Source organism: Pseudomonas sp. DW-iso3 (genome assembly GCF_058725305.1).
Genome location: NZ_JBZXDZ010000004.1, coordinates 554280 through 611950, shown reverse-complemented (window position 1 = coordinate 611950; position 57671 = coordinate 554280). Strand labels below are relative to the sequence as shown.

The window sequence follows — 57671 nt, the reverse complement described above, 5'->3', positions numbered from 1 at the left end:
CCATCGGCAACTGGCCGGCACTGCCGGCAGAACAGGCAGCACTGCTGGAAAAAATCTCCTGGTGCGCCGAACAGGACAACTTCGAACTGCCCACCGACCTGGACGTGCAAGCACACCAGCAACGCGTCAGCGAACTCGAACCGGCAGCACGAGCACTGCACGCGTATTGGTTGGCGAAGCGGTAAAGGACTGCTGGGCGTATCAGAGGGAGCGAGGCGCCTGCATCGCAGGCACGCCAGTTCCCACATACACCGAGTAAATATCAGCGGCCACGACCCCAAGCTCGACAAGCACGGCGTCTATGCCCGATTATTCCAGTCCGCCCGTCGGCCACTCCGTTCCACCTTGCCTTGAATCAGGAGCCTTGTACCTTGAGTTCGCAGAAAACCGTGACCGTTACACCGCCCAACTTCCCCCTCAATGGCAAGGTCGCGCCCCCCGGCTCCAAATCCATTACCAACCGTGCCCTGCTGCTTGCCGCGCTGGCCAACGGCACCAGCCGCCTCAGCGGCGCGCTCAAGAGCGACGACACCCGCCACATGTCCGTAGCCCTGCGCCAGATGGGTGTAACCATCGACGAGCCGGACGACACCACCTTCGTCGTCACCGGCCAAGGCAAACTGCAACTGCCGTCGCAACCACTGTTCCTCGGCAACGCCGGCACCGCCATGCGCTTCCTCACCGCTGCCGTCGCCACCGTGGAAGGCACCGTGGTGCTGGACGGCGATGACTACATGCAAAAACGCCCGATCGGCCCGCTGCTGGCAACCCTCGGCCAGAACGGCATCCTGGTCGACAGCCCCACCGGCTGCCCACCGGTCACCGTACACGGCGTCGGCAAGATCAAGGCCAAGCGTTTCGAGATCGACGGCGGCCTGTCCAGCCAATACGTATCGGCCCTGCTGATGCTCGCGGCCTGTGGCGAAGCGCCGATTGAAGTGGCGTTGACCGGCAAGGACATTGGTGCCCGTGGCTACGTGGACCTGACCCTGGACTGCATGCGCGCCTTCGGTGCCCAGGTTGAAGCGGTCGACGACACCACCTGGCGCGTGGCCCCCACCGGCTACACCGCCCACGACTACCTGATCGAACCCGACGCCTCCGCCGCGACCTACCTGTGGGCCGCTGAAGTGTTGACCGGTGGCCGCATCGACATCGGCGTGGCCGCCCAGGATTTCACCCAGCCGGATGCCAAGGCCCAGGCCGTGATCGCGCAGTTTCCAAACATGCAAGCCACAGTCGTCGGCTCGCAGATGCAGGACGCCATCCCGACCCTGGCGGTACTCGCCGCGTTCAACAACACCCCAGTGCGCTTTACCGAGCTGGCCAACCTACGGGTCAAGGAGTGCGACCGCGTCCAGGCCCTGCATGACGGCCTGAACGAGATCCGCCCGGGCCTGGCGACCATCGAAGGCGACGACCTGCTGGTGGCCAGCGATCCGGCCCTGGCCGGCACCTCGTGCAACGCGCTGATCGACACCCACGCCGACCACCGCATCGCCATGTGCTTTGCGCTGGCGGGGTTGAAAGTCGCGGGGATCCGCATCCAGGACCCGGACTGCGTCGCGAAGACCTATCCTGAATACTGGAAGGCCTTGGGCAGTCTTGGGGTTCAGTTGAGCTATTAAAGGGGCGGCGTCGGAATGGGGAGGCACTGCACATGACAATTCGCCAACCCTGCCCACCCGGCGCCTGCGTCTGCGACCGCGAGCAACTGCTGCAAGCGCCTGGTGCCGACCTGCGCATTCTCAACCTGACGCGACAGGAAGAGAGAAAACTGCTCGACCGGCTGGAAGACCTCAAGAGCCTGCAAGACCTGGAGCACATGCAGCAGCGGATGTACGAACTTTTGGGCATCCGCGTGCACGTGGCCCCCGGCCATACCGAGGTCAAGAGCATGCGCGGTATCCAGATCGTGATCGACGAGCTGCCGGGCATGTGCCGCAAGACCCGCCAATCCATCCCGGCAGCCATCCGCCGGGGTATGGAGAAACGTCCGGAAATCGCCTACCGCCTGCTTGACGCCCACGACCTGTTTCGCGAAGGTTGAATCAACCCGCCACGGTTTCGGTTTCGAACAGCCCTTTGCCCAAGGCCCTGGCCTTGTCCAGATGCGCCTGCGCCGCGCCGCTTTCCGACTCCAGCAACAACGCCGACGTCACCACCTGCGCGCCACAGTAATCAAAGATCCCGTAGTCAATTTGCGTGCGCATCGCGTTGGCGTAGCCGTGTCGATCAAACGCATCGGCGTCCGCTGCACCCAGCGCCAGCAGATGCACCCGCAAGTGCCGCAGCTTTTTCACCACCGGGGTGTCGGGGCCGTAATCGATGGCCCAGCCGTTGACGAAGACGCGGTCGATCCAGCCCTTGAGCAGGCCCGGCAGCGACCACCAATAAATCGGGAATGCCAGCACCAGCGCATCGGCGCGGTCGATGCGGGCCTGTTCGGCCAACACGTCGGCCGGAGGCGTGGCGCGGGTACGGTGCACTAAGTGATCGGCGGCGGCGTAGCGCGGGTCGAAACCTTCCGCGGCAATGTCGGCGATTTCGAAGGTGTGGCCCGATGCAGTAAGGCCGGCTGACACCTGCGCAGCCACGCTATGGGTGAGGGATTGCGGGTCGTGATGAGCAACAACGATGAGTGCGTGCATGACATTGACTCCCTTTGGGGTTAGCCTAGGCTTAAGTTACGATTAGTAAGTTACTTTTGGTATATAAGCATGTCAAGCAGCGAATCCACCTCCCCCCGCCGTCGCCTGTCCCGTGAAGATCGCCTGCGCCAACTCTTGGAGGTGGCCTGGCAACTGGTGCGCGATGAAGGCACCGAAGCCCTGACCCTTGGCCGCCTGGCGGAGTTGGCGGGGGTGACCAAGCCGGTGGTTTACGACCATTTCGTCACCCGTGCCGGATTGCTGGCGGCGCTGTATGAGGACTTCGATGCGCGCCAGGATCAGGTCTTCGCCAACGCCATCGCGGCCAGTGGCGACACGCTGGACGAGCGTGCCTGGGTGATCGCCGAATCCTATGTGGATTGCGTGTTATTGCAGGGTCGGGAAATCCCGGGGGTGATTGCGGCCCTTAGCAGCTCGCCGGAGCTGGAAGCACTCAAGCGCCAGTACGAGGCGATCTTCCTCGATAAATGCCGCGACGCGCTGTCGCCCTTCGGTCGCGTGTCCCAGGCGGGACTGCGCGGCATGCTGGGCGCTGCGGAGGCGCTGTCCCAGGCGGCAGCCAGCGGCGAGATCAGCCGTGAAGAGGCGAAGCAGGAGTTGCTGGCGACCATCCTCGCGATAGTCAATCGCAGTCGCATGTGAATAACGTCTGACAGGCGAGGAATAAACCGGCACGGCGGGCGTGTCATTACCGATGACGGTGTTGGCGGCAACGGCAACCTGGCCAAGCCGTAAGGCCAATGCGGGATTGTCTTTCAGCCCCGATCCTGTAGAAACAGCTGCACCCGGCGCGCGAGTTGATCAAGGTGCCGATCGCGTTGTTTCTCGGCATCCACCATGGCGCGCTTGCCGTGCTTTTGCAGCAGGTAGGTATGAATCTGCCGCACTTCCAATGAGCGGTAGATCGACGCCACATCCAGCACGCCCATCAAGCCCTCCGTGCCGTAGTCCCGCGTGTTCATCAGCACCTGGGTACCGCGCGCGCCGCGCACGTGGAAACCCATGCCCTCGAACGCCGGCACCTTCTCCACTGAGCACGCCAGTTCCGCATGGGGATAGCGGCTCAACACGTCACCCATCATTGCGCGCGCCACACCTTGACGCCGGTAACCGACCTGGACCGCCATGAACGCAATGCCGCAGGCCTCCGGATCGTCCTTCACCGGCAGGTACAGGCAAAAGCCGATGAGTTTTTCCGCTTCCATCGCCACCACCAACTCGACGGCGATGCCTTTGGCGCCGTTCAGCGCCTCCAGGTAAAGGTGCACCTCAAAGCCAATGGCGTACTGGTAGATGTTGTACAACAGGTTGCTCGGCGGCAGCGCCACGCTGCTGATATCGGTGAGGTTGTCCACCACCATCTGCAGGATCTGAGCATTGATGGGCTCGGGGCACGGCGTGGTGTAGCGGGTAAGGCTGAACATGCAAATTCCTGGGTTTAACGTCAAGGCAGCGCCGATTGTACCTGTTGCAGCCCACACACCTCACGCAAACATCCGCGCAACCAGCGATGGGCCAGGTCGGCATCCAGCCTGGGATGCCAGAGCATCGCCACGGTGAAGGTGGGCAACGTCAGCGGCAATGCAAAGCGGTGCAGGCCCTCGGGTTGGTGGGCGGTGTAGCGTTCCGGCACGCTGGCGATCAAGTCAGTGTCTCGGGCCAAGGCGATGGCAGTGGCGAAACCGGCGACAATGGTGGTGATCTGTCGCGTGAGGCCCTGGGCTTCAAGTAAGTCGTCGATCTGGCCTCGATCCTGGCCCCGTCGGGATACGTAGACGTGCTGACCTGCGGCATAACGCTCAACGCTGACGTCACCCCGGCTGAGGGGGTGGCCACTGCGCACAACGCCGACCAGGCGATCGCGAAACAGTGCCTGGGTCAGCACTTCCGGGCCGGCAGTGGGGTCGACCACCCCGGTTTCCAGGTCGACGCTGCCTTCGCGCAGCAAGGTGCTGTCCTTGTCGGCCTTGTGGATGAACCGCAAGCGCACGCCGGGCGCGTCCCTCGCGGCGCGGGCCAGCAATGCCGGACCGAAATTTTCGACAAACTCTTCGCTGGTACGCAGGGTGAAGGTGCGCGTCACCTGGTTCATATTCAGGGATTGCACGGGGCGCAGCACGGCATTGGCCTCTTGCACCAGACGACTGACCTGATCACGCAACTCCAGCGCCCTGGGCGTGGCCACCAGGCCGCGACCCGCGCGTACCAGCAAGGGGTCGCCGGTGGTTTCGCGCAAACGGGCCAAGGCTCGGCTCATGGCCGAAGGACTCAGACGCAGGCGTTTGGCCGCAGCCGCAACACTGCCTTCGGCGAGCAGCACATCCAGGGTGATCAGCAGATTGAGATCGGGCATCAGCACTCCTTATATGGCGTTGGGTGCACGTATTAACTGCACACCATGCGTCTTCCGCCATGTTAAGCCACACCGTAGATTTGTGACAGTTGCCTTCATTCAAGGAATTGTCCATGCAAAGCACCTCACGTGGCAGCCTCGTCAGCCTGTCCCTGTCCATGTTGCTGGCCTCCCTGGGCACCAGTATCGCCAATGTCGCGCTGCCCAGCCTGACGCGGGCGTTTGATGCCTCTTTCCACGCCGTGCAATGGGTGGTGCTGGCCTATCTGCTGGCAATCACGGCGGTGATTGTCAGCGCCGGACGTCTGGGCGACCGGTTCGGACGGCGGCGGTTGTTGCTCGCCGGGTTGCTGCTGTTTGCCGTGGCGTGCGGGTTGTGCGGCATGGCGTCGTCCCTGGCGTGGCTGATTGCAGCGCGCGTCGTGCAAGGCCTCGGCGCAGCAGTGATGATGGCCATGGCCCTGGGCATGGTCGGTGACACCGTCACCAAGGCGCGTACCGGCCGGGTGATGGGTTTGCTGGGCACGATGTCGGCCGTTGGCACCGCGATGGGGCCCAGTGTCGGCGGCGTGTTGCTGAGTGTGTGGGGCTGGCAGGCGATCTTCCTGGTTGGCGTGCCATTGGGATTGGTGGCGGTCGCCCTTGCCTTCTGCTATTTGCCGGTTGATCGGCCCCACGCGCTCTCCTCGGCCGGCTCAGGTTTCTGGCCATCATTAAAAGATGCGTCGTTGCGCACCGGGTTGGTCATGAGTGCCCTGGTGGCCGCTGTGATCATGGCCACGTTTGTGGTCGGCCCGTTCTACTTGTCCCAAGGACTGGGACTCGATCCCGAATGGATGGGCTTGGTCATGGCGGTCGGCCCCTGCGTCGCGGCCATCACCGGCGTACCGGCCGGCAGGCTCACCGACCGCCTCGGCAGCCCGCGCATGACGCTGGCCGGCCTGGGCATGATGGCCTGTGGCGCCCTGCTGCTGGCCTGCGCTTGGGGTCTATTCGTCTATTTGGGCGCCTTGGTGATCCTGACCACCGGCTACAGCCTGTTCCAGGCCGCCAACAACACTGCCGTGATGGGCGACGTGGAGGGCGCGCGTCGTGGCACGGTGTCGGGCCTGTTAAACCTGTCACGCAACCTGGGGCTGATCGTCGGCGCCTGGGCATTGGGGGCGGTGTTCGCCTGGGCCAGCCCGGATGTCACCCGCGCCCTTCCCCAATCCGTGGCCTATGGCCTGCATACAACGTTCAGCGTGGCATTGGGCTTGATCCTGCTGGCCAGCGTGATGGCATGGCGCCGCTTTGCTGCTTTCAACGGCCTCCAGAACATCCATTGAGGCAAAAAAACAAAAAAGGCGTTGCGCCAGACCGGGTTACATCGCGCATCATGGGCACTTTCAAGCTCAAGGGTAACGTCCATGCGCGTTCTGTCATTGATGATGGGTCTTACGACGCTGGCCGCCAGTACGGTGTTCTGCGCCAGCGCGATGGCGAATGAAGAAAGTCAGTTGGTACAAGAGATCAACCAATACCGCAGCCAGGTGCAGCGCTGCGGCGACCAGGGTTCCCAGGAACTGCCACCGCTGACCAGCGATACGCGGCTGGTGCTGCCGGCCACCAATGTCGGTGACCTGCAGCAGGCGCTGGCGCGGGCCGCGTACCCGATGGTCAACGTGCAGGCCATCAGCCTGTCCGGCCCCAAGGATGCCCAGGCAGCCATGAAGGCCGTGCGCGAAAGCTTCTGCCGCGTGGTGCTGGATCCACAATTTGTCGATATCGGCGTGAGCAACAGCGGCCAGGACTGGCGCATCGTGCTCGCCCGTCCACTGCTCACCAGCGGCCTGGGCGACTGGCAGACCGAAGGCCGGCAGGTGCTGAACCTGATCAACACCGCGCGTTCGCAGCCGCGCCAGTGCGGCACCCAGGCCTTTACCGCGACCACACCATTGTCCTGGAACGAAGACCTGGCCAGCGCTGCCAACAGCCACACGCGCAACATGGCCAATGGCAATTTCTTTGACCACCTCGACCATGACGGGCGTACCCCTGGCGACCGTGCCGAACTGGCGGGATACATCGCGAAGAACATCGGCGAGAACATCGCCGCCGGCCTGGATACCCCACGCAAAGTCGTGGATGGCTGGCTGGCCAGCCCGGCCCATTGCGCCAACCTGATGAACCCGCAATTCCGTGAACTGGGCGCGGCGTATGCCATGGACCCGAAGAGTGATGCAGGGATCTACTGGACGGGGGTTTTCGGCGCGCAATAAGTCAATGTGCAGGTCGATCAAACGGTTGCAGCATCAAATCGCCATCTCATGGATAATGGCGCTGAACTTGGCAGCGGTCATTCCGGTCTGTTGATAGTTAACCTGACTTCAGGCGTTCGACAGGCGGTGGCAAACAAGGTGTTCTCGCGATGAATTGGCTGCAAAGCAGCAGCGACATGGCTGAGCGGGTTCGCCTGCATGATTGGGCAAGCTCGCCCCTGGGGCCGCTGGAGCAGTGGCCGGATGTGCTCAAGACCACCGTGGCGCTTTGCCTCGCCTCAAGCTTCCCCCAATCCATTGTGTGGGGGCCGCAGTTGACCATGCTGTACAACGACGCCTTCATCCCGATTCTGGGGGACAAGCCCTATGCGCTGGGCCGCCCGTTCAGCGAGGTGTGGCATGAGGCTTGGGCAGATATCGGCCCCATCGCCAATGCGGCGTTCGAGGGGCATGCCACCTACATCGAGAACTTCCCCCTGCTGATCGAGCGCGGCAACGGTTCCGAGCAGGCGTACTTCACCTTTTGCTACAGCCCGATCCGCGACCCTCAAGGCAGGGTCGTGGGCATGCTCGACACCGTTACGGAAACCACCGCCACCGTGTTCCTCGCCCGCCGCCTGGCCGTGCTGGATGCCGTGGGCAGTGCGGTGGCCAATGCCACCGACGCCGAAACCATCATGTCCACCACCACACGCCTGCTGGCTGAGCACTTGCAGGTGTCCAACTGCGCTTACGCGGACATGGACGCCGACGAAGACGGCTTCACCATTCGCGGCAATTGGGCGGCACCGGGCTCGCCCAGCATTGTAGGGCGCTACAGCCTCGCCTCGTTCGGCGCACGGGCAGTGCGGCCGTTGCGCGCGGGTGAGCCACTGGTGGTTGAGGACAACCGGGTGGAGTTCCCACCCGAGGAAGCCGCCAGCTATCAGGCCCTGGACGTCCTGGCGACGGTGTGTTTCCCACTGATCAAGGACGGCCGCCTGACCGCCTTGATGGCGGTGCATCACAGGAAGGCGCGTGTCTGGTCACCCTACGACCTGGCGCTGGTAGGCGAAGTCACCGAACGCTCCTGGGCCCATATCGAGCGGGTACGCGCCGATGCCGCCGTACGCGAAGGCCTGGCGGCGTTCACCGAGCTGAATGCCACCCTCGAACAGCGTGTAATTGAACGCACTGCCGCCCTTACCCAGGCCGAAGCCGCGCTGCACCAGTCGCAGAAACTCGAAGCCATCGGCCAATTGACCGGTGGCGTTGCCCATGACTTCAACAACCTGCTGACCATCATTCGCTCGTCGGTCGACTTTCTGCGCCAGCCCGGGCTTTCCGAAGAGCGGCGCCAGCGCTACATGAGCGCGGTTTCCGACACCGTCGAGCGCGCCAGCAAGCTCACTAGCCAACTCCTCGCGTTCGCCCGGCGCCAACCGCTCAACCCGGAAGTCTTCGATGCGGGCCAGCGGGTCAAGAACATTGGCGAAATGCTTGAAAGCGTCACCGGCGCACGCATCCACGTGCAGGTGCAACTGCCCGAGCACCCTTGCCATGTGCGGGTGGACGCCAGCCAGTTCGAAACCGCGCTGATCAATATCGCCCTTAATGCCCGGGATGCGATGGAGGGTCAAGGCACCCTGACCCTGCGCGTGGTCACTGTCGAAGCAATGCCACGGATCCGGGGCGATGCGGAAGCCCGACAACCGTTTGTGAGCATTTCCCTGGCCGATACCGGCAGCGGTATTCCTGGCGACGCCGTCGAACGCATTTTCGAGCCGTTCTTTACCACCAAGGCCGTAGGCAAAGGCACCGGGCTGGGACTGTCCCAGGTATTCGGCTTTGCCAAGCAGTCCGGGGGCAACGTGGAAGTCGTCAGCACCCCAGGGCAAGGCTCGGTCTTTACGCTATACCTGCCAGAGGCGACGCCACAGGCGCTACCTGACGAGCAACCGCAGCAAGGCCCTGCGCCCACGCACGATGCCGCGCAACGCCACATCCTGATCGTGGAAGACAACCTCGAAGTGGGCCGCTTCGCCACCCAGATCCTCCAGGATCTGGGCTACCAGACCACTTGGGCCACCAACGCGGAGCAGGCCCTCGCCTTGGCCGGCACGGACGCCCTGGCGTTCGATGGCGTTTTTTCGGATGTGGTGATGCCCGGTATGACCGGCGTAGCCATGGCGAAAGTACTGCGGCAACGGCGCGCGGACTTGCCGGTGGTGCTCACGTCCGGCTACAGCGAGGAACTGGCCGACAGCGGTTACGAAGGGTTTGAGTTCCTGCCCAAGCCCTACTCCGCCGACCAGGTTGCCCGGGCGCTCGCCAAGGCGATGCCCTGAGCCCTACTCCGCCACTGCCACCTGATTGCGGCCCTGGGCCTTGGCGCGATACAGGGCCTTGTCAGCGGTGTTCATCAGGCCGTGCAAGTCCTGATCCTGCGCATGGGTGGACGCCACACCCAGACTGGCGGTCAACCCATGCACCGGCTCGGAGGCCAATCCCGAAATGGCCTTGATCAACTGCTCGGCAATATCCCGCGCGGTTTCCAGCGACGTATTGGGCAGCAACACCGCAAATTCTTCGCCGCCCAGGCGCCCGTACACATCGGCTTGGCGGAACGACGTGCTGATCACCCCGCCAATCTGACGCAACACCTGGTCACCAGCCTGGTGGCCGTAGGTGTCGTTGATTTCCTTGAAGTGATCCATGTCCATCATCAGCGCACACAGCGGTTGCCGGTTGTGACGGCATTGGGCGTACAACACCTGGGCATGTTCAAAGAAGGCACGGCGGTTCATCAGGCCGGTGAGTTCGTCGGTCTGTGCGGCGCGGGTGGAAATGTTGTGGGCACGCTCCATCTGCCGGGTCAGGCGAAAGGCCTTCTCCAAAGCATCCGAGAGCTTGCGCGTGGCGCTGACGACAAAGGTGGAGAACACCAGCACCGCAACGGCTACGCCCACTTGCATCGACGACGGCTGGAACAGCAGCCATAGCGTGCACGGCAACAGCACCACGGCCATGGAAGCCAGCGTCATGTAGCGATAAGCCGAGTAACAGGACACGGCGCTGACCGACATGCCCACGGTAAACAGCATCACCAGCACCTGGGACAACCGATCATCGGTGGGCATCACCGCCAAGGCGCCGAGGCCCCAGGTTGCGGCAGACAGCAGCAACGTAACCCAGTAACGGCGTTCCCAGCGGTCTGGAGTGCGTTCGGCATTGGGGCAGCGAAACCACTTCATGAACATCATGATGCGAATCAGCGACGTCGCCGCCAATACCACCAGCCAGACCAAGATAACCTGATGGTCAAACCGCTCCCAGCACAGCCAGCACAGCATCACCGCAGCCAGGTAACTGCCGAATATCGCAGCGAATGACTGCCGGAACAGCTGGTGCAAACGATCGGTTCGCACCTGCTCCTCTATGAAGCAATCATGGTCCTGCCCACGCTCAAGGCCATTCATGAAATTCGCCCGATCCGACTGCCACGACAAAGGCGCCATTGTGGCACCCTGCCAGTAGTGCGGACAACAGAATCCAGCACGGTAGAGCCTTTAAAGCGGTTCCGGACGCAGAATCAGTACGCCAAGCGGCGGGAGATTCAACGACAGCGATACCGCCTGTCCATGGTGCGGCTCATCCTGGGTAAATATCTCCCCTCCATTTCCGTAATTGGAGCCGGCGTACATGTCCGCGTCGCTATTGATCACTTCGCTCCAGCGCCCGCTGAACGGCACGCCGACTTTATAACCCTCACGCGGCACCGGGGTGAAGTTGGCCACCACCAGCACTGGCCTGCCGTCCTTGCTCCAGCGCAGCCAGGCGTAGACGCTGTTGATCGCATCGTCACCGATCAGCCACTGGAAGCCTTGGGGCGCGTCGTCCTGCTCATGCAGGGCGGGTTCCTCGCGGTACAGGCGGTTAAGGTCGCCGACCAGCCTTTGCACGCCTTTGTGCTCAGCATACTGCAGCAAGTACCAATCCAGCTGCTGGTCGTGGTTCCACTCGCGCCATTGGCCGAATTCGCAGCCCATGAACAACAGTTTTTTGCCGGGGTGCATCCACATGAACGCCAGATAGGCACGCAGGTTGGCAAACTTCTGCCAGCGGTCGCCAGGCATCTTGTCGATCAGCGAATGCTTGCCGTGCACCACCTCATCGTGGGAGATCGGCAGGATGAAACGCTCGGACCAGGCGTATACCAGGCCGAAACTCAGCTCGTTGTGGTGATGGGCGCGATACACCGGGTCCTGCTGGATGTAATGCAGGGAATCGTGCATCCAGCCCATGTTCCATTTGTAGTTGAAGCCCAGGCCGCCCTGCTGGGTCGGCTGGCTGACGCCGGGCCAGGCGGTGGATTCCTCGGCGATCACCAGGGCGCCAGGCGCCTCGATGGCGACCACATCGTTCAGGTGACGCAGGAAGTCGATCGCTTCCAGGTTTTCGCGGCCGCCATGACGGTTCGGTACCCACTCGCCGGCCTTGCGCGAGTAGTCGCGGTAGAGCATCGAGGCCACCGCATCCACGCGCAGCCCGTCAATGTGGAAATGTTTGAGCCAGTGCAGCGCCGAAGCCAGCATGAAACCATGCACTTCGGTGCGGCCCAGGTTGTAGATCAGCGTGTCCCAATCCTGGTGGAAACCTTCCAGCGGGTTGGCATATTCGTACAGCGCGGTGCCGTCAAATTGCGCCAGGCCGTGGGTATCCGTGGGAAAGTGCGCCGGCACCCAATCGAGGATCACGCCGATATCGGCCTGATGCAGTGCATCGACGAAATAGGCGAAATCCTGCGGCGAGCCGAAGCGTGCCGTCGGTGCGAATTGTGACAAGGCCTGATAGCCCCACGAGCCGCCGAACGGATGCTCCATGATCGGCATCAACTCGATATGAGTGAAGCCCAGTTGCTGCACATAGGGAATCAGACGTTCAGCCAGCTCGCGCCAATTGTACTGGCGTGCCACTTCGCCCGCCTCGTCCAGCTCGGCCTGCCAGGAACCCACGTGCAGTTCATAGATCGACAGCGGCGCGGTGGTCTTCTGCTTTTCCACCCGCGACTGCATCCATGCGTGGTCCTGCCAGTCGACCTGCAAGGGCTCGGCGACCTTTGACGCAGTGTCCGGCGGCAATTGGGTGGCCAGCGCCACAGGGTCGGCCTTGAGCGGCAGGATCCCGTTGGCGCCGAGCACTTCGTACTTGTAGGCGGCGCCCGGCTGCAGGCGTGGGATAAAGATCTCCCACACGCCGGAAGGATGGCGCAGGCGCATCGGGTGTCGGCGACCGTCCCAGATATTGAAGTCGCCCACCACCGACACCCGCCGAGCATTCGGTGCCCACACCGCAAAACGCACACCTTGCACGCCGTCGACGCTGGTCACCTGGGCACCGAGGCAGCTGCCGAGGTCGCGGTGATTGCCTTCGGCGAACAGGTACAGGTCCATTTCACCGAGCAACAGTTGCTGGAAGCTATAAGGGTCTTCCGTGATCTGCTCGCCACCCGCCCACTGGATTTTCAACAGGTACGCCTGGCGCGTGTGAAAGTGCCCGACAAACAGACCGGGCACCTGGCTCGCGTCCAGGCTACCGATCTGCTCGCCAGTGTCGCGGGCCAGTACCTGCACACTCAACGCTTCAGGCAGGAACGCACGGATAAACTGGCCGCCGTGATCATCATCGTGTGGCCCGAGAATCGAGAACGGGTCATGGTGTTCGGCGCGTACCAGCGCTTCGACGTCCTTGGACGCCGGCAATGCAGTCAACTTCGGTTGCAGCGGTTCTTTATTTGTAAAGCTCATGACGTCTCCCCACCGCGTGCAGTTTTCGATATAGGCGCAAGCCCGCTCAACAGTCCGTGCAACCCTTGCAGGGGCACTGGCAACCAGGTCGGGCGGTTTTCCGCTTCGTAGGCCACTTCATACGCGGCCTTCTCCAGGCTGAACAACGTCAGCGCTGCGTCCTGGCCTTTGGCATCCTGCCAGTCATGCGCCAGTGTAGACGTAGCGGACTGATAGGCCTGGATAAAGGCCTGGCGTGCTTCTTTCAGGTAACGGTCAGTCACGCGTTTGCGCGCCTGGTCCGCCTCGGGCGAGTGATCCACCCCTTGTACATTCAAGGCCATGGCCGCTGCATAGTCGAAGGAACGCAACACGCCGCTCACATCTTTATACGGGCTGTGCTTGCCGCGTCGCTCATGCAGTGGGCGCGCCGGCTCACCTTCAAAGTCGATCAGGTAGGCATCGCCCTTGACCACCAGCACCTGGCCCAGGTGCAAGTCACCATGGACCCGAATACGCAATCCGCCGGCCGTGGCTTTCGCCAGGGCCTGCACATGGCTGGCGATGGCTTTTTTCTGCGCCAGCAATTCACTGACCAGCGCTTGATCCGCCAGGTTCAACTGGCTTTGATGAAGTTTGAGCAGTTGCAACGCGCGGTCCAATTGCGCGCCGACATCCTTGGCCCAGGCCTGGGTGTCCTTGACAGTGGTGACTTCCGGCTTGAAGTCCTTGTTGGTGGTTTTCGCGCCGAGCACCCGGTGCATCTCGCCCAGGCGTTGGCCAAGCAACCCGGCAAAGTCAGCCAACTCGCCGAGGGCGTTGTAGTGCTGTTCCTGTTCGGACATGGCTTCGGCCAGTTCGTCGCGGATCGCGCGCTCCAGGTTATTCTGGGTCCAGCCCCAGGCGTCGCCCTGGTTGCTCAAGTAGCCTTGGGCAATCATCAGTAGGTTGTCCTGGCCTTCGGCGTCGTGGCGAATCATCGAGCCCAGCAACGGCGAGATATTCGGGTAGCCGGCTTCGGTCAGGTAGGCGCTCATTTCCAGTTCCGGGTGCACGCCGGAGGCGACTTTGCGGATCAGCTTGAGCACCAGGCTCTCGCCCACCACCACCGAGCTGTTGGACTGCTCGGCCGACAGGTAGCGCACCTCGGACTCATCCGTCAGTTGCAGCTTGTCCAGGTGCGGGGTGGCCGCAAAGCGCAGCTCGCCTTCGTGGGTGTTGAGCAGGGTACCCGCCTGCAACCCCTGGATCACGGCGCGGACAAAGTGTTCGAGGCTGAAGGCATCGGTCACCAACCCCACCTGACGCACGCGCCGCACACGGGCCAACGCCAATTGCTGGGGCAAGGCGCTGGTGAACTGATCTTCGCCGAGGAAACCGAACGGCAACTGATAACGACTGACCTGTCCACCGGCCGTCACTTCCAGTTCGCTGAGCAACACCGGGTGTTGCGGGTCGCCAAAGCGCACGCCGTAAGCAATGCGCACGCTGTCGATGGCCGTGTCCTTGCCGGCGAACCAGCGGCGCTTGGGCAGCCAGGCTGGCAGCACGGTCTGTTCCAGGGAGGCGCGGCACGGTTCGTCCAGCAGTTCTTCCATACGCTTTTTCAACACCAGCGTGGTGAAGTCCGGCATGCTCTGGGCCGGCTCCACGTGCCAGCTGGGCATCTGGTTTTCCGGCGCCAGCACGAACCAATAAAAGCCATAGGGCGCCAGGGTCAGCAGGAAATTCAACTGGCCGATGGGCGGGAAGGCATTACCGCCCAGCATCTCCACCGGCACCATGCCGGCGAATGCCGACAGGTCCAGCTCGGCCGCCTGGGCACTGCGCGACACGTTGGCCACGCAGAGGATGATCTCGTTGCGCCCATCTTCGCCGGTGAATTCACGGGTATAGGCCAGGATGCGGCGGTTGCTCGGCGAGAGCATTTTCAAGCTGCCACGACCAAACGCCTTGGACTGCTTGCGCACCGCCAGCATGCGCCGGGTCCAGTTCAGCAGCGAATGGGGGTCCTGGGCCTGGGTCTCGACATTCACCGACGGGTAGCCGTATTGCGGGTCCATGATCGGCGGCAGTACCAGGCTGGCCGGGTCGGCGCGAGAGAACCCGCCATTGCGGTCGATGGACCATTGCATCGGCGTGCGCACGCCATCGCGGTCGCCGAGGTAGATGTTATCGCCCATGCCGATCTCATCGCCGTAGTACAGGGTGGGCGTACCGGGCATCGACAGCAACAGGCTGTTGAGCAGCTCGACTCGACGACGGTCGCGCTCCATCAACGGTGCAAGACGGCGACGAATACCCAGGTTGATCCGCGCGCGACGGTCAGCGGCGTAGTAGTTCCACAGGTAATCGCGCTCCTTGTCGGTGACCATTTCCAATGTTAGCTCATCGTGGTTGCGCAGGAAGATCGCCCACTGGCAGTTGGCCGGAATTTCCGGAGTCTGACGCAGGATGTCAGTGATCGGGAAGCGATCTTCCTGGGCCAGCGCCATATACATGCGTGGCATCAGCGGGAAGTGAAACGCCATGTGGCATTCATCGCCGTCGTCGCCCTTCTTGTCACCGAAGTACAGCTGCGTGTCTTCCGGCCACTGATTGGCTTCGGCCAGCAGCATACGGTCAGGATAATGGGCGTCGATTTCGGCGCGGATCTGCTTGAGCACATCGTGGGTTTCAGGAAGGTTTTCGTTGTTAGTGCCGTCGCGCTCGATCAGGTACGGGATGGCGTCGAGGCGCAGGCCGTCGATGCCCATGTCCAACCAGTAGCGCATCACCGACAACACGGCTTTCATCACCTGGGGGTTGTCAAAGTTGAGGTCGGGCTGGTGAGAGTAGAAACGGTGCCAGAAGTATTGGCCCGCGACTGGGTCCCAAGTCCAGTTGGACTTCTCGGTGTCGAGGAAGATGATGCGCGTGCCGTCGTATTTCTGGTCGTCATCCGACCACACGTAGAAGTCCCGTGCCGCCGAGCCGGGCTTGGCCTTGCGTGCGCGCTGGAACCAGGGGTGCTGGTCGGAGGTGTGGTTGATCACCAGCTCGGTGATCACCCGCAGCCCGCGTTTGTGTGCCTCGGCGATGAAGCGCTTGGCGTCGGCCATGGTGCCGTAGTCGCTGTGCACGCCACGGTATTCGGCAATGTCATAACCATCGTCACGGCGTGGCGAGGGGTAGAACGGCAGCAACCAAATGGTGTTCACGCCCAGATCGGCGATGTAGTCGAGCTTGGCGATCAGGCCGGGAAAATCACCGATACCGTCGTTATTGGAGTCGAAATAGGATTTGACGTGAACCTGATAGATCACCGCGTCTTTGTACCAGAGCGGGTCTTTGATAAAGGTGGCAGCGTTGGGTTTCTTCGCCATTGGAAACTCCTGAAAACACTAAAATTCTGTGGCCGGAATACGATCCAGTGAGGGCGCTGGCTTGCTTGCGATAACGGTCTGTCAGTCCCTGAACTGACACATCGCAATCGCAGGCAAGCCCGCTCCCACCGGGGATCTCCATCAGGCTGGGGAATGGGTGATACGCCAGATTCCAAAGGGCATCTGTGGGTCCAGTCGCGTCCACTGGTTCTTGCCATACCAGGTCCAGCGATGGCCGTTCATCAAGTCTTCGCCCTGGGTCTGGGCGTCGTCCGGCAGGCCCAACTCCCATAGCGGCAACTCGAAATGGGCTTCCTGGGCGTTGAATGGGTCAAGGTTCACGGCCACCAGGATGAAGTTGCTGCCATCCTCGCTGCGCTTGCCGAAATACAGGATGTTGTCGTTCCAGGCGTTGTAGAGCTTGAGCCCCAGGTGCGTCTGCAGCGCCGGGTTCTGCCGGCGGATGCGGTTGAGCTGGGCGATCTCGGCGATGATATTGCCGGGCGCCGTGTAGTCCCGTGGGCGGATCTCGTATTTCTCCGAGTCCAGGTATTCCTCTTTACCCGGCACCGGGGCTGATTCGCACAGTTCGAAGCCTGAATACATGCCCCAGAGCCCTGAGCCCATGGTGGCCAGTGCCGCACGGATCAAGAAGCCGGCACGGCCGGATTCGTGCAGGAAGGCAGGGTTGATGTCCGGCGTATTGACGAAGAAATTCGGCCGGTAGCACTCGCGCCACGGTGATTCGTTCAGCTGCGTCAGGTATTCGCTCAACTCGGCTTTGGTGTTACGCCAGGTGAAATAGGTGTAGCTCTGGGAATAGCCGACCTTACCCAGGCGCGCCATCATCGCCGGGGTGGTGAAGGCTTCGGCGAGAAAAATCACCTCGGGGTACTTGGACCGGACATCGCTGATCAGCCATTGCCAGAACGGCAGCGGCTTGGTGTGGGGGTTGTCGACGCGAAAGGTCTTCACGCCCTCTTCCACCCAGCCCACCACGATGTCGCGCAGTTCCGTCCACAGGCTCGGGATGGCATCTGCGGCATAAAAGTCGACGTTGACGATGTCCTGATACTTCTTCGGTGGGTTCTCCGCGTATTTGATCGTGCCGTCCGGGCGCCAGTTGAACCAGCCGGGATGGGCCTTGAGCCATGGATGGTCCTGGGAACACTGGATCGCGAAGTCCAGGGCGATCTCCAACCCATGCTCGGCGGCCGCCTGGACCAGGCGACGGAAGTCATCGCGACTGCCCAGTTGCGGATGGATGGCTTCATGGCCACCCTCCTCGCTGCCAATCGCATAAGGGCTGCCCGGATCGTCCGGGCCGGCGGTCAGCGAGTTGTTCTTGCCCTTGCGGTGGCTACGCCCGATCGGGTGGATCGGCGGGAAGTACAGCACGTCGAAGCCCATGTCATGGATCATCGACAGCCGCGAGTGCACGTCATTAAAGGTGCCGTGACGCGCAGGATCGTCAGTGATCGAGCGTGGAAACAGCTCATACCAGCTGGCAAACAGCGCCGCCTCACGCTCCACATCAATCGGGTAAACCGTGCTGATGCTCAAATAGGCGCGATGATCGGCCTGGGTCATCAGGTGTGCACTGTCTTCGTGCAGGAACTGCGCGACCTGCTCGGTTTCCAGCAGCCCGGAGAGTTCATGGTGCAGCAACATCAGGCGATCGCGCAGCTCATTGTCACTGCGCTCGGCAGCTTGCAGCACCAGGCTGCGGCCTTCCTGCAACTCCAGGCTGACCGGCACGCCGGCCTCATGTTTCTTGCGTAGCTCATAGCAAAAGCTGGCGAAGGTATCGATCCAGGCTTCGATGCAGTATTCGTGAGGGCCTTGCTGGGTCACGGTAAACGTGCCCTCCCAGCCGTTGTTGCCCACGTCGGTCATGACCACGCTGTGCCAGCTTTCATCCTGCAGCGGGCGCCAGCGGATCAGCACGGCGAGCTTGTCATGGCCGTCGGCGAACACTTTGCTGGTGACATTGACCTGTTGGCCGACCACGGCCTTCACGGCAAATTCGCCGCCATCAATCACGGGGGTGGTGCTTTCGATCGCAATCCTGGGCAGCAACAGTGCCTGGGACAGTGGTAACAAAGATTCTATTTCAGCAGTCATCGAGCATCTTCCCCTTACGCCCTGTGGACGCTCTTTGCTTGATCCGAATTCTGAGGCGGCCGCGCTCTTCCTGAGCATGACCGTAATAGGTCCGAGCCTGGGCTCCGGTTAAAAGTTCAGCTGGATATGCCGCCATCGGGCGGGGAATCAATTCGCCCCGGCGGCTGTCCACCGATAGAGCAAAGCACAAAGGAGGCCACACCGATGAATATCCCGATCCCGGCAGAAACGCCGGACCCGAATATCGACAAACCGACCCTGCCGCCCACCGAACCGCAGCCCATTCCGGAAAAAGAACCGCCCGAAAATGAGCCACCGCCGGTGGAGGAACCCCCTACGACCATGCCGCCAGTGATCGTCAGTCCTTCTCGAAACGCTTGACGATCTTCGGCATCACGCTGAACACCACCAAGGCCAGTAACGTACTGAGTACCGCTGTCGATTCCCGGCCCAACCCGGCCGAGACCCCGATCGCAGCGGTCATCCACAAACCAGCTGCGGTGGTCAGGCCTTTGACGTGGCCCTCTTCATCATCCTTGCCCTTGATGATCGTGCCCGCGCCCAGGAAGCCGATCCCCGCAATCACACCCTGCACCACCCGGCTCATGGCATCCGCCTGGTTGCCGGACATTTGCGGCACCATCACAAATAAAGCCGCGCCCAACGCCACCAGCATGTGGGTGCGCACCCCGGCGGCCTTGCCCTTGCTCTCTCGCTCAAAGCCAAGAATGCCGCCCAGGGTCGCCGCGATCAGCAGGCGCACGGTGATCTGGGTGAGCTGCTTGGCGTCGCCAATGTCGGCGAATTCAGCCTGCAGGGTTTGCCACACTTCAAGCCACCAAGCGTCCATCGAAGCTGTCCTTTGTCATGGTTGGTAAAGGATGGACAGCGGTGACCGCCAGTCAGTTGCCTGGAACCCCCACACATTACTGCCCCCTAATCCTCATAGCCCATGAATAAGGAGAACGGCATGCCCATTCGTATCGAAAACCACCTGTGCTACTTCATGCTCGATGACAACGGCCAGGAACAGAGCGTGCCGGCGACTCGGGTCAATATTGTTACCGACCTCGACAAATCCATGTCCTACGTGGAATTGGCCGCCGAACGGATCTACATCACTGAAGCGGAGGCCGATGCCCTGACCGTGGCCGGCGCCCATGACGGACGTCAGCACGTGAAGGCAGAAGAACCTGGTTCGCTGATTTAATTGATCTGTGTCAGCGCATTCAGAATAACGCTGCACCCCTGACGCCACGGGGTGCAGCACATTGTCGCAGCGATCTTCCCGCGCACCCTCTGATCCGCTTTTTATCGCCATACCTGAGTCTGTTATGCAAACAGCGTCACGCGCATAGTTCATCCGCCTGATGGAGGCTGATGAGCGAATGACCATGAGCGAACACATCCCAACCGTGGAAATCTTTGAGCCCACACACCCAAAGAAGGTGAAGGCCAAATCCAGTGACAACCTGATTCATACCCGCAGTTTCACCGGGCTGTTCCGTACCTTGCGCGTGAGCGGTGCGGGCTTCCTGTTCCTGGCCTTTTTCGGCACCGTGTGGCTGAACTGGGACGATCGGCAGGCGGTGCTGTGGGACCTGGCTGAAAGCAAATTCCACATCTTTGGTGCGACGTTCTGGCCGCAGGACTTCATCCTGCTGTCGGCGCTGCTGATCATCTGCGCCTTCGGCCTGTTTGCGATCACGGTGTTCGCCGGTCGCGTGTGGTGCGGCTACACCTGCCCGCAAAGCTCGTTCACCTGGCTGTTCATGTGGTGCGAAAAAGTCACCGAAGGCGAGCGCAACCAGCGCATCAAGCTGCAAGCCGCACCCTGGAGCCTGAACAAATTGGCGCGACGCTCGGCCAAGCACACGTTATGGCTGGGCATCAGCGTGCTGACCGGTCTGACGTTTGTCGGCTATTTCACGCCGATCCGCCCCTTGGCGGCCGAACTACTGACCTGGCAGATGGGCGGCGTCAGCCTGTTCTGGGTGCTGTTCTTTACCGGCGCCACCTACATCAATGCCGGCTGGCTGCGTGAAGCGGTGTGCATGCACATGTGCCCGTATGCGCGGTTCCAGAGCGTAATGTTCGACAAAGACACACTGACCATTTCCTATGACGTGGCACGCGGCGAACAGCGTGGCCCGCGCAAACGTGAGGTCAAACCCGCCGACGTCGGCCTGGGCGACTGCATCGACTGCCAGCTGTGCGTGCAGGTCTGCCCCACTGGCATCGACATCCGCGACGGCCTGCAAATGGAGTGCATCGGCTGCGCGGCGTGCATCGACGCCTGCGATTCGATCATGGACAAAATGGGCTACCCGCGCGGCCTGGTGAGCTACACCAGCGAACATCAACTGCAAGGCGGCAAGACGCACCTGCTAAGGCCGCGTCTGATCGGCTACAGTGCCGTGCTGCTGGTGATGATTGCGGCGCTGGTGGTGGCGTTGGTGGAGCGGCCAATGGTGTCGCTGGACGTGACCAAGGACCGGGGCATGTTCCGCGAGAACGCCCAGGGTTTGATCGAAAACATCTACAGCCTCAAGGTGATCAACAAGACGCAGCAGCGCCAGGACTATCGCTTGGAGCTGGTGGACGCCGAGGGCTTCCAGTTGCAAGGCAAGACCGAGATCAGCCTGGCGCCGGGGGAAATCAGCGATGTACCCGTGTCGGTGGCGTTGCTGGCAGACAAACCTGCGAGCAGTTCGCAGACCTTGCGCTTCAAGGTGACGGATGTGGATGAACCATTGATCTACAGCGCTGCCGACAGCCGTTTTGTCGCACCGCTGAACCGCTGAACCCTCGCAACCTGTAGAAGCCGGCTCCTACCGTAAATCTTTTGGATATTCATGAAACGCTACGAAAAATTCGCCGACGACATTGCAGAACTGATCCGCTCCGGCGTGCTGGGCCCCGGCCAGCGAGTGCCCTCGGTGCGCTATGCCAGTCAGACCTACGGCATCAGCCCGTCCACGGTGTTCCAGGCTTACTACCTGCTGGAGCGCCGTGGCCTGATCCGCGCGCGGCCACGCTCCGGGTATTTCGTCAATACCCATGCCCCCAGCCCGTTTTCCGAGCCGGTGGTGAGTGAGCAGGTGCATGAGTCCACCGAAGTGGATGTGAGCGAACTGGTGTTCTCGGTACTCGATTCGATCAAGGACCCGAACACCGTACCGTTCGGCTCGGCGTTCCCCAGCCCTATGCTGTTTCCACTGCCGCGCCTGGCGCGCTCCCTGGCCAGCGCCAGCCGTGAGATGGACCCGCGCCTGGTGGTCACCGACATGTCGCCGGGCAACCCGCAACTGCGCCGGCAGATTGCCCTGCGCTACATGGTCGGCGGGTTGATGCTGCCGATGGAAGAGCTGCTGATCACCAACGGCGCGTTGGAGGCTTTGAACCTGTGCCTGCAAGCCGTCACGGAACCCGGTGACCTGGTGGCCATCGAAGCCCCGGCGTTCTACGCCTGCCTGCAAGTGTTGGAGCGTTTGAAACTCAAGGCAGTGGAAATCCCCGTGCACCCGCGCGATGGCATTGACCTCAACGCGCTCGCGCAAACCCTGGAGCGCTACCCGATCAAGGCCTGCTGGACCATGACCAGCTTCCAGAACCCCATGGGCGCAACCCTGCCGGAAGCCAAGAAGCAGGCACTGGTGGAGCTGTTACGTGGCCATCAAGTGCCCTTGATCGAAGACGATGTGTACGCCGAACTGTATTACGGCCAACAGGCGCCGAAACCCGCCAAGGCGTTCGATACTGAAGGCCTGGTGATGCATTGCGGCTCTTTCGCCAAGAGCCTGGCCCCCGGCTATCGCGTGGGTTGGGTGGCCGCCGGGCGCTTCGCGCAAAAGGTTGAGCGCTTGAAGTTGATGACCTCGCTTTGCCCTTCGATGCCCGCCCAGGCGGCGATTGCCGATTACTTGCAGCACGGCGGTTATGACCGGCACCTGCGCAAATTGCGCTATGCCCTGGAGGAACAGCAAAGCGCCATGCTGACGGCCATCGCCCGCTACTTCCCGGCGCAGACGCGCGTCAGCCAACCCGCCGGCGGGTATTTCCTGTGGCTGGAGCTGCCGGAGCAGACGGATTCGTTAAAGTTGTTCCAGATGGCCTTGGCGCAAGGCATCAGCATTGCGCCGGGGCCGATCTTCTCGGCGACCCAGCGCTTCAGGAACTGCATTCGCCTGAATTACGGCAGTCCGTGGACCGAGGCATCGGAGGAAGCCATGGAAACATTGGGGCGTATTATCCGATCGTTTTGAGCAGGAACCCCACTCCACAAGAGGCCACACAAGAACGCGCACGCAACAGCTACGCGAAATGCAAGCGCCAATGGGGCGCCCTGTTGGCGATCGACCTGGACAAGGTATTGCGATTTCTCGATAACGCAGACGATCGTTACTTGTATGCCAGCCATCGCCGTAATGGACAGATAGACGGCTCGGCCAGCAACGGTTACAGCATCCCGGACAATTCCGAAGCCAGCCTGCTCCAGGCTTTTTCCCGCAAGGGTTACGACGTGCTGCGCCATCTACAGACGTAAGCAGCAGGTGCTTAACGACCACCGCCCAAATCGAGGAACGTCCCGGTGGCATAAGACGCCTTATCCGAGAGCAACCAGATAATCGCTTCCGCCACTTCATCCGGGCGCCCGCCCCGGGCCATGGGAATACCGGATTCCAACTTGCTGACCCGGTCGGGGTCGCCGCTCAGGGCATGGAAGTCGGTGAAGATGTAGCCAGGCCGCACGGCGTTGACACGAATACCCTCACCCGCCACCTCTTTGGACAAGCCCAGGGTGAAGGTGTCGAGTGCGCCTTTGGAGGCCGCGTAGTCGACGTATTCACCCGGCGAACCCAAGCGAGCCGCCACTGACGACACGTTGACGATGCTACCACCCTGCCCGCCATGCTTGGGCGACATGCGCAGCACCGCATGCTTGGCACACAGGATCGGGCCGAGCACGTTGGTCTTCATGACTTTCAGGATGCGGAATTCGGACATCTCATCCACGCGGGATTTATGCCCCACCGTGCCGGCATTGTTGACCAATGCGGTCACGCGGCCCAACTCGGCGTCCACCCGATGGAACAGCGCGATCACTTCATCCTCGATGCTCACATCCGCGCGCACGGCAATGGCCTGGGCACCCAGCGCACGCACCTGTTCGAGCACACGATGGGCTGCGTCTTCGTCGGACTGGTAGTTGATGCAGATGCGATAGCCCTGGCGGGCGGCCAGCAAGGCCGTCTCGGCGCCAATCCCACGGCTGCCTCCGGTGATGATGACGACTTTGTCCATGGGTGCGGTCTCCTGATTCAACCTGATGCTAAGGGTTGGATCCAAGAATAACCGTCACGCACGGCTTTTGTCAGGCGCTACCGCCTCTTCGGCGCGCTGGATGTCCGTCATGAACCCCTCCGCCGGCAACGGATGGCCCAGCAGATACCCCTGCAGGGAGTTGCACCCCAGCCGGGTGAGGAAACTCTGCTGCACATCGGTTTCCACGCCTTCGGCGACAATGCGCAGCCCCAGGGCCTGGCCGAGGGCGACAATGGCGGAAACGATGGCGGCGTCGTCGCTGTCGTGTTCCAGATCGCGTACAAACCCCCGGTCGATCTTCAGCTCGTTGGCCGGCAGGCGCTTGAGGTACATCAGGCTGGAATAACCGGTGCCGAAGTCGTCGATGGACAAATCGACGCCCATGTCCGACAGCTGCTGCAACACGGTCATGCTCGCATCGGCGTCGCTCATGGCAGTGGTTTCGGTGATTTCCAGGGTCAGGTTATTGGCCGGCAACTGGTGCCGCTCCAGGGCGTCGGCCACGCTCTTGACCAACCCGGCGTGGCAGAACTGCAACGCCGACAGGTTCACGGCAATACGCCAGTCTTCGTAGCCCTGGGCGTACCACAGGCTCATTTGGCGACAGGCCTCGTTGAGCACCCATTCACCGATCGGAATGATCAGGCCGGTCTTTTCCGCCAGCTCGATAAACATCGCCGGCAGCAGTAGCCCTTGTTGCGGATGCTCCCAGCGCAGCAGGGCCTCGGCCCCCACCGGGATACCGCTGACCGCGTCGCACTTGGGCTGGTAGTACAAGCGGAATTGCTCCTGCTCCACCGCATTGCGCAGGTCCTGCAGCAGTTGCAATTGCTTGCGTGCATTGGTGTTCATCGAGGCATCAAAAAAGCTGTAGCCGTTCTTGCCCATGCCTTTGGCGTGGTACATCGCGGCGTCGGCGTTCATCAGCAATTCCTGGGGGTTGTGGCCGTTGCCCGGGAACATGGCGATGCCCACGCTCGCAGAGATCTTCAGCTCATGCTCGGCCACCTGGAACGCTCGATTGATCAGGATCACTTGGCGCTCGGCAAGGCCAAGGGCATCGTCCGGCTGGGTCAGTTGCACCAGCAACACGAACTCATCGCCGCCAATGCGCGCCAAGGTGTCCTGACTGCGCAAGTCTTCGCGCAGGCGCAGGCCGACCTCGCGCAACAATTGGTCACCCATGTGATGACCAAACGCATCGTTGACCGGTTTGAAGCCGTCGAGGTCGATAAACATCAGCGCGAAGCAACCGCCCTGCTCTTTCACGACCTGCATGGCCTGTTGAATGCGATCGGCCAACAAGGTGCGATTGGGCAAGCCCGTGAGCATGTCGTGCAGGGCCAGGTGGGTCAGTTCCTGGTTGGCCAGGGTCAGGGAATCGGCCAGCACTGCAGTGCGCGCTTCCAGGCGTGCATCGAGCAACGAGGTGAGCAAGGCGATGGCCAGCACGGCCAGGGTGGTCACCAGCACCAGGTTGTCCAGCCCCTTGCCGCTCAAGCCGTTCAGTGCAGCACCGCAAACGCTGTCATCGGCGAAACGTGCCGCGGCCATCCCCGTGTAATGCATGCCGACGATGGCAAAGCCCATCACCACCGCGGCGCCCCCACGCGCAAGGCGCACATACGGCGCGTTACGACGCAAGTTATGGGCGATCCACAGCGCAGCGCCAGACGCCGCGACGGCGATCAACAACGAAGCGCCAAACAGAGTGGGGTCATAGTCAATGCCCGGCGTCATGCGCATCGCGGCCATGCCGGTGTAATGCATACACGCAATGCCGGTGCCCATGACCAGCGCGCCAAACGCCAGTTGCCAGGCAGGTAAACGCGGCTGACTGATCAGCCACAAGGCAAAGCCGCTCGACAACACCGCGATCAACAACGACAGCGCCGTGATCCCCAGGTCGAAGCCCAAGGCAAACGGCAAGCGCAACGCCAGCATGCCGATAAAGTGCATCGACCAGACCCCTACGCCCATCGCGATGGCGCCGCCGGTTATCCATAAATAGACAGCGCGGCCATTGGCGGTGGCGATGCGTCCGGACAGGTCCAGCGCGGTGTAGGAAGCCAGGATCGCCACGAACAGCGAGATCACGACCAGGGAGGGTGAATAACTACCGATGAGCATGGGACTTCTCGTGCACAACGGGACTAAGACGCCCGTACCAGGTGGCAAAGCGGGCGATTGTAGCGAGAATAATTATTGAACAGTTGATTAATTATCAGAGCGCCATTAGTGGCATTTTGACGTCAATCATATGGCTCAACAGCTACTCGAATCCGAGGGTCAGCTGCGGCCGAATGTGGGAGCGGGCTTGCTCGCGAAGGCAGTGAATCAGTCAAATGTTCGGTGACTGACACTCCGCATTCGCGAGCAAGCCCGCTCCCACAATGGCTCGGTTTATGTTTATTTTTTGTCCGCGATCGGTGTCTGCCCGTCCCAACCGCCGCCCAATGCGGCGATCAATTGCACGCTGGCAACCAGGCGCGTCTGCAGCAAGGTCAGCACCGTGCGTTCGTTGCTCAAGGCCGTGGCTTGCACGGTGACTACGTCCAGGTAGGCAATCAGGCCGGCCTTGTACTGATTCTGGGTCAGGCGCAGCGATTCACGTGCGGCCTCCAGCGCTTCGTTGCTGACCACCGCCTCGTCTTCCAGCACCTTGAGCTGCACCATGTAGTTTTCCACTTCGCGGAAACCATCCAGCACGGTCTGGCGGTACTTGGCCACCGTCTCATCATAGGAGGCCACGGTACGGTCGACTTCCGCCGAACGCTGGCCACCGTCAAACAGGGTCATGGCGAGTTTCGGCCCCACCGACCAGAAGCGATTCGGCAGGCTGATCCAGTCGGCGTAGGTACTGCTGGAGTAGCCGCCGGCCAAGCTCAGGCTCAGGTCCGGGTAGTAGGCCGCCTTGGCGACACCGATATTGGCGTTGGCGGCGATCACCGAGCGTTCGGCCGAGGCGATGTCCGGACGGCGCTCCAGCAGTTGCGACGGCAGGCTCACCGGAATCTGCGGCAGTGCCGGGATGTCCTTGCTCACCGCCAGGTTGAAGTTGGCCGGAGCCTCGCCGATCAACACCGCAATCGCGTTTTCCAATTGGGCACGCTGCCAGATCAGGTCGATCAGGCTGGCCTGGGTGGTCTTGAGCTGGGTTTGTGCCTGGGCCACCGCGTCCTTGCCGGAGACCCCGGCACGGTACTGGTTTTCAGTCATTTGCAGGGAGCGTTGATAGGTCTCCAGCGTGGCTTGCAGCAAGCGCGTCTGTTCATCCATGACGCGCAGTTGCAGGTAACTTTGCACCAGTTCCGATTGCTGGCTCAGGCGCATCGCCGCCAGGTCCGCCGAGCTGGCTTCGGCGCTGGCTTCGTTGGCTTCCAGGCCGCGACGCAATTTGCCCCAGATATCCGCTTCCCAGCTCACGCCCAACTGGGCATTGAGGGTGTCGCGAATGCCGCTGCTGGAACTGCTCAGGCTCGCGTTGCTGCTGCCGGTGCCCTGACTGGCGCGGGTTTTCCCCACGCTAAGGTCAACGGTGGGGTAAAAAGCGCCACGGGAACTGCGCGCCAGCGCCTGGGCCTGGCGGAAGCGCGCCTCGGCCTGGGCCACGGTCTGGTTGGCCGTGTTCAGGCGCATCACCAAGTCGTTGAGCTGGCGGTCGCCGTACAGTTCCCACCAGGCGCCACGGGCCAGGGAGTCACTAGGGGTAGCCTGACGCCAGCCCTGGGCTTCCTTGAACTGCGCCGGTTCCACGACTTCCGGGCGCTGGTAGTCGGGGCCAATAGCGCAAGCACTGAGCAACAACGCCAATCCCATTGTAGGAGCGAGCTTGCTCGCGAAGGTCGTCAACGAAAACGCGCACAGCCTGAACGTACGCGGTGACGGTGAGTTTTTCGCCAGCAAGCCGGCGCCTACAGGGGACTGCGGTGCATTGGCGTTGATTGAATCGGTCATAGCGCAGTGTCCAGGGCAGCATCGGTACGCACGCCGCGCCAGGCGTTGAAGCGATGGCGCGCGCGGTCGAGATAGAGGTAAACCACCGGGGTGGTGTAGAGGGTCAGGATCTGGCTGAACACCAGGCCGCCGATAATGGTCAGGCCCAAGGGGCGACGCATTTCCGCGCCATCGCCCGCGCCCAGCAGCAACGGCAACGCACCGAGGATGGCTGCCAGAGTGGTCATCAGGATCGGCCGCAAACGCAGCAGGCAGGCACTGCGAATCGACTCCAGCGGGCTCATGCCGTCGTGGCGCTCCAACTGCAAGGCCAGGTCGATCATCAGGATCGCGTTTTTCTTCACCACGCCGATCAGCAGGAACAGCCCCAGCAGGGAGATCAGACTGAACTCGCCACCGGTCAGGTAAATCGCGAGCATCGCGCCGACGCCGGCTGACGGCAAGGTAGAAAGAATCGTCAGCGGGTGAATGTAGCTCTCATACAGAATACCTAGCACCAGGTACACCGCCACCAAGGCCCCCAGGATCATGAACGGCTGGCCCTTCTGCGTGGCCGCGAAGGCATCGGCGGTGCCGGCCATCTTGGCGATCACGTCTTCCGGCAACCCGACCTTGGCAATCGCCCGCTCGATGGCGGCCGTACCCTGCTCCACCGTCACCCCGGGGGCCATGTCAAAGGCGATGTTTTCCGAGGCGAACTGGCCTTCGTGGCTGACGCGATCGTCGGCCAGGCTGTTCTCATAGTGGGCAATGGTCGATAACGGCACCCGCGCGCCATCGGCAGTGATCACCTGCATCTGATTAAGTGTGATCGGGTCCTGGGCGTATCTAGGATTGACCTCCATCACCACCTGGTACTGGTTGAGGCTGTCGTAGATGGTGGAAATCTGCCGCTGGCTGTAGGCGTTGTTGAGCACCGACGTGACCATGTCCATGTCGATGCCCAGGCGCTTGGCCTGGTCACGGTCGACAATCAGCGTGACCTGCGCCGCACCCCGGCCTTCGCGGGCGTCGATGGCGGTGAGTTCCGGCAGCTCGCGCAAGGCGGCCACCACTTTCGGGTACCACAGCCGCAGTGCCGCCAAGTCGCCGCTTTGCAGGATGTAGGAATACTGGGCGCTGGTCTGGTCGCGGCTACCGCCGAATTGCAGGTCCTGGTCGGCCATCAGGAACAGCCGCCCGCCCGGCACCAGCGGCACGTCCTTGCGCAGGCGCTCGATCACCGCCTGGGCGGAAATCTTGCGCTCGCTGATGGGCTTCAGACGCACCAGCATCACCGCATTGTTGGTGCCGTTGTTGCCGCCGATGAAGCCGGCCACGCTGAGCACCGCCGGGTCCTTGAGCACCGCCTTGCGGAAGGTTTCCATTTTCGGCTGCATCACGCTGAACGACAGCCCATCGTCGCCGCGCACAAAACCGATCAACTGGCCGGTGTCCTGCTGCGGCATGAAGGTTTTCGGCACCACCACGTACAGCGCCACATTCAGGCCGATGGTCAGCAACAGGCTGAGCAGGGTCAGGCGACGATGGCGCAGCACCCAGTCCAGGCTGGTGGCGTAGCCTGCGACCATGCGGTCGTTGATCTTCTGGCTCCAGCGCTGCAAACCGGTCATCTGGCCTTTGACATGGGGCTTGAGCCAGCGTGCGCAGAGCATGGGGGTCAGGGTCAGCGAGACGATCAGCGACACAATGATCGCCGCCGACAAGGTGATGGAAAACTCGCGAAACAGATTGGTGACGATCCCGCCCATAAACAGGATGGACAGGAACACCGCCACCAGCGACACGTTCATCGACAGCAAGGTAAAGCCGACTTCCTGGGCCCCCAGGTACGCGGCCTTCATCGGCGGCACACCCTCGTCGATATGCCGGGAAATGTTCTCCAGCACCACGATGGCATCGTCCACCACCAGGCCGGTGGCCAGGATCAACGCCATCAACGAAAAGTTGTTCAACGAAAAACCGTACAGGTACATCACCGCAAAGGTACCCACCAGCGACACCGGCACCGCCAAGGTAGGAATCAGCGAGGCGCGGAAGTTACCCAGGAACAGGTACACCACCAGGATCACCAGCCCGACGGCTATCAGCAAGGTCATTTCGGCTTCGTGCAACGTGGCGGTGATCACCGGCGAACGGTCCATCGCCAGGCTCAGCTTGACGCTGGACGGCAACACCGCCTGCAACGCCGGCAGCTGCGCCTTGATCTGCCTGACCGTCTCGATGATGTTGGCGCCAGACTGGCGGTTGATCACCAGCAGCACCGCCGGTTCGTTGTTGAAGAAGCCGCTGTTGTAGCGGTCTTCGACGCCGTCGCTGATCTTGGCCACATCGCCAAGGCGCAACGCCGCGCCATTCTGGTAGCGAATCAGCAGCGGCTCGTAGTCCTTGGCCTTTTCCAACTGGTCGTTGGCCTGGATCTGCCAGTTGCGCTGGCTGTCCTCCAAGGAGCCTTTGGGCCGGCGCTGATTGGCGTTGGCGATGGTGTTGCGCACGTCGTCGAGGGCCACGCCGTACTGGTCGAGGGCCTTGGGCTCCAGCTCGATGCGCACTGCCGGCAACGAACTGCCGCCGATCTGCACTTCGCCCACACCGGGCACCTGGGACAGGCTTTGCGAAAGGATGGTCGAGGCCAGGTCGTACAACTGGCCCTTCTGCAGCACGTCCGAGGTCAGCGACAGCACCATGATCGGCGCCTGGGACGGATTGATCTTTTTGTAGGTCGGCATGCTGCGCATACCGCTGGGCAGCAGGTTGCGCGAGGCATTGATTGCCGCCTGCACTTCCCGCGCTGCGCCGTTGATATCACGGTCGGAGTCAAATGCGAGGATTACCCGAGTAGAGCCCTGGCTCGACGAGCTGCTCATGGTGGTAATGCCGGCAATCGAGCCAAACGAGCGCTCCAGCGGCGTGGCCACGGTAGACGCCATCACCTCAGGGCTCGCGCCGGGCAAACTCGCCGATACAACGATTACCGGGAAGTCGATCTGCGGCAGCGGCGACACCGGCAGCAGGTTGAAGCTGACACCGCCCAGCAACATGATCGCCAGGCTCAGCAGCATGGTCGCTACCGGCCGACGAATGAAAGGTCCGGACAGGTTCATGACTCAACCGGCTCCAGGCTTTGCGGCTCTTTACGCCAGCGACGGCCAAGGCGATCGAAGTACAGGTAGATCACCGGCGTGGTGAACAGAGTCAGCACCTGGCTGACCAGCAGACCACCGACCATCACCAAGCCCAAGGGTTGACGCAATTCGGCACCGGATCCCGTGGCGAGCATCAACGGCACCGCGCCAAACAGCGCAGCCAGGGTGGTCATCAGGATCGGCCGAAAGCGCAGCAGTGCCGCCTGGTAGATCGCGGTCTGCGGGTCGAGGCCCTGGTTGCGTTCGGCGTCGAGGGCAAAGTCGATCATCATGATCGCGTTCTTCTTGACGATACCGATCAGCAAGATAATGCCGATGATCGCGATCATGCCCAGGTCATTGCCACTGAGCAGCAACGCCAGCAAGGCGCCCACGGCCGCCGACGGCAAGGTCGAGAGAATGGTGATCGGATGGATATAGCTCTCGTAGAGCACGCCCAACACGATGTACATGGTGACCACCGCCGCCAGGATCAACAACAAGGTACTCGACAACGAGGCTTCGAAGGCCTGGGCCGCGCCCTGGAACTGGGTCTGCACGCCCACCGGCATGCCAATGTCTTTCTGGGTCTGGTTGATCAGTTCCACCCCTTTGCCCAGCGCAACGCCGGGGGCCAGGTTGAACGACATCATCACTGCCGGGAACTGACCGATATGCGCTATCGCCAATTGGGCCTGACGCTGTTCCACATGGGCCAGGCTGGACAGGCGCACCTGGCCACCATCGGTGGTTTTCACATGGATCTGGTTCAGCGCCTCCGGCCCCAGGGTTTCGCCGGACTGGGCCTGCAATACCACACGGTACTGGCTGGCCTGGGTGTAGATGGTGGAAATCTGCCGCTGGCCGAACGCGTCATACAATGCGTCGGTGATGGTCGACACGCTGACGCCCAGGCGCGAAGCCGCATCGCGATCGATCACCAGGTACACCTGCAAACCCTTGTCCTGCAGGTCGCTGGCAACGTCGGTGAGTTCGGGCAACTGGCTCAACGCGTGCACCAGCTTGTCGCTCCACAACGCCAGCAACTCGGCATCGGGTGAGGACATACTGAACTGGTACTGGGTGCGGCTGACGCGGTCTTCAATGGTCAGGTCCTGCACCGGCTGCATGAACAGGCGGATACCCACCAGCTTATCGATTTCCGGCTGCAAACGCGTGATCACCTGGGCAGCGCTCAAATCGCGCTGGCCGTGGGCCTTGAGGTTGATCAGCAGGCGCCCGCTGTTGAGGGTCGCGTTATCGCCGTCCACGCCAATGTAGGAAGACAGGCTTTCCACTGCCGGATCGGCCAGGATGATCTTGGCCAATTCCTGCTGGCGCTGGCTCATAGCGGCGAAGGAAATTGACTGCGGCGCTTCGGAAATACCCTGGATCACCCCGGTGTCCTGCACCGGAAAGAAGCCCTTGGGCACCACCAGGTACAGCACCACGGTCAGGCCCAGGGTGGCGATGGCGACCAGCAGGGTCAGCGGCTGGTGCTTGAGCACCCACTGCAACATGCTGCCGTAACGCGCGATCAACCAATCGATCCAGGCGCCGCTGGCCTTGTAGAAACGGCTTTGTTCTTCTTCCTTGGGTTCGCGCTTGAGCAAGCGTGCGCACATCATTGGCGTGAGGGTCAGCGACACCACCAGGGAAATCAGGATCGCCACCGCGAGGGTGATGGCGAACTCACGGAACAAGCGCCCCACCACGTCAGCCATGAACAGCAGGGGAATCAGCACCGCGATCAGCGACAGGGTCAGGGAAATCAGGGTGAAGCCGATCTGCTTGGCGCCCTTGAGTGCGGCGGCCAGCGGGGTCTCGCCTTCTTCGATGTAACGGGAAATGTTCTCCAGCATCACGATGGCATCGTCCACCACAAACCCGGTGGCGATGGTCAATGCCATCAGCGTCAGGTTGTTGATGGAGAACCCCGCCAGATACATCACGCCAAAGGTGCCCACCAGGGACAGCGGTACGGCAATGGACGGAATGAGCGTGGCGCTGACCCGGCGCAGGAACAGGAAGGTCACCATCACCACCAGGGCAATGGCGATGAGCAATTCGTGCTGTACGTCTTTTACCGAGGCGCGGATGGTCTGGGTGCGGTCGGTGAGCACCGTCACATCGAGGCCGGCCGGCAGGTTGTCGGTGATGCTCGGCAGCAGCGCCTTGATGCGGTCCACCACCTCGATCACGTTGGCCCCTGGCTGGCGCTGGATATTCAGCAGCACGGCCTGGTTTTGGTTGGCCCAGGCGGCGAGGCGTTCGTTTTCGGCGCCGTCGACGATCTGCGCCACGTCCTTGAGGCGCAGCGGCGCGCCATTGTTGTAGGCGAGGATCAGTTCGGCGTATTGCTGGGGCGAGACCAACTGGTCGTTGGCGTCGAGCATCGACACCCGCGTTGGGCCGTCGAAGTTACCCTTGGGCTGATTGACGTTGGACGCCGCGATCAGCGTGCGCACGTCCGACAGGTTCAAGCCATTGGCTGCCAGGGCTTCGGGGTTGACCTTGATGCGCACGGCCTGGCGCTGGCCGCCGGCGATGCTGACCATGCCGACGCCGCTGATCTGCGCGATTTTCTGCGCCATGCGCGTATCGACCAGGTCATTGAGCTTGGGCAGCAGCATGGTCTTGGAAGTGATCGCAAGGGTCAGCACCGGGGTATCCGCCGGGTTGACCTTGTTGTACACCGGCGGCGCCGGCAAGTCCTTGGGCAGCAGGTTGGTGGCAGCGTTGATCGCGGCCTGCACTTGTTGCTCGGCGACATCCATATTGATGTCGAGGTTGAAACGCAGGGTCAGCACCGACGCACCGCCGGAGCTGGTGGAGGCCATCTGCGTGAGGCCCGGCATTTGCCCGAACTGGCGTTCCAGCGGCGCGGTGACCGCACTCGTCATCACGTCCGGGCTCGCGCCGGGGTACAGGGTCATCACCCGGATGGTCGGGTAATCCACCTGGGGCAAGGCCGACACCGGCAGCAAGCGGTACGCGATGATGCCGGCCAGAACAATGGCCAGCATGCTCAGCGTGGTGGCGACCGGGCGAAGGATAAACAGCCGCGACAGGTTCATGAACCGACCTTTTGCGCCTTGCCGGCGGTGGTGCCGGTCTCCCCTTTCGCCGCTGGCTTGCCTTGCAGGTGTTCGGTCGGGGTGGTCGGCACTTCGCTGCTGTCGTTCACCACTTCGATCTCGCTGCCGTCCTTGAGGCGGTCGGTACCTTCCAGGACCACGCGGTCGCCGGCTTTGAGGCCTTCTTTGATCACGGTGTTGTCGCCGTCGGTATCACCCACCACCAGGGGCTGCACCTTGACCTTCTTGTCACCGTCGAGCACGTAGACGAAGGTACCGGTGTTGCCGAACTGGATCGCCGCCGACGGCGCCAGCACTACGTTGTGCAAGGTATCGGCCAGCAGGTGCACATTGACGAACTGATTGGGGAACAGCGCCTGGTCCTTGTTATCGAAGCGTGCCTTAAATTTCAGGGTACCGGTGGTCACGTCGATCTGGTTGTCCAGGCTTTGCAGCACACCCACGGCCTGTTGCTTCACATCACCACGGTCCCAGGCTTCCACCGGCAGCTTGTTGCCGGCGTGGTAGCGGGTGAGCACGGTTTCCAGGGTGTTTTCCGGCAGCGTGAAGGCCACGCTGATCGGCTGGGTCTGGGTGATCACGGCCAGGAACGTGGTGTCGTTGGCCGCCACCAGGTTGCCGACGTCCACTTGACGCAGGCCGACACGGCCGCTTATGGGCGCGCGGATCTTGGTGAATTCGAGGTTGAGCTTGGCGTCATCCACCGCACCCTGGTTGGTCTTGACCGTACCCTGGTATTGCAAAACCAGCGCTTCAGCGGTGTCCAGGGTCTGCTTGGCAATACTGTCCTGGGCATACAGGTCGCGGTAACGTTGCACGTCGACCTGGGCGTTTTTCAACTGGGCCTGATTCTGCATCAGCGTGCCCTGGGCCTGGAGCAAGGCGTTCTGGTAGCTGCGCGGGTCGATCTCGGCGAGCAGATCCCCAGCCTTGACCATTTGCCCTTCTTCAAAGGCGATCTTCACCAGCTCGCCGCCCACCCGGCTGCGCACATTGATGGTGTTGAGTGCGGTGACCGTGCCCAACGCCTTGTAGTACACCGGAAACTCGCCCAGCACCGCAGGCGCCACACGCACTGGCACCGGGCCGGTGGATCCACCGAAGCCTGGGCGCATCATCCCCGTTTTGCCGGCATGCCCCGCGGGCTTCTCGGCGCCGTCTTTATGGCTGCCGGGCCAGAATTTCCAGCACAGGCCGGCGATAACCAGCAACACAAGCAGGCCGAACAGCCAGCGGCGGGACTTACGGGGGGAGGATTGCATGGAGTGATCAACCATTGGGCGCGAGAGCTTCTTCTTGGGGAGGCTGAAAGATAAGCACTGGGGCGCATTTAGAAAAGCGCCTTTACCGGCTATTTACCTTGGGCTTACAACTTTTAACTTATGCGACTTAGTCCTACGGCGGTTTCGCTAAGCATCTGAGCTACAAATAAAAACGGCCTGGACTAGGCCAGGCCGCAATCTTGCATCACGCGTGTTACTGCAAAACGACAGTAACGTACCGAAACAGTTACTTCAAAACAGCCAGGGCTGCTTCGTAGTTAGGCTCTTGGCCGATTTCAGGCACCAGTTCGCTGTGCAGCACGTTGTTGTTTTCGTCCAGCACCACCACGGCGCGGGCGGTCAGGCCTTGCAGCGGGCCGTCAGCCAGCGAAACGCCGTAGTCCACTGCGAAGTCGGCGTTGCGGAAGTCCGACAGGCTCAGCACATTGTCCAGGCCTTCAGTGCCGCAGAAACGCTTCTGGGCAAACGGCAGGTCAGAGGAAATGCACAGCACGACCGTGTTGCTCAGGTCGTTGGCCTGGGCGTTGAACTTGCGCACCGAAGTGGCGCAGGTCGGGGTGTCAACGCTTGGGAAGATGTTCAGGACCTTACGCTTGCCGGCGAAGGTTTCCAGGGACGCTTGCGACAGGTCGACAGCAACAAGGCTGAACTCAGGAGCGGTGGAACCGGTTTTCGGCAATTCGCCTTCAACCTGGACAGGGTTACCACGAAGGGTGACTTGAGCCATGAACGGAATCCTTATGCTGATGTGGGTTTAACGAATTCGAGAGGTCGAAGTTAACCACAAACTACGGTGTCTACCTACCGCCAGCGATAAATTGTCATGCCTTCGGTTATGGTTTAATTGCGCGCTTTGCGCCCAGCCCTTCAAGGAAAACGATGTCGATGAATGCCCCTGCCACCAAAGTCCTGGTCATTGGATACGTCTGGCCGGAACCCCGCTCCTCGGCCGCAGGCGGGCATATGATGCAGATCCTTGAAAGCTTTCTTGCACAAGGTTGGGACATCACCTTCAGCAGCCCAGCGACGATTGGCGAACACAAGGCCGATTTGCCTGCCCTGGGTATCGCCGAGTGCGCCATCGAGCTCAATAACAGCAGTTTCGATGATTTTATCCGCGATCTGGCCCCGGATATCGTGTTGTTCGACCGTTTCATGATGGAAGAACAGTTCGGCTGGCGCGTCGAGAAATGCTGCCCAAGCGCCCTGCGCGTGCTGGAAACCTCCGACTTGCAGAGCCTGCGCGACGCACGTCACCAGCGGTTCAAGGATCACTTGAAGGCGCACCCCGACAGCGACGACTTCAGTGCCTTGTTCTCCCCGGCACTGCAGGCAGAGTTCACACTGATGGCCGATACCGACCTGGCCAAGCGCGAGATCGCGGCCATCTACCGTTGCGACATCAGCCTGATGATTTCCGACGTGGAAATCCGCCTGCTCACCGAGCACTTCAAGGTGCCACCCGCCCTGCTCCACTGGTGCCCGCTGATGGTGGAGCCGCCGGCCGAAGCCTTCGCGCCGTTTGAAGACCGCGCGCACTTTCTCAGCATCGGCAACTTCCGCCACGCGCCCAACTGGGATGCGGTGCTCTGGATGAAAAACAGCCTGTGGCCGCTGATCCGCCAGCAGTTGCCGGGGGCGCAGTTGCACATCTATGGCGCCTACACCCCGCCCAAAGCCACCGCCTTGCATAACCCGACGCAGGGTTTTCATGTCATGAACTGGGCCGAAGATGCCTTGCAGGTGATGACCGCCGCGCGCATCTGCCTGGCGCCCCTGCGCTTCGGCGCCGGCATCAAGGGCAAACTGGCGGACGCGATGCTCTGCGGCACGCCGAACGTCACCACGCCTATCGGCGCCGAGGCCATGGGTGATGAACAGCCGTGGCCGGGCATGATCGAACACAGCGCACCTGCCTTGGCGGCGGCTGCCGTGGCGCTCTACCAGAACCGCGAACGCTGGACCCTGGCCCAAGAAAATGGCCGCCAACTGCTCGCCCGCCGCTATGACCAGGCCATGCATGGCCCGGCGCTGGTGGCCTGCCTGGAACAGTGCCGCAGCCATCTGGATGCCCATCGCCGGGACAACTTCACCGGCAGCATGCTGCGCCATCACGCCCATAAAAGTACGCAGTACATGTCCCAGTGGATCGAGGCGAAAAACCGCATCGTATAAACACGAGTGCTGGCGAGGTCGCGTGCGAGGGGGCATTATCCCACGCAGCAACCACAATAAAGCGACGGCAGCATGACCCGAGCAACGCGAATCACCGACCCTTCCTACGAGCTGATGGACGACCACAACGGCCTGTCCATCATCTATCGCCAGCACGGCTTCCCCTGCCCGCTGGTGCGCTGGCACTTCCACAAGGAATACGAGCTGCACCTGATCGTCGCCAGCTCCGGCAAGGTGTTCATCGGCGACTACATCGGTAACTTCTACCCGGAAAGCCTGTTTCTCACCGGTCCCAACCTGCCCCACAACTGGATCAGCCAAGTGGAGGAAGACGAGGTGGTGCCCAAACGCGACATGCTGGTGAATTTCACCGATGAGCTGTTTGAAGGTGGCAGCCAGATTTTCGCCGAACTCAAGACCCTGGCGCCGCTGCTGGAGCGTGCGCAGTACGGTATCGAGTTTCGCTGCAAACGCACGATTATCCAGGCGATGACCTTGATGCAACGCATCGAGGACGCCCAGGGCATGGCGCGCCTGGGGCACTTCTTTATCCTGCTGGAAGCCTTGAGTGCGTGTGAGGACTACCAGTTGCTGTCGGGTGCCACTACCCCGCAGCTGGCCGACGAGCACAGCATCGACCGCACCAACCGCGCGGTGGACTACATTTTCGCCCATTACGCCCGTGAGTTGCCGCTGGAGGAAGTGGCGGAATATCTGGGAATGAAACCCACCTATTTCTCCCGGGTATTCAAACAGGCCACCGGGCGCACGTTTATCGAATTTGTGAACCGGTTGCGCATCAGCAAATCATGCGAATTGCTGGCAGACGGCGACAAGGCCGTGACCGATGTGTGCTTCGAATCGGGCTTCAATAACATCTCCAACTTCAACCGGCGCTTTCAGCAACTCAAGGGCATGACACCCTCCCACTACCGACGCCTGGCAGTGCAACGGCTCACCGAAGAAAACCGCGGCCAGCACCTTACGACACCAGCAAACGGCTACAGATCAGGGCCTTAAACCGTGGCCTTCACGCAATGGAACCTTACGAAGTGCCAAGCCACTTAGTGAACACACGCCCAACGCTTCTTTTTCATTCGTTGGATGGCGTATGTTCACACACAGATATAAGGCCCTCCACTTATGACTGGCGTTCACCGCGTTCGCTTGGCCACCTCTATTACGCCCACGGCCCCCACACTACAAAGCCTGCACGCAGCCGATGAACATTCGGTGGCCTCCAACGTCATCAGACTTTTTCAGGCTCGTCAAAACAGGCATAGAGACCGCCCGCAGCCCGAATACGCAGTCGATATGCCGAAACACGCCCCGCAGCGAATACTTGACCTGCTCAGATACACGGTGACCGACGAGCAGCCAAGTCTGGCCGAACAGATCAGTCAATTGATACAAGGCGCCGGTGAGACACTCACAGACGAAAGAGCACTGCACAACGAAGTCGAACGGCTCCTGAACCAGCCGAGCGCGCTCAATCCGCAAAAAACCTACACCCAACTGATTGACGACATACTCCAAAGCCCGGCGCGTGCCATGCCCAACAACGGCATTGGTTTTTCTCGAGTTCGCCGAGACCTGCAAAACGCCCACCCTGCGCAAAACGCGGGTAACACCTCGATCCAGCAGTTCGCCAATGCTCTGGTTGAAGACAGCGACAGCCAACTGGCGATTAATTTTGCCAATTATTTGATCCGCATTCGGGTGGATGCAATCCCATACAACCCTGCTCGTGCAGTCCCAATTGCTGTACCGCCCAGCTCAACGTTCGGCCTCGCCTGGAACGAACTGGCTGACGCGCTCGACGCGGTGCCTTTCAAAACCTTTGCCCAAACCAAAGGCATTGATATTTCCAGTCTTGTCATTAAGGCCAATGGAGACCTGACCGGCCAGAGGAACAATCAAACCTTCAGCTTCTCTTTGGCACAAAATCCTGAATGGGCCGCCGCTTCATCTGCGGTTTTGACTGCGGCAAGAAAAATGCGCGGGGACATCACGTTCCACGACCGCGAGCATGCACCCGCGGAGGACGTCGCAAGCTTTTATCTGGAGCGCGCGCCCCGCTACAACAGCGACGACACGCTGATAGCGATCGACTGGCTGATGAAAGAGAGAAACTTCCATTCGATAAGTAACACCGATACCTACTACGCGGCTCAATACGCCCCAGTCCAACAGCGCCAAAGAGAGGCAAAACAACACGTCGCAAACCTGCCACCGCCTCAGTTGAGCCGACTACTGGCCGGTTTCGAGCCCGCATCGGTGGCACAAAAGGTCAAGGACGCCGATCAGGCCCTGGCCCGCCTGAGCAGCCAAGCGATGGGCAAGTTGTTTGGGATCAAGATTGAAGAACTGCCCGAATATTCGACCTTCAACCTGGTACGTAACAACCTTAAGGATGTGCTGAACGGCGTTGCTTTTACAGCGTTCGCACAGGAAAAAAATCTTGAAGTGTCGAGCGTCCGGATCAATGCGGCGGACGGGGCCTTAAAAGGCACAGTCAATGGCGTCGAAACCACATTCGTGTTGAACGACCTCTCCGGTTGGTCCGAGGTCTGGCCGCAAGTACAACTGGCGGTAGAACGTATGGCGACAGGCTCAGGCGATTACGTCTTCTACCCGAGTGCACACTCTGCAGAGGTTTCAGAGGTGCTGCGTTTTTACGCGGAAGAAGGACCGCCTCAAAATGACGCTCCTAACCCTGGCTGGGCGCGAAGAGCGCGCGAAGGGAGTCTGCGCAGAAGTGCCGAAATCACCCAAGTCGACGGCTTCAAGGCATTGGTGGGTACACCCACTGACGATGCCCGCTCGCTCAGCGTGCGCGAGGTGCAGCAGGCCGTCATCTCACAGCTCACTGGGAAGCCAATGAACCTTTCGCCGCTTGAAACCCTGGCGGCGGCAGCCAAGGTCAATGTGCCACAGAGCGACCCCGCACCGCCCGTAAACGCGGCACCAGACCTCGACACCCCAGAAGACATCCTGGCACGCGCCGAAGGCGAACTGGTCGGCACTGCGCATCGCGTGATGCTTGAGCTCAAGAGCGACCCGACGCCCCCTGCCTCAAAAAAGGTTGAGCCGGTCCCGGCCAACAGCCTGTTCGGACAATGGCGCGCTTACTTGGACAAAGCCCTGAAAAGCAGCGGCTTTACCGAGTGGGCCGCGAAACAGGGCATCGACCTAAGTACCTTGCGCTTTGACCCAACGGACCGCGCACTGATCGGTAAGGTCAACGGCGTTGAGCAACGCTTTACAGCCACTGATTTTACGAAAAGATACCCGGAACAGCATTTTGACGTACTCACCCCAGTGTTGACCGCTGCCGAGGCATTCACCGCACATGGAAAACCGATCACGCTGGCTCAGGCCAACGACAGCAGCGCATCCTTTGAATGGTTGGCCAATTTTTATTCCATCAGTACCGACTACGACAGCGAGGCGTTCACACGCCATACGGAGCTGATGGGCCGAACATTGGCATTTCCAACGCCACCTGAAAACCCAGGGAAAATCGTGAGCTGGTTGAACCAGCGCAAAATCGCGTTAGGCGACAGCAATGACAGGCATGCGCTGATTCATCAGCTTAAATTCGGGAATGTTGATAACGACGCCACAACCCGCTTTACGGTGGATCCGGACTCTAGCCACCAGCCCAAGGGCACCACGACACTCCAGAAGTTTCTGTCAGACCACGGCTGGTATGGCGCCACGTCGGCCGCACAGGTCGATAATTTGTTACAGGCGTTGCAAACCCAGATCCCGCAGGCACCTGCCCTGGGCAACCAATGGGGCTTCTTGTCCACTGACTTACCGTTGAGTGCTGAGCAACGCAGCGCGGTGGGTGAGCTCGTCAAAACGTCTATTGGAAACCACAGCACCCTTCTCAGCTTCTTGAGTTCCGGCGTTTCCAACCTGAGCAGCGACCCTGATCAGGCACTGCAACAACTTCTCTCCAGTGACATCGCCCTGGAGCTCGCCACACACTTGCAAACCGCAATGAAGGGCGCTGCTACCCCAACCAGCCTAAAGCAATGGCTATTGACCGCGCTTGTGCTAGCGCTTGATCCAACGGCCGGCACCCAGCGCAATCGCGTTGCAGGTTTCGACTTCATGTGGCCTGCGAACTGGGGCTTAGGCGCTGGCAAGCTCAGTGAGCTTTTAAGCCAACATTTGGCTGATACCCAACAGGTCCCGACCCACCTTCGTCCGGCAGTCACCCGCCTATTGATGTCCGGTGCAGCGCCACATTTGCTGGTCAAAGACCTACCGTCGACGTTGAAGCTTGGTTCCCCAGAATGGGTCAACTTTTCAAGTGCGGTAAATCGAATCGAACTGATAGCCGCCGGTGCCAGCGCGAACATGACTTACCAGCAAGTCATGGACTTTCATAACATCAAGCCCATTTCAGCAGAGGAAAACCGCCTGCAGGCCGTCGCCCAACTGAACCCAGTGATTGATTGGGCCGTCATCAATAACCATCTTGGGAAAAACAACAACGACGAATATAGCCTCGAGCAGCTGAACGACAGCCAGGAAAAACTCAATACTCAGATCAATGAGACCTCGCAAGCCAAACGTTACCTGCGAACCGTCGCCCCCCCAAGCAGAAGGGCCATGGCCCTGGCGGCATTGAAAGAAAAGTTTGGCGCAAGCATCGATTTTGAGAGGCCGGTTCTATGGGAAAAGGTGGCGGGCGGGATCTTTTCCGGTATTAACGCAAGCATCGTCGAGGTCTATGAGGCTGGCCGCCTGGGTGAAAGTTGGAGTACACAACAACCAGGCCTGAACGTCGAAGACCTGCGCAAAAAAGCACACGAGTTGCCAGATATCAACGCGCAATTCGACAACGCCATCCAGGAAGACTTCACCCCGCGCAGGCGCCATACGATTTCCCTGTTCAAAGACATGCTCAGCAAGTTGCCGTTGGAGGAGCGCAATAGCCTTAACTTTGGAACGGTGGAACTTCTGCAAGTGGAAGGGACCGCCAGTGGCATCATCATCACGTCCGTCTACGAAGGCGTGAGGCGGGATTTCGCGGTCTATCCGGCAACCGGGCAAATAGTCAGAATTCCCGACATTGATCCATCAACGCCGCTAGACAAAAAAGTCAGCGTGGCTCTCGACATGGATGCGCTCAAAAACGGCACGGAGCCCAAACAGGGCGTCACCTGCGATGTTGTATTAAGGGAAAGCGAACAATTTATCCTCAACGAGACCACAGACGGTGACAAACGCCCTGAGTTACGTGAAAGGCGCTTCCTTGAACGCAGTGCAAGTGACGCATCTTCCGTTTACGACAGCAACAGAATGGAGGACCTCGCCAAGGTGCTGGTTGACACGGTCTACCTGCGCAAAAGTACGTTTGTCGGTAGCCACCGTGGATTGCACAATGCAGTTGAACATGGCGTAGAACCCAGCGACTTCTTCAAAGGCCTCTTACGCGCCATTCCAGGCAGCAGCAGCCTTGAAGATCTTTATCACGGTGAATACGCCAAAGCAGCAGGTGACCTGCTCGTTGATATCGCGCTCTATGTGGCTACCGAAGGCGCTGGGAAAATATGGACGCTAGCAAAAACAGGTGCTGCGTGGGCGACGGCCAAGGTCTCTGCCAAGTTTGTCGAAAAGTTTGGCGCAGATGAAGCCGAGGACATTGCTCTCAAGGATATAACTGCCGCCAGCACCTCGAATTCGATCAACACATTGAGCCGAATGCAGGAAAGCCACCTTGCAGTGCAAACGGCAGATATGGCCGAGGGCAGGGTCATACGCTCCGGCACCCACAACCAAGTCAAGGTCAGCACGGTATTCCAAGACGGTAATTGGTACGCCTACGACGCCAGGACACAGGCGGCTTATGGCCCCGCCTTGGAAGGTTTTATCTCGGATACCTCAGCCCCTCTGCGTAAGGAGACGTTCTCCAGCGGCACTCAAGCCCTGGTCACTGAAAAGCCCCTGGCCACCGATGCGTACACCCTCCCCCGCGCCAAGGGCTTCGACCTGGTCAATGAGGGCAAGGTATACCGTTACGACGTCAAAAATCCCAATGTGCTCACGGACTTGGAGTCGGCCGACCACTTTAGGCCCTTGGATAATTTCGAGGCGATCTGTGAGGCACCGTCCGTCGGCGGCAGAGCCAAACGCGGCACCAATGACACGTGCTTCTCCAAAATCGTTGAGAACACGCCCAACGAATTGACCCAGGAGTTGCAAGCGCTCGAGCATGTTCGCTTGTTCCCCTCGCCGTCGAAATTTCTGAGAAAGGATCAATTTGTCGTCTTCGAACGACGCCGCTACAAAGTGATTGATGGCGAAACGGGGCCACACCTTCACCCGACCTTGGACAAGCAGCCCATCACTTACAAATCGCTGATCACCGGCAGCATCAAACATGATCCACAGTTTGGCTTTTACGTTGGGCAAACCAACGAAGCACTGAACCAGGAAACGCGTGTTATCAAGCTCAACAGCATCAGCGATATAAGTGACGACAAGCGCGAAGTTCGTGCGGTCATCGTTAACGGTCGAACGCCTGGGGACACCCAAAAGTACCTTGTGATCGAGGCGGACACCGCACAGTTTTATTACGCGAAACTGAATACAGCGTCATCCGGCGAACTCAAATTCTTTAGAACCACACCCGACGACATATCGCTCGTCAATGGTTATCGGAATAAATTCAGCATCCGCCAAGGTGTGTCCAGAACACCACTGGATGCCGAATTCATCGCCCTGCCCAAACTGGACTCGGCGCTGGCAGAACTGAAGCGGTCGGGTTACCAGAAAAAAGATGTCGATGAGTTAGGTGCCTTCGTTAAAAACATGACGAAGGAGCAACAGCGCGAGGTGCTCTATCAATTGCAACGTAGCGAAGCGATTGGCAAGACGAATATCGCCCTGAAGCCAAATCAAGTAACCGCTTTGACGACTCCCGCGAACTTCTCGACCTTAACAGCCGAGCAGCAGAACAAATTCCTGGCGCAGCAGGTAAAAGACACGGTGACCCGTTCCATGACGGCCACCGGGCTAGGCCCAGGCAATCAGATACGCTCAGCATCGGATATTGCGCGCGCAGACGCCGCCAACCAGACCGTCGAATGGTTGCGTCGAAGCATTCCCAGCAGTGCGCGGAATCGCTCTGACATAATTTTGAAAGCCGGCGCCGGCAATTGCGGAGAAATGGCCCTGCTGTCGAGGGACATCATCAAAAAGAGCGGTGGCAATGCCTACGAATGGAAAGCCTCAGACGCTCATGCATTTACCGTGGTAGGCGGCCCGTCCGCGATACCTGCAGGAACAGTCGACTTCTCGGAACCGGAATGGGCGGATGCCTGGATTGTCGACCCGTGGGCCGGTATTGCCAGCCCCGCTCGGGAGTACACGCAAAAACTGAAAGAGGTCATGACTCAGTGGGAGCGCCATGGCATAAAAATAGTCGAGGGCAACAAGCCTATAAGCCCACTGGAAAAGAACTGGATGGATGCTCTTATCGTGAAACCGAAGACCCCCTATCCTCACGGTTATATCAACCCCTGATCCCTCGCCGGGCGAAAAGTGCACGCAATCCGATAGCAGCGCTTTTTTTGCCCAGGCCCGCCGGGCCTATGCCTTCGCCTGAACAATCACTGAAACGTTTTACCCAGCCGCGAATGAAGTGCAAAAAAGTATCAGTACCAGTGTTCCCAAGGATTTGTCACATCGCCTTTAGAAGGCTGTAATCAACGCACACTCTTCCTGACAACCTGTAGGAAGACACAACAACAATAACTGTCCTTCTGTAGCCCCCTGGGCGCGGAAATGGAGTGCGCGATGAAGTTCACAGCAAAAGCACTGCTTGCCTCTACCTGCATGATGACCTGCATGACCCTCAGCGCCGTCAGCTTTGGCGCGCAGACCCTGACCATTGCCACCGTCAACAACAGCGACATGATCCGCATGCAAAAGCTCTCGAAAACCTTCGAGGCCGAGCACCCGGAGATCAAGCTGAACTGGGTGGTGCTCGAAGAAAACGTGCTGCGCCAGCGCCTCACCACCGACATCGCCACCCAGGGCGGGCAGTTCGATGTGTTGACCATCGGCATGTACGAAGCTGCACTCTGGGGCGCCAAGGGCTGGCTGGAGCCGATGAAGGATCTGCCGGCGTCCTACGACCTCGATGATGTGTTCCCTTCGGTGCGTGACGGTTTGTCCGTCAAGGGCTCGCTGTATGCCCTGCCGTTCTACGCCGAAAGCTCGATCACCTACTACCGCACCGACCTGTTCAAGGACGCCGGGCTGACCATGCCTGAGCATCCGACCTGGACGCAGATCGGCGAATTCGCCAGCAAACTCACCGACAAGACCAAAGAGCAATACGGCCTGTGCCTGCGCGGCAAAGCCGGTTGGGGCGAGAACATGGCGCTGATCACCACCCTGGCCAACGGCTACGGTGCGCGCTGGTTTGACGAGAAGTGGCAACCGGAATTCAACGGTCCTGAATGGAAAGACGCGCTGAACTTCTACGTCGACAATATGAAGAAATCCGGCCCGCCGGGTGCTTCCAGCAACGGTTTCAATGAAAACCTGGCGCTGTTCAACAGCGGCAAGTGCGCGATCTGGGTCGATGCCAGCGTGGCCGGCTCATTCGTCACCGACAAGACCCAAAGCAAAGTGGCTGACCATGTCGGTTTTACCTTTGCACCCCACGAGAAGACCGACAAAGGCACTTCGTGGCTGTACTCCTGGAGCCTGGCCATTCCGACCAGCTCCAAGGCCAAGGATGACGCCAAGGTGTTCACCAGTTGGGCAACCTCCAAGGAATATGGCGAGCTGGTGGCCAAGACCGACGGCATTGCCAACGTACCGCCAGGCACGCGCAAATCCACCTACAGCGACGAGTACATGAAGGCCGCGCCGTTTGCCAAGGTGACCCTCGAATCGCTGAAAGTCGCAGACCCGACCAAGCCGACACTCAAGCCGGTGCCGTATATCGGTATCCAGTTGGTGACCATTCCTGAGTTCCAGGCGATTGGTACCCAGGTCGGCAAGTTCTTCTCGGGCGCACTGACCGGTCAGCAGACGGTGGATGCAGCATTGACCGCCGCACAGACCACCACCGAGCGTGAAATGAAGCGGGCGGGTTATCCCAAATAGTCCAGGCTCACCACCATAAATGTGGGAGCAGGGCTTTTGTGGGAGCTGGCCTGCCTGCGATGCAGACAACTCGGTCTGTCAGTTACACCGAGATGATGCCATCGCAGGCAAGCCAGCTCCCACATTTGATCGCGCTCCGACTCTGGTTCTGCATGTAATCGACTGGCTTTGATCACCATGAATACAACCACACCCAAAAACCGCCTGGCCAACCCCGGCTGGTTCCTCGTCAGCCCCTCGGTGGCCTTGCTGCTGCTGTGGATGATCGTGCCGCTTGGCATGACCCTGTACTTTTCGTTGATCCGCTACAACCTGCTCTACCCCGGCGAAAACGAGTTCGTGGGGCTGGAGAACTTCACCTATTTCATCACCGATTCGGGGTTCCTGCCCGGCGCCACCAATACCTTACTGCTGGTGGGCAGCGTGCTGCTGATCAGCGTGGTGTTCGGCGTGTTGATCAGTGCCCTGCTGGAGGCCAGTGAGTTCCTCGGCCGCGGCCTGGTGCGGGTGTTGCTGATCTCGCCGTTCTTCATCATGCCCACCGTCGGTGCGTTGATCTGGAAAAACCTGATTTTCCACCCGGTCTCGGGGATTCTTGCCGCCGTCTGGAAGTTCTTCGGCGCCGAGCCGGTGGACTGGCTGGCGCACTACCCGCTGCTGTCGATCATCATCATTGTGTCGTGGCAGTGGCTCCCCTTCGCGATCCTGTTGTTGATGACCGCCATGCAGTCCCTCGACCAGGAACAAAAGGAAGCCGCGCGCCTGGACGGTGCCGGCGCCATCGCGATCTTCTGGCACCTGACCCTGCCGCACCTGGCCCGCCCGATTGCCGTGGTGGTGATGATCGAGACGATCTTCCTGCTCTCGGTGTTCGCTGAAATCTTCACCACCACCAACGGCGGCCCCGGCTACGCCTCGACCAACCTCGCCTACCTGATCTACAACCAGGCGCTGGTGCAGTTCGACGTGGGCATGGCTTCGGCCGGCGGCTTGATTGCCGTGGTCATCGCCAATATCGCGGCGATCATCCTGGTGCGGATGATCGGCAAAAACCTGACTGACAAGCCTTGAGGGCCGCGCCATGACGCTTCAACAATCCCGCCGCCTGCAAAGCCTGTTGCTCGGCACCCTGGCCTGGGCCATCGCGATCCTGATTTTCTTCCCGATCTTCTGGATGGTGCTGACCAGCTTCAAGACCGAAATCGACGCGTTCGCCACGCCGCCGCAGTTCATCTTCACGCCGACGCTGGAGAATTACCTGCACATCAACGAGCGCAGCAACTACTTCAGCTATGCGTGGAACTCGGTGCTGATTTCCTTCAGCGCAACGGCGCTTTGCCTACTGATCTCGGTGCCGGCCGCCTACTCCATGGCGTTCTACGAGACCCAGCGCACCAAAGGCACGTTGCTGTGGATGCTGTCCACCAAGATGCTGCCACCCGTGGGCGTGCTGATGCCGATCTACCTGCTGGCCAAGAGCTTTGGCCTGCTGGATACACGCATTGCGCTGATCATCATCTACACCCTGATCAACCTGCCGATTGTGGTGTGGATGGTTTACACCTACTTCAAGGACATTCCCAAGGACATCCTCGAAGCCGCCCGCCTGGATGGCGCGACCCTGTGGCAAGAGATGGTCCGCGTGCTGTTGCCGATTGCCAAAGGCGGCCTGGCGTCCACCGTATTGCTGTCGCTGATCCTGTGCTGGAACGAGGCGTTCTGGTCGCTGAACCTGACCTCCTCCAGCGCCGCGCCGTTGACCGCATTGATCGCCTCCTACTCCAGCCCCGAAGGCTTGTTCTGGGCCAAATTGTCCGCCGTCTCGACCCTAGCCTGCGCACCGATCCTGATCTTTGGCTGGATCAGCCAGAAACAGCTGGTGCGCGGTTTGTCCTTTGGCGCCGTTAAATAATAATTCCTAGCGGAGGCTCATCATGGCCAACCTGAAAATCAAGAATCTGCAAAAAGGCTTCGAAGGCTTCTCGATCATCAAAGGCATCGACCTGGAAGTGAACGACAAGGAATTCGTGGTGTTCGTCGGCCCGTCGGGCTGCGGTAAATCCACCCTGCTGCGCCTGATCGCCGGCCTGGAAGAAGTCAGCGAAGGCACCATCGAACTGGATGGCCGCGACATCACTGAAGTGACCCCGGCCAAGCGTGACCTGGCGATGGTGTTCCAGACCTACGCGCTGTACCCGCACATGAGCGTGCGCAAGAACATGTCGTTTGCCCTGGACCTGGCCGGTGTCGACAAGAAGCTGGTGGAGAGCAAGGTCAGCGAGGCGGCACGCATCCTGGAACTGGGACCGTTGCTGGAGCGCAAGCCCAAGCAGTTGTCCGGTGGCCAGCGCCAGCGTGTGGCCATCGGTCGCGCGATTGTGCGCAACCCGAAGATCTTCCTGTTCGACGAACCGCTGTCCAACCTCGACGCCGCCCTGCGCGTACAGATGCGCCTGGAACTGGCGCGCCTGCATAAAGAGCTGCAAGCGACCATGATCTACGTGACCCACGATCAGGTTGAAGCCATGACCCTGGCCGACAAGGTGGTGGTGCTGAACAGTGGCCGTATCGAGCAAGTCGGCTCGCCGCTGGAGTTGTACCACCAGCCAGCCAACCTGTTTGTGGCGGGTTTCCTCGGCACGCCGAAGATGGGTTTCCTCAAGGGCAAAGTCACCCGTGTTGAAAGCCAAAGCTGCGAAGTGCAGTTGGACGCTGGCACGTTGATCAACCTGCCGCTGAGTGGCGCCACCTTGAGCGTGGGCAGTGCAGTGACCCTGGGCATTCGTCCGGAACATCTGGAAATTGCCTCCCCGGGCCAAACCACCCTGACCGTCACCGCCGACGTCGGCGAACGCCTGGGCAGCGACACCTTCTGCCATGTCATCACCGCCAATGGCGAACCGCTGACCATGCGGATTCGCGGCGACATGGCCAGCCAGTACGGCGAGACGCTGCACCTGCACCTGGACCCGGCGCACTGCCATCTGTTCGACACCGACGGTGTTGCCGTGGCCCGCCCACTGCGCGCTGCCGCCTGATTTCGCGAGACTTTGCTGATGAAACTGAATAAACAGAACCTCGCCCAGTTGGCACTGCAAGTGAAGCTGCCCACCTATGAGATCGCCAGTACCACGCAGGGCATCGCCCATATCGGCGTCGGTGGCTTCCATCGCGCACATCAGGCGTATTACACCGACGCCCTGATGAACACCGGCGTTGGCCTGGACTGGAGCATCTGCGGCGTCGGCCTGCGGGCCGAAGACCGCAAGGCCCGCGACGACCTGGCCGGCCAGGACTACCTGTTCACCCTGTATGAACTGGGCGATACCGACGACACCGAAGTGCGTGTGATCGGCTCGATCAGCGACATGCTGCTGGCCGAAGATGGCGCCCAGGCGTTGATCGACAAGCTGGCTGACCCGGCAATCCGTATCGTCTCGCTGACCATCACCGAAGGCGGCTACTGCATCGACGACAGCAACGGTGAGTTCATGGCCCACCTGCCGCAGATCCAGCATGATTTGGCGCACCCGAGCGCACCGAAAACCGTGTTCGGCTTTATCTGTGCCGCGTTGACCAAACGCCGCGCCGCCGGCACTCCGGCATTTACCGTGATGTCCTGCGATAACCTGCCGCACAACGGCGCCGTGACGCGCAAGGCGCTGCTGGCCTTCGCCGCCCTGCACAATGCCGAACTGCACGACTGGATCAAGGCCAACGTGAGTTTCCCGAATGCCATGGTCGACCGCATCACGCCGATGACCAGCACCGCGCACCGCCTGCAATTGCATGATGATCACGGCATCGACGATGCCTGGCCGGTGGTGTGCGAACCCTTTGTGCAATGGGTGCTGGAGGACAAGTTCGTCAACGGTCGCCCGGCCTGGGAAACGGTCGGCGTGCAGTTCACCGATGACGTCACCCCCTATGAAGAAATGAAGATCGGCCTGCTCAACGGCAGCCACCTGGCGCTGACCTACCTGGGGTTTCTCAAGGGTTATCGGTTTGTGCACGAGACCATGAACGATCCGGTGTTTGTCGCCTACATGCGCGCCTACATGGACCTGGACGTCACGCCGAACCTGGCACCGGTGCCGGGCATCGACCTGACGGACTACAAGCAGACGCTGGTGGATCGCTTCTCCAACCAGGCGATTGCCGATCAGTTGGAGCGCGTGTGTTCGGATGGCTCGTCGAAGTTTCCCAAGTTCACCGTACCGACCATTAACCGGTTGATCGCCGATGGCCGCGAGACTGAGCGCGCCGCGCTGGTGGTGGCGGCCTGGGCGTTGTATTTGAAAGGTGTGGATGAAAACGGGGTGAGCTACAAGATCCCGGATCCGCGGGCTGAGTTTTGCCAGGGGCTGGTGAGTGATGACGCGCTGATCAGCCAACGCCTGTTGGCGGTGGAAGAGATTTTTGGTACGGCTATTCCCAACTCGCCTGGGTTTGTGGCAGCTTTCGAGCGCTGCTTTGTCAGCTTGCGTGACAACGGCGTCACCGCAACACTGCAACATCTACTGAAGAAACCGAATTAAATAGGTGGGAGCTGGCTTGCCTGCGATAACGATCTATCAGTCACATCATGGCTAACCGGACCACCGCCATCGCAGGCAAGCCAGCTCCCACCGTTGATAGGGTTTCCACTCCAAAAAAACAATACTGCTGAGCAAATCCTCATGACCCAGCAAAACCTGTTTCTCGGCATCGACTGCGGCACCCAAGGCACCAAGGCCATCGTCCTCGACGCCTCCAGCGGCAAGGTACTCGGCCTGGGCGCTGCGGCGCACACGCTGATCAGCGGCGCCAATGGCCGTCGCGAGCAGCACACCCAGGAATGGCTGGACGCCTTTACCGAAGCCACCCACCGCGCCCTGCAACAGGCGGGCGTGGATGGCCAGGACATCCTCGGCATCGGCGTTTCCGGCCAGCAACATGGTTTGGTGCTGCTGGATGACCAGGGCCGCGTACTGCGCCCGGCCAAGCTGTGGTGCGATACCGAGACTGCGCCGGAAAACGAGCGACTCTTGCAGCACCTGGGCGGCGAAAGCGGCTCTCTGGAACGCCTCGGTGTGGCGATTGCCCCGGGCTACACAGTATCCAAGCTGCTGTGGACCCGCGAACAGCACCCGGACATTTTTGCGCGTATCGCGCATATCCTGCTGCCCCACGACTACCTCAATTACTGGCTCACCGGTCGCGCCGTCGCGGAATACGGCGATGCGTCAGGCACCGGCTACTTCAACGTGCGCACCCGTGAATGGGATGTGGCGCTGCTCAAGCACATCGACCCAAGTGGGCGCCTTGAAAACGCCTTGCCGCAACTGATCGAGGCCGATCAAAGCGTCGGCACGATTCTTCCGGCAATTGCCGAACGCCTGGGCATCAACCCCAATGCCATCGTTTCCAGTGGTGGTGGTGACAACATGATGGGCGCCATCGGCACTGGCAACATTGCCCCTGGCGTGATCACCATGAGCTTGGGTTCATCGGGCACTGTGTATGCGTTTGCCGACCAGCCGAGCGTAAGCCCGCAGGCGTCGGTCGCCACGTTCTGCTCATCCAGCGGTGGCTGGCTGCCGCTGATCTGCACCATGAACCTGACCAACGCCACCGGGGTGATCCGCGAACTCTTCGATCTGGACCTGACCGCGTTCAATGCCTTGGTCGAGCAAGCGCCGATTGGCGCGGACGGCGTCAGCATGCTGCCGTTTCTCAACGGCGAACGCGTGCCCGCCCTGCCCCACGCCACCGGCAGCCTGCACGGCCTGACCATGACCAACCTGACCCGCGCCAATCTGTGTCGCGCGGTGGTCGAAGGCACGACCTTCGGCCTGCGCTACGGCCTGGACTTGCTGCGTCAGACAGGGTTGCAAAGCCAGAGCATCCGCTTGATCGGTGGCGGTTCGAAAAGCCCGATCTGGCGGCAGATGGTCGCCGATATCATGAACACCGAAGTGGTCTGCACCGAACAAAGTGAAGCCGCCGCGCTGGGCGCCGCGATTCAGGCGGCCTGGAGCCAGTCCGGCGAATCACTGGCCAGCCTGTGCGACAAGTGCGTGAGCGTCGACCCGGCCAGCCGTACGCTGCCGGTAGCGGCCAGTGTCAGCGCATATCAACAAGCCTACGAGCGCTACCAGCAGCTTGTGGCAACCCTTTAAGAGCGAACGACTATGTATCTGGTGTGTGGTGAAGCGCTGTTTGATTTTTTCAGCGAGGAAGATGCCAGCGGGCAGGCGTCCAAGGTCAATTACAAGGCGATTGCCGGCGGTTCGCCGTTCAACGTCGCGGTAGGCTTGCGCCGCCTGGGTATCGAGGCGGGCTTGTTCGGCGGTTTGTCCACTGACTTCCTTGGTCGCCGCTTATTGCAGGTGCTCAAGGATGAGGGCGTGAGCGAGCAGTTCCTGGTGGAATTTGCCGCGCCGACCACCTTGTCGATGGTCGCCGTGGGCGCCAATGGCTCACCGCAGTACAACTTCCGTGGTGAAGGCTGCGCCGACCGACTGCTGGAAGTCGCCCATCTGCCTGAGCTGGGTGATGACATTCGCGGCCTGCATATCGGCTCGTTCTCCCTGGTGGTGCAACCCATCGGCGACACCCTGCTGAGCCTGGTCAAGCGCGAAAGCGGCAAGCGCCTGATCAGCCTCGACCCCAACGTGCGCCTCAACCCGCAGCCGGATATCCAGCTGTGGCGCGACCGCGTGGCAGAGTTGGTCAAGCATGCCGACCTGATCAAGGTCAGCGACGAAGACCTGCACCTGCTCTACCCCGAGCAGTCCCCGGAAAGCGTGTTGCAGGGTTGGCTGCAGCACCGTTGCCAGTTGGTGTTCCTGACCCAAGGCGGCGATGGCGCCAGTGTGTTCAGTCGCCAGCACGGCCACTGGTCACAACCGGCCGTCAAGGTGGTGATGGCCGATACGGTGGGGGCCGGCGATACCTTCCAGGCCGCGTTGATTGCCTGGTTGACCGAGCAACAATTTGACTCGATTGACGGCCTGCAGCAGCTCAGCCGCGACCAGATCGACGCCATGCTGGGCTTTGCGATTCGCGCCGCGGCATTGACCTGCACCAAGACCGGTCCAGACCTGCCTTACCGCCGCCAGGTGAGTTGAACCCAGCAGCAACATGAGCAATGTGCCACCACGCAGGCCACGTATTCCGTGGCCTGCGCGCGTTTATACACACATTGCCAAGCGGGAAAACTGTGCTAAACCCAAAACAGGAGCAGTAATTACAACAAATGCAGGAAAGACCCATGCAAAAAAGCAACGGTTTATCAACCCGCGCCGTTTTAGCTGTCGGCCTTCTCTCACTGCAGTACACCACACCACAACAGTCCTACGCTGCCTGCGCACTCACTCCCGGCCCGGGCAACGACACCTCCATCTGCGACAGCGGCAGCAGTGCCGGCCTGACCGATCTCCTGGGCAATAACAGCCTGACGCTGCCTGCAGGTGGCACCGGCACCATCAACGGTAAGCGTCTACTTGGCGGCAGACTACAACACCCACCTGAACAGCAACGCGATGGAGGGGGTCAGCGGCACCGCCGGCGTGCGCATGAGCTGGTGAAGATGAAGGTTTTGTCAGCCAGGCAAACATTAATCGATGGTTAATCCCGCAAGTCGAGAGTGACGCTGTACCCACTTGCGGAGAACCACCATGAAACTGCGCACATTGATGCTCGGTGCCACCTTTTCACTGGCGGCTGTGTCAGGCCTGGCCCAGGCCGACGATCAAACAGCCGCCGTGAAACCCGTGCCTTACCACTATGGCCTGCCGATGAACATCGACAAGGTCCTGGCCATGAACGAAGCCCAGACCGACGAATGCAAAGTCATCAAGGCCGATATCAAGTTTCTGGACAAGGCAGGCAAGGTGGAAGACGTGAGCTATCGGAAGATGTCCGATGCCTGCGATTTCCAGAATTGAAGCGAACCACCGTAGGACCGAGCTTGCTCACGAAGCACTTAAAACGCCACTGAGTAGTAGGCTACCCGCGTTATCGTTGCCGATTTTCGCGAGCAAGCTCGCCCCGGCTAATAGTAGACGCGCCCTCCCACTCGTTGCAGTGTAGGTGCGTGGGTGTGCTTGAGGTCTTCGCGCAACCCGGTGATCAGGTTGCAAATGGCTCGACTGCTGTCGAGTTTGTCTGCATCGATTCCTTTGACTTCCAAATCCACCCGGTCGCGGTCACGGTCATCGTAGACCTTGATCGTCAGCGAGGCATCTTCGGCTTTGGTGCATTCGCACCGTCTGGGCAGGAAACTTCCTTCAATAATGCTGCGAAGTTCTAATTCCGAAAGCATGGTCAACCTCTCCTTTTCTGAGACTGCCAACAGATTGTTATGAATCTGGCGGACGCTCGCCCGCCGCGTCTTGCCGGCCCTGGAAGACGCTTGTAACACCCAAGCGTACTCGGCTAAGTCAGCGCTCGTTGTAACTTTTCCTCATAAGCACTGTGCCTGGTTATAGAGGTTGAACAGCGTCAATGGGATCGTCGTCGAACGGCTACGATTAAACGTTTAACCCTGGACTTAAGGTCAAACGACACTTTGCGCAGCGACCCTTTCGGCAACATGTCGCAAACTATCGAAGTTGATGTTCGCTCCGGAATTGATCGCCACCAGCGTCTGCCCGCGCAGGTTGTGAGTGGCGACGTATTGGCGAATGCCCGCCACCGCCAACGCCCCGGAAGGCTCGGTGATAGAGCGCGTGTCGTCGTAGATCAACTTGATTGCGCTGCACAACGCGTCATTGCTGACGGTGATGACTTCATCCACCCAGTCCCGGCAGATCTCGAACCCGTGGGCGCCGACCTGGGCCACCGCCGTACCGTCGGCAAACCCGTCAACGCTGGGCAGCACCACGCGCTCACCGGCACGCAACGCCGCCAACAGGCAACTGGAGCCCTCGGGTTCGACGCCGATGATGCGCACGTCCGGGCGCAGGTATTTGACGTAGGCGGCGACGCCGGCGATCAGGCCACCACCGCCCACCGGCACGAAGATCGCGTCCAGCGGCCCCTGCTGTTGGCGCAGGATCTCCATAGCCACGGTGCCTTGGCCGGCGATCACGTCTGGGTCGTCGAAGGGCGACACGAAGGTGCACCCGGACGACTCGGCCAACTGCAGCGCATAGGCCAGGGCAAAAGGAAAACTCGCGCCGTGCAGCACGGCTTGCGCACCGCGTGAACGTACGCCCAACACCTTGAGTTCCGGGGTACTGGCGGGCATCACGATACGCGCCTTGATCCCCAACTCCCGCGCTGCCAGGGCCACACCCTGGGCATGGTTACCCGCCGACGCGGTGACCACGCCACGGGCCCTTTGCTCAGGCGTGAGCTGCACCAGCTTGTTATAGGCGCCGCGGATCTTGAATGAAAAGGTGGGCTGCAAGTCTTCGCGCTTGAGCAACACCTGGTTGCCCAGCAATGCCGACAAGGCCGGGGCCGCTTGCAAGGGCGTACGCACCGCCAGGTCGTACACCGGGGCAGCAAGAATCTTCTTCACGTAATGCTCAAGCAGTCCCGGGTCGGCGGTGTGAGGCGCGGTGCAGCTACTCATGGATGTCTCCTGGCTTTTTGTCAAAGACCCTGGAGACGGAAAAACAAAACCCGCCTCTAGGGCGGGTCTGGGTACAGCCGTGCGCTATCCCGCCAAATGAGGAATGGCGGTAATAATGCTTGGCTGGCTGCGGAAGGCTTGAAAAGTCATGTGACGAAACTAACCGGCGGCCCGCGATCAAGTCAATGGCCAAGCGCCATTTAGCGGCTGGGGGTTTACGTTATATATACGAAACGTATACGCTTTGTATATTCCCACTGCACAGTGATGACCATGGGCATCGTCAAGATCACCGACCACCTGCACGAACAATTACGCCTGGCCAGCGCAGCGATGGACCGCTCCATCAACGCCCAGGCCGAGTTCTGGATCAAGATCGGCCTGCTCGCCGAACTCAACCCTCACCTGCCCTACAACGAGCTGATCAACAAACTGCTGCTGGACAAACCTGACCTGATCCGAGGGCGCAGTTGATGATCAAGACTGCCGCACAATTGGCCGTGATGCGTGAAGCCGGGCGCCTGCTGGCCCAGGTCTTCACCATGCTCGACGGTTTTGTCGCCACCGGCCGCTCTACCCTGGAGCTGGATGCCGCCGTCGAAGCCTTTATCCGCAACGACCTCAAGGCCCGCCCTGCCAGCCTGGGCCAGTACGACTACCCCTTCTCCATCAACACCTCGATCAACGAGGTGGTATGCCATGGCATGCCCAGCGCCAAGGCAATCCTCAAGGACGGCGACATCATCAACATCGACATCACCCTGGAAAAAGGTGGCTTCATTGCCGACTCCAGCAAGATGTACATGATCGGCAGCGTTACGCCCAAGGCCCAGCGCCTGGTCGAGAAGACCTTCGAAGCGATGTGGGCCGGTATCCGCCAGGTCAAGCCCGGCGCCCGCCTGGGTGATATCGGCCATGCCATCCAGAGCCATGCGCAGGCCAACGGCTACAGCGTGGTGCGCGAGTATTGCGGCCACGGCATCGGCCGGCAGATGCATGAAGAACCGCAGGTCCTGCACTTCGGCCGCCCCGGCACGGGGTTGGAGCTGCGTGAAGGCATGGTGTTTACTGTGGAGCCGATGCTCAACCAGGGCAGCTCGAAAGTGCGCAGCCTCAAGGATGGCTGGACGGTGGTCACCAAGGACAACAGCCTGTCGGCGCAGTGGGAGCACACGGTGGCAGTGACCGCGGATGGCTTTGAAGTCCTGACCCTGCAGACTTAGACGGTTGCCCATACGGCGGCTCACTTTCGAACAGCCGGAATGCCGGCCCAGTCAAAAGTAAGAAAAATGCTCTCGCCGCAACCCTCGGCACTTCGCTAGAGCTGACCCTTTTCTTACTCTCGATTTCAGTCAAATGTGAGAGCTGGCTTGCCTGCGATGGCCTCAACTGAATTACTGAGGTGTTTGCATCGCTGGCAAGCCAGCTCCCACAGAAAAGCAGGTAGGTGACTGATCTCTCA

At 60.7% G+C, this 57671-nt stretch carries 42 protein-coding genes and 1 pseudogene (1 of these 43 only partly in view); 26 read left to right on the top strand and 17 right to left on the bottom strand.

Features of this window, described 5'->3' with window-relative positions; all coding sequences use genetic code 11:
* The 3 genes from AC4PS7_RS14805 to AC4PS7_RS14795 form a co-directional block, all read left to right on the top strand.
* A protein-coding gene (locus AC4PS7_RS14805) for a UPF0149 family protein (protein WP_021491749.1) crosses the window boundary here: on the top strand, positions 1-185 show its 3' end. It extends 370 nt beyond the left edge of the window; 185 of the gene's 555 nt are visible here — the last part of the coding sequence; its start codon lies off the left edge, out of view; its stop codon occupies positions 183-185.
* Positions 186-371: 186 nt separating this feature from the next.
* Complete coding sequence (locus AC4PS7_RS14800; RefSeq protein ID WP_010210707.1) at positions 372-1628, top strand: 3-phosphoshikimate 1-carboxyvinyltransferase; 1257 nt, start codon at positions 372-374, stop codon at positions 1626-1628.
* A gap of 32 nt (positions 1629-1660) precedes the next feature.
* Positions 1661-2050 carry a hypothetical protein gene (locus tag AC4PS7_RS14795; RefSeq protein WP_047543216.1) on the top strand — a complete coding sequence of 130 codons (390 nt, stop codon included), beginning with the start codon at positions 1661-1663 and terminating at the stop codon, positions 2048-2050.
* Position 2051: 1 nt separating this feature from the next.
* On the opposite strand, the gene AC4PS7_RS14790 is transcribed toward AC4PS7_RS14795, so the two are convergent.
* Positions 2052-2651, bottom strand: coding sequence for an NAD(P)H-dependent oxidoreductase (locus AC4PS7_RS14790; RefSeq protein ID WP_010210709.1), 600 nt, complete (start codon positions 2649-2651; stop codon positions 2052-2054).
* 69 nt (positions 2652-2720) lie between these two features.
* Between AC4PS7_RS14790 and AC4PS7_RS14785 the strand changes: the two genes are divergently transcribed.
* Entirely contained in the window at positions 2721-3314 is a 594-nt protein-coding gene (locus tag AC4PS7_RS14785; protein WP_106120269.1) for a TetR/AcrR family transcriptional regulator, read from the top strand.
* A 113-nt stretch (positions 3315-3427) separates the two neighbouring features.
* On the opposite strand, the gene AC4PS7_RS14780 is transcribed toward AC4PS7_RS14785, so the two are convergent.
* Both AC4PS7_RS14780 and AC4PS7_RS14775 read right to left on the bottom strand, forming a co-directional pair.
* Positions 3428-4096, bottom strand: a complete 669-nt coding sequence (locus tag AC4PS7_RS14780) for a GNAT family N-acetyltransferase (protein WP_021491752.1) — start codon at positions 4094-4096, stop codon at positions 3428-3430.
* 20 nt (positions 4097-4116) lie between these two features.
* Positions 4117-5025, bottom strand: a complete 909-nt coding sequence (locus AC4PS7_RS14775) for a LysR family transcriptional regulator (protein WP_010210716.1) — start codon at positions 5023-5025, stop codon at positions 4117-4119.
* 113 nt (positions 5026-5138) lie between these two features.
* On the opposite strand from AC4PS7_RS14775, the gene AC4PS7_RS14770 reads away from it, so the two are divergent.
* From AC4PS7_RS14770 to AC4PS7_RS14760, 3 genes are all read left to right on the top strand, one after another.
* Positions 5139-6353 carry an MFS transporter gene (locus tag AC4PS7_RS14770; RefSeq protein WP_042571558.1) on the top strand — a complete coding sequence of 405 codons (1215 nt, stop codon included), beginning with the start codon at positions 5139-5141 and terminating at the stop codon, positions 6351-6353.
* A gap of 81 nt (positions 6354-6434) precedes the next feature.
* Positions 6435-7286, top strand: a complete 852-nt coding sequence (locus tag AC4PS7_RS14765; RefSeq protein WP_010210719.1) for a CAP domain-containing protein — start codon at positions 6435-6437, stop codon at positions 7284-7286.
* Between the two features lie 149 nt (positions 7287-7435).
* Positions 7436-9613: a hybrid sensor histidine kinase/response regulator gene (locus tag AC4PS7_RS14760; protein ID WP_492179533.1), complete on the top strand. Its 2178-nt coding sequence runs from the start codon at positions 7436-7438 to the stop codon at positions 9611-9613.
* Positions 9614-9616: 3 nt separating this feature from the next.
* Here the strand turns inward: AC4PS7_RS14760 and AC4PS7_RS14755 are convergent, their stop codons facing one another.
* The 4 genes from AC4PS7_RS14755 to AC4PS7_RS14740 all read right to left on the bottom strand — a co-directional run bounded on the left by AC4PS7_RS14755 (position 9617) and on the right by AC4PS7_RS14740 (position 18540).
* Positions 9617-10783, bottom strand: coding sequence for a GGDEF domain-containing protein (locus AC4PS7_RS14755; protein ID WP_021491755.1), 1167 nt, complete (start codon positions 10781-10783; stop codon positions 9617-9619).
* 51 nt (positions 10784-10834) lie between these two features.
* A complete protein-coding gene (glgB, locus tag AC4PS7_RS14750; protein ID WP_305375614.1) occupies positions 10835-13072 on the bottom strand; it encodes a 1,4-alpha-glucan branching protein GlgB in 2238 nt (745 codons plus the stop codon).
* Positions 13069-16416, bottom strand: a complete 3348-nt coding sequence (gene treS, locus AC4PS7_RS14745; protein ID WP_042571560.1) for a maltose alpha-D-glucosyltransferase — start codon at positions 16414-16416, stop codon at positions 13069-13071. Before treS ends, glgB begins: the two co-directional genes overlap by 4 nt.
* Before the next feature lie 141 nt (positions 16417-16557).
* Positions 16558-18540, bottom strand: a complete 1983-nt coding sequence (locus AC4PS7_RS14740; protein ID WP_069672646.1) for an alpha-1,4-glucan--maltose-1-phosphate maltosyltransferase — start codon at positions 18538-18540, stop codon at positions 16558-16560.
* Between the two features lie 204 nt (positions 18541-18744).
* On the opposite strand from AC4PS7_RS14740, the gene AC4PS7_RS14735 reads away from it, so the two are divergent.
* Positions 18745-18921 (top strand): hypothetical protein, encoded by a 177-nt coding sequence (locus tag AC4PS7_RS14735; RefSeq protein ID WP_010210726.1) that lies wholly within the window; start codon positions 18745-18747, stop codon positions 18919-18921.
* On the opposite strand, the gene AC4PS7_RS14730 is transcribed toward AC4PS7_RS14735, so the two are convergent.
* Entirely contained in the window at positions 18899-19390 is a 492-nt protein-coding gene (locus AC4PS7_RS14730) for an MgtC/SapB family protein (RefSeq protein WP_010210730.1), read from the bottom strand. The two genes, AC4PS7_RS14735 and AC4PS7_RS14730, sit on opposite strands and share 23 nt — an antisense overlap.
* Positions 19391-19510: 120 nt before the next feature.
* On the opposite strand from AC4PS7_RS14730, the gene AC4PS7_RS14725 reads away from it, so the two are divergent.
* The 4 genes from AC4PS7_RS14725 to AC4PS7_RS14710 all read left to right on the top strand — a co-directional run bounded on the left by AC4PS7_RS14725 (position 19511) and on the right by AC4PS7_RS14710 (position 23086).
* Entirely contained in the window at positions 19511-19750 is a 240-nt protein-coding gene (locus AC4PS7_RS14725; RefSeq protein ID WP_010210735.1) for a DUF3203 family protein, read from the top strand.
* 184 nt (positions 19751-19934) lie between these two features.
* Positions 19935-21344, top strand: coding sequence for a cytochrome c oxidase accessory protein CcoG (gene ccoG, locus AC4PS7_RS14720; protein ID WP_492179531.1), 1410 nt, complete (start codon positions 19935-19937; stop codon positions 21342-21344).
* Positions 21345-21395: 51 nt separating this feature from the next.
* A complete protein-coding gene (gene mapR, locus AC4PS7_RS14715) occupies positions 21396-22805 on the top strand; it encodes a GntR family transcriptional regulator MpaR (protein WP_010210739.1) in 1410 nt (469 codons plus the stop codon).
* Positions 22802-23086, top strand: a complete 285-nt coding sequence (locus AC4PS7_RS14710; RefSeq protein WP_106120264.1) for a hypothetical protein — start codon at positions 22802-22804, stop codon at positions 23084-23086. The genes mapR and AC4PS7_RS14710 overlap by 4 nt, the downstream gene beginning before the upstream one ends.
* A gap of 11 nt (positions 23087-23097) precedes the next feature.
* Here AC4PS7_RS14710 and AC4PS7_RS14705 read toward each other — a convergent pair whose 3' ends face one another.
* The 7 genes from AC4PS7_RS14705 to tpx all read right to left on the bottom strand — a co-directional run bounded on the left by AC4PS7_RS14705 (position 23098) and on the right by tpx (position 36055).
* Positions 23098-23844 (bottom strand): SDR family oxidoreductase, encoded by a 747-nt coding sequence (locus AC4PS7_RS14705; RefSeq protein WP_044287062.1) that lies wholly within the window; start codon positions 23842-23844, stop codon positions 23098-23100.
* A 54-nt stretch (positions 23845-23898) separates the two neighbouring features.
* Entirely contained in the window at positions 23899-25995 is a 2097-nt protein-coding gene (locus tag AC4PS7_RS14700; RefSeq protein ID WP_021491761.1) for a putative bifunctional diguanylate cyclase/phosphodiesterase, read from the bottom strand.
* A gap of 279 nt (positions 25996-26274) precedes the next feature.
* The gene (locus tag AC4PS7_RS14695; protein ID WP_069672647.1) at positions 26275-27822 is read right to left on the bottom strand and encodes an efflux transporter outer membrane subunit; all 1548 of its coding nucleotides are present in this window, start codon (positions 27820-27822) and stop codon (positions 26275-26277) included.
* Positions 27819-30926 (bottom strand): efflux RND transporter permease subunit, encoded by a 3108-nt coding sequence (locus AC4PS7_RS14690; protein WP_010210745.1) that lies wholly within the window; start codon positions 30924-30926, stop codon positions 27819-27821. The genes AC4PS7_RS14695 and AC4PS7_RS14690 overlap by 4 nt, the downstream gene beginning before the upstream one ends.
* Complete coding sequence (locus tag AC4PS7_RS14685) at positions 30923-34024, bottom strand: MdtB/MuxB family multidrug efflux RND transporter permease subunit (protein WP_021491764.1); 3102 nt, start codon at positions 34022-34024, stop codon at positions 30923-30925. The genes AC4PS7_RS14690 and AC4PS7_RS14685 overlap by 4 nt, the downstream gene beginning before the upstream one ends.
* On the bottom strand, positions 34021-35322 hold the full coding sequence (locus tag AC4PS7_RS14680; protein WP_010210748.1) for an MdtA/MuxA family multidrug efflux RND transporter periplasmic adaptor subunit: 1302 nt from the start codon (positions 35320-35322) through the stop codon (positions 34021-34023). The genes AC4PS7_RS14685 and AC4PS7_RS14680 overlap by 4 nt, the downstream gene beginning before the upstream one ends.
* 232 nt (positions 35323-35554) lie before the next feature.
* Positions 35555-36055, bottom strand: a complete 501-nt coding sequence (tpx, locus tag AC4PS7_RS14675) for a thiol peroxidase (protein WP_010210749.1) — start codon at positions 36053-36055, stop codon at positions 35555-35557.
* A gap of 158 nt (positions 36056-36213) precedes the next feature.
* Here tpx and AC4PS7_RS14670 point away from each other — a divergent pair, with 158 nt between their 5' ends.
* The 12 genes and pseudogenes from AC4PS7_RS14670 (at position 36214) to AC4PS7_RS14615 (ending at position 54575) form a co-directional block, all read left to right on the top strand.
* Entirely contained in the window at positions 36214-37503 is a 1290-nt protein-coding gene (locus tag AC4PS7_RS14670; RefSeq protein ID WP_154846848.1) for a glycosyltransferase, read from the top strand.
* Positions 37504-37575: 72 nt separating this feature from the next.
* Complete coding sequence (locus AC4PS7_RS14665) at positions 37576-38523, top strand: AraC family transcriptional regulator (RefSeq protein WP_106120261.1); 948 nt, start codon at positions 37576-37578, stop codon at positions 38521-38523.
* A gap of 123 nt (positions 38524-38646) precedes the next feature.
* Positions 38647-45048, top strand: coding sequence for a hypothetical protein (locus AC4PS7_RS14660; protein WP_492179529.1), 6402 nt, complete (start codon positions 38647-38649; stop codon positions 45046-45048).
* A 273-nt stretch (positions 45049-45321) separates the two neighbouring features.
* Positions 45322-46644: an ABC transporter substrate-binding protein gene (locus AC4PS7_RS14655; RefSeq protein WP_021491768.1), complete on the top strand. Its 1323-nt coding sequence runs from the start codon at positions 45322-45324 to the stop codon at positions 46642-46644.
* Positions 46645-46821: 177 nt separating this feature from the next.
* Complete coding sequence (locus AC4PS7_RS14650) at positions 46822-47715, top strand: carbohydrate ABC transporter permease (RefSeq protein WP_029529156.1); 894 nt, start codon at positions 46822-46824, stop codon at positions 47713-47715.
* A 10-nt stretch (positions 47716-47725) separates the two neighbouring features.
* Complete coding sequence (locus AC4PS7_RS14645; protein ID WP_010210759.1) at positions 47726-48556, top strand: carbohydrate ABC transporter permease; 831 nt, start codon at positions 47726-47728, stop codon at positions 48554-48556.
* A gap of 22 nt (positions 48557-48578) precedes the next feature.
* Positions 48579-49682 (top strand): ABC transporter ATP-binding protein, encoded by a 1104-nt coding sequence (locus AC4PS7_RS14640; RefSeq protein WP_010210760.1) that lies wholly within the window; start codon positions 48579-48581, stop codon positions 49680-49682.
* Positions 49683-49700: 18 nt separating this feature from the next.
* Entirely contained in the window at positions 49701-51182 is a 1482-nt protein-coding gene (locus AC4PS7_RS14635) for a mannitol dehydrogenase family protein (RefSeq protein ID WP_038453210.1), read from the top strand.
* Between the two features lie 141 nt (positions 51183-51323).
* Positions 51324-52805, top strand: coding sequence for a xylulokinase (xylB, locus tag AC4PS7_RS14630; protein ID WP_045792220.1), 1482 nt, complete (start codon positions 51324-51326; stop codon positions 52803-52805).
* 12 nt (positions 52806-52817) lie between these two features.
* Positions 52818-53756, top strand: a complete 939-nt coding sequence (locus AC4PS7_RS14625) for a carbohydrate kinase family protein (protein ID WP_010210764.1) — start codon at positions 52818-52820, stop codon at positions 53754-53756.
* Positions 53757-53899: 143 nt separating this feature from the next.
* A pseudogene (locus AC4PS7_RS14620) lies at positions 53900-54136 on the top strand (hypothetical protein); the annotation flags it as partial.
* Between the two features lie 169 nt (positions 54137-54305).
* The gene (locus AC4PS7_RS14615; protein WP_010210772.1) at positions 54306-54575 is read left to right on the top strand and encodes a DUF2790 domain-containing protein; all 270 of its coding nucleotides are present in this window, start codon (positions 54306-54308) and stop codon (positions 54573-54575) included.
* A gap of 107 nt (positions 54576-54682) precedes the next feature.
* On the opposite strand, the gene AC4PS7_RS14610 is transcribed toward AC4PS7_RS14615, so the two are convergent.
* Together AC4PS7_RS14610 and ilvA are read right to left on the bottom strand one after the other, a co-directional pair.
* The gene (locus AC4PS7_RS14610; protein WP_044287058.1) at positions 54683-54952 is read right to left on the bottom strand and encodes a DUF1652 domain-containing protein; all 270 of its coding nucleotides are present in this window, start codon (positions 54950-54952) and stop codon (positions 54683-54685) included.
* 234 nt (positions 54953-55186) lie between these two features.
* Positions 55187-56209, bottom strand: a complete 1023-nt coding sequence (gene ilvA, locus AC4PS7_RS14605; RefSeq protein WP_010210775.1) for a threonine ammonia-lyase, biosynthetic — start codon at positions 56207-56209, stop codon at positions 55187-55189.
* A gap of 273 nt (positions 56210-56482) precedes the next feature.
* Here ilvA and AC4PS7_RS14600 point away from each other — a divergent pair, with 273 nt between their 5' ends.
* Positions 56483-56683 (top strand): ParD-like family protein, encoded by a 201-nt coding sequence (locus AC4PS7_RS14600; protein WP_010210776.1) that lies wholly within the window; start codon positions 56483-56485, stop codon positions 56681-56683.
* Entirely contained in the window at positions 56683-57432 is a 750-nt protein-coding gene (gene map / locus AC4PS7_RS14595) for a type I methionyl aminopeptidase (protein WP_350488017.1), read from the top strand. The genes AC4PS7_RS14600 and map overlap by 1 nt, the downstream gene beginning before the upstream one ends.
* The last annotated feature ends 239 nt before the right edge of the window (positions 57433-57671 follow it).

Excerpts from the sequence above, each read along its gene's own strand:
- AC4PS7_RS14785 (WP_106120269.1), top strand. The coding sequence starts at position 2,721 with ATGTCAAGCAGCGAATCCACCTCCCCCCGCCGTCGCCTGTCCCGTGAA.
- xylB (WP_045792220.1), top strand. The coding sequence starts at position 51,324 with ATGACCCAGCAAAACCTGTTTCTCGGCATCGACTGCGGCACCCAAGGC.
- AC4PS7_RS14635 (WP_038453210.1), top strand. The coding sequence starts at position 49,701 with ATGAAACTGAATAAACAGAACCTCGCCCAGTTGGCACTGCAAGTGAAG.
- AC4PS7_RS14655 (WP_021491768.1), top strand. The coding sequence starts at position 45,322 with ATGAAGTTCACAGCAAAAGCACTGCTTGCCTCTACCTGCATGATGACC.
- ilvA (WP_010210775.1), bottom strand. The coding sequence starts at position 56,209 with ATGAGTAGCTGCACCGCGCCTCACACCGCCGACCCGGGACTGCTTGAG.
- AC4PS7_RS14690 (WP_010210745.1), bottom strand. The coding sequence starts at position 30,926 with ATGAACCTGTCCGGACCTTTCATTCGTCGGCCGGTAGCGACCATGCTG.
- AC4PS7_RS14705 (WP_044287062.1), bottom strand. The coding sequence starts at position 23,844 with ATGGACAAAGTCGTCATCATCACCGGAGGCAGCCGTGGGATTGGCGCC.
- glgB (WP_305375614.1), bottom strand. The coding sequence starts at position 13,072 with ATGAGCTTTACAAATAAAGAACCGCTGCAACCGAAGTTGACTGCATTG.
- AC4PS7_RS14725 (WP_010210735.1), top strand. The coding sequence starts at position 19,511 with ATGCCCATTCGTATCGAAAACCACCTGTGCTACTTCATGCTCGATGAC.
- AC4PS7_RS14740 (WP_069672646.1), bottom strand. The coding sequence starts at position 18,540 with ATGACTGCTGAAATAGAATCTTTGTTACCACTGTCCCAGGCACTGTTG.
- AC4PS7_RS14680 (WP_010210748.1), bottom strand. The coding sequence starts at position 35,322 with ATGGTTGATCACTCCATGCAATCCTCCCCCCGTAAGTCCCGCCGCTGG.
- AC4PS7_RS14795 (WP_047543216.1), top strand. The coding sequence starts at position 1,661 with ATGACAATTCGCCAACCCTGCCCACCCGGCGCCTGCGTCTGCGACCGC.
- AC4PS7_RS14780 (WP_021491752.1), bottom strand. The coding sequence starts at position 4,096 with ATGTTCAGCCTTACCCGCTACACCACGCCGTGCCCCGAGCCCATCAAT.
- ccoG (WP_492179531.1), top strand. The coding sequence starts at position 19,935 with ATGAGCGAACACATCCCAACCGTGGAAATCTTTGAGCCCACACACCCA.
- AC4PS7_RS14640 (WP_010210760.1), top strand. The coding sequence starts at position 48,579 with ATGGCCAACCTGAAAATCAAGAATCTGCAAAAAGGCTTCGAAGGCTTC.
- AC4PS7_RS14755 (WP_021491755.1), bottom strand. The coding sequence starts at position 10,783 with ATGGCGCCTTTGTCGTGGCAGTCGGATCGGGCGAATTTCATGAATGGC.
- AC4PS7_RS14685 (WP_021491764.1), bottom strand. The coding sequence starts at position 34,024 with ATGAACCTGTCGCGGCTGTTTATCCTTCGCCCGGTCGCCACCACGCTG.
- tpx (WP_010210749.1), bottom strand. The coding sequence starts at position 36,055 with ATGGCTCAAGTCACCCTTCGTGGTAACCCTGTCCAGGTTGAAGGCGAA.
- AC4PS7_RS14760 (WP_492179533.1), top strand. The coding sequence starts at position 7,436 with ATGAATTGGCTGCAAAGCAGCAGCGACATGGCTGAGCGGGTTCGCCTG.
- map (WP_350488017.1), top strand. The coding sequence starts at position 56,683 with ATGATCAAGACTGCCGCACAATTGGCCGTGATGCGTGAAGCCGGGCGC.
- AC4PS7_RS14775 (WP_010210716.1), bottom strand. The coding sequence starts at position 5,025 with ATGCCCGATCTCAATCTGCTGATCACCCTGGATGTGCTGCTCGCCGAA.
- AC4PS7_RS14665 (WP_106120261.1), top strand. The coding sequence starts at position 37,576 with ATGACCCGAGCAACGCGAATCACCGACCCTTCCTACGAGCTGATGGAC.
- AC4PS7_RS14670 (WP_154846848.1), top strand. The coding sequence starts at position 36,214 with ATGAATGCCCCTGCCACCAAAGTCCTGGTCATTGGATACGTCTGGCCG.
- AC4PS7_RS14615 (WP_010210772.1), top strand. The coding sequence starts at position 54,306 with ATGAAACTGCGCACATTGATGCTCGGTGCCACCTTTTCACTGGCGGCT.
- AC4PS7_RS14650 (WP_029529156.1), top strand. The coding sequence starts at position 46,822 with ATGAATACAACCACACCCAAAAACCGCCTGGCCAACCCCGGCTGGTTC.
- AC4PS7_RS14645 (WP_010210759.1), top strand. The coding sequence starts at position 47,726 with ATGACGCTTCAACAATCCCGCCGCCTGCAAAGCCTGTTGCTCGGCACC.
- AC4PS7_RS14625 (WP_010210764.1), top strand. The coding sequence starts at position 52,818 with ATGTATCTGGTGTGTGGTGAAGCGCTGTTTGATTTTTTCAGCGAGGAA.
- treS (WP_042571560.1), bottom strand. The coding sequence starts at position 16,416 with ATGGCGAAGAAACCCAACGCTGCCACCTTTATCAAAGACCCGCTCTGG.
- AC4PS7_RS14700 (WP_021491761.1), bottom strand. The coding sequence starts at position 25,995 with ATGCTCATCGGTAGTTATTCACCCTCCCTGGTCGTGATCTCGCTGTTC.
- AC4PS7_RS14765 (WP_010210719.1), top strand. The coding sequence starts at position 6,435 with ATGCGCGTTCTGTCATTGATGATGGGTCTTACGACGCTGGCCGCCAGT.
- AC4PS7_RS14660 (WP_492179529.1), top strand. The coding sequence starts at position 38,647 with ATGACTGGCGTTCACCGCGTTCGCTTGGCCACCTCTATTACGCCCACG.
- AC4PS7_RS14730 (WP_010210730.1), bottom strand. The coding sequence starts at position 19,390 with ATGGACGCTTGGTGGCTTGAAGTGTGGCAAACCCTGCAGGCTGAATTC.
- AC4PS7_RS14790 (WP_010210709.1), bottom strand. The coding sequence starts at position 2,651 with ATGCACGCACTCATCGTTGTTGCTCATCACGACCCGCAATCCCTCACC.
- AC4PS7_RS14610 (WP_044287058.1), bottom strand. The coding sequence starts at position 54,952 with ATGCTTTCGGAATTAGAACTTCGCAGCATTATTGAAGGAAGTTTCCTG.
- AC4PS7_RS14600 (WP_010210776.1), top strand. The coding sequence starts at position 56,483 with ATGGGCATCGTCAAGATCACCGACCACCTGCACGAACAATTACGCCTG.
- mapR (WP_010210739.1), top strand. The coding sequence starts at position 21,396 with ATGAAACGCTACGAAAAATTCGCCGACGACATTGCAGAACTGATCCGC.
- AC4PS7_RS14735 (WP_010210726.1), top strand. The coding sequence starts at position 18,745 with ATGAATATCCCGATCCCGGCAGAAACGCCGGACCCGAATATCGACAAA.
- AC4PS7_RS14770 (WP_042571558.1), top strand. The coding sequence starts at position 5,139 with ATGCAAAGCACCTCACGTGGCAGCCTCGTCAGCCTGTCCCTGTCCATG.
- AC4PS7_RS14695 (WP_069672647.1), bottom strand. The coding sequence starts at position 27,822 with ATGACCGATTCAATCAACGCCAATGCACCGCAGTCCCCTGTAGGCGCC.